Genomic DNA, 57,671 nt, shown 5'->3' on the forward strand with positions numbered 1-57,671 from the left:
CTAGCTGTGTCTTAAGTTATTAACGACTCAGTGTCCCGGGCTTGCTCCTTTACTTGAGCCAAGAGCGGTTGCACCTGAAAAGGCCATCGCGTATCCGCAGGGTTCACACCCATCGGTTCGGGATCGATACTCCAGGTCGATAAAAATTCGTCACTATCTTAGAATACGTCTCTCTACAACTTGCTGGACCCAAAAGAAATGAGTAACGATTCCTGGTTGTGCTTCGATTGTCGAGAATCCTACAGAAGGTCACGTCCCTACGATAAAGAGGTAACCTGCGCAAAGTGCAATAGGCCATGCCACAATATCGGCTATCGAATACCCGTGCCGCCAAAACGTAAGATTAAGGCTTGGATGAAACTGCGGGAAAGTGAACGGCAGCGGTTATGGCGCGGTCGAACAATGGTGGCCAAAGAGCGCGTTCGTTTGATACATGACCTCGAGCAAGGCCTTTCACGCCTTGAGATCTTATCAGCGAATAAAGGACGTGCAGCGGCTATCAAACAGATAAAAAGAGATTTAAAGAAGCGGTGTATTTCTTATAGAGACTGAGTGTAAGGGGATAAACCACGTTTTCATGCTCTTGGGCCCATTTCGGTCGGATGACCCAGATCGTCTACCGACGCCAGCCGGTGAATACTGACCACTACACTCTTGCACTACCCTGACCTCACCTTCAGGGCACTGTGCTCTGGCCAAAGTTGTAGGGAATTAGATGCGTGACATAAACTGTCCCCAGCGACAAAATGTCGTCTGTCCCGCGCTACTCATAGCGTCAAATGCACCCGCGCGCTCCCACAACTTGATTTCCATTCCCCACATTAGGGTGTTATTGGCATTGGCAACATACAACGGGCGACACAAAAAGTCATGAAACTCTCACTACAGTTCCCACAAGACTTGTTCCTTGGAAAAATCCTGCTGGCCTGGGCAGCTTTCTTCGCAGCGGCGCGCGAAATGCTGGAGCAGGCGGCGGCCCGGAGGGGCAGGTGAAACAACGGGACCTCGAAGTGCGGGCCGGGGTAATCAGCCACCCGGCGAGCGGCCGCCGATAGAGGTCTATATCCTTCCCAGTGACGAGCAGCCTGGCGGTATGGGAGAGCCGCCCGTACCCTCTGTCACACCCGCTTTCCTGAATGCCGTGGCCGGCGCCGGCGGCCCGCGCATAAGGCGACTGCCTGTCGGGGACAGGTTGACTCTGGAGACACGGATAAATTGATGGTTTCGCTCGATGAATGGAATTTTATCCGCAGCAAATCCAAAAAAAATTGAACAGAACCTGTTGAGCTTTCAATAACTCCGCTTAGTTCGTCTGACATATCGCCTGGATACGGCTGAATGGGTCTATAACCGACCCCACTTGTTCTAATGCCGAGTGATATACGCTGGACATGTCAAAACCCGATATGAAGCTCGCGTTCTCGATTGCACTGACTGCTTATACCGCAAACAAGGCAGTTAGAGCAGGCGGCACAGGCACATGCCAGGGGATTCATGAGTGGTTGAAATATCGCTATCAGGTGATTGCCGGGGAAATTGACAATACCTGTCGTACGACTACCAAATACTGCGGCCCATTAAAAATAACAGGTCGCTTGACTATAATGACTACAAAGGCAAAACCTTATAGGAGGCAATTGCTCGCGTAACCGCCGATACTTCGCAAACCACGCTGAATCCCTTAGGAGGACTATTCGGCTCCCAGAGTGTCTCGTATTCGATAAAGACACGATACAGCTCTTCTGCTGCCGAAAAGTGGCTTTCTGAATCCTTAAACTCGTAGCTCTTACGAATACTGGAAGTGGCTGTCAAAAATTTGTCCTCGCAAATACTCATAGCCTCTGATATCTGGCGCAAATAGTTGACTCCGTGCACCTGGGCAAGACCGAGTTCGGCGCCGGGATCAGCCTCCTCACCAGGCGGCTCATCACCGTCCGGCGCGATGTCGGCGGCAACCTGCCCGGTCTTGTCGCCGGCAAAAAATCCCTTGGCTATCAAGGTACCAACAATAGCCAGGTTGGATAGTAGAACTGCACCTAAAACAACGAAAAGAACTTCTTTTTTCTGCATCTCGATGTAGCTTTATAACATCTCTTTCTAACACACCCGAGCAGACTGCTTGCGCATTTTACGCACGCCGCCAACACTGCCTCAACAAGGGAGCAGGCACGGGAAAACTTGGAACAGGTCATTCCAGTGTAGCTAAAAGAAATGCAGAGGACCGGGCAATACCGGTGATTTTTACAGAAAATTTTCCGCAGCGGCGGTTACCCATCCTCCAGAGCCGCCTACAGATGTAAAGACAGCCTCAAAGACGGCCGCGAACAACCCGCCTGATCTCGTCCCGAGAAAACTCCCCCGGGCGCCTTTGAGTGCCGGCATTGGGCGCCGGCAAACGTTCCACCCTGATCAAACAGGTGAAATCAGTGTTAAGGACAACTTTGGATATCTGGTCACTGATCCCTTGTAGCACCCGTTCCGGTAAACAGATCCCGGTACTTCCGGCGCAACGGCTGCTTCTGCACCTTGCCGCTGGCGGTAAACGGCAGGCTGTCGGGAAACAGCACGCGCTTGGGCACCTCGTAACCGCCGAGATGTCGTTTACAGTGATCGATCACCTCAGCTTCAGTCAAGTTCACCCCGGGTGCGGCCTGCACCGCCGCGCAAACCGCCTCGTCCCAGTGCGGGTGCGGCACGCCGAATACTGCCGTAACCAGCACGCCCTCAATCCCCAGGATGACCTTCTCCACTTTGTTGCTGGCAATATTCTCACCACCGCTTTTGATCATGTCTTTTTTACGGTCGACAAACAGTAACTGCCCTTTATCGTCGATCAGACCGAGATCACCGCTGCGGTGCCAGCCGCCGCGGTGCACCTCGGTGGTCGCCTCGGGATTGTTCAGGTAACCGTTCATCGCCTGGGGACCGCGCCAGCAGATTTCCCCCACTTCTCCGGGCGGCAGTTCATTGCCGTGGTCGTCCAGCACCGCCTGGTCCGCCACCATGGTGGCACTGCCCCAATAGTTGCCCTCGCCGAACTGGGTTTCGGTGCCGTCGAGAAACACACAAGGCACTGGCGTGAATTCGGTCTGTCCGCTGCCGAGGTGGAACTTGCAATCGAAAGTGCTGCGCAACGCTTCGAGCGTTGCTCTCGCAATCGGCGCCATGGCGTAGATACCTGTCTCGAGCGCAGAAAAATCCCGCTGCTTGATGTCGGGTACGTTCAACAGAGCCTGCCACATCATCGGCAGCAACGCCGTGCCGGCAATTTTTTCCCGCGCCATGGTGTCGGCAAACTGCACCGGGTCGAACTGGTTCAACAGCACCACCGTGCCGCCCAACTGCAGGGTGCATAAATAGTTGACCTGGGCGGCGATATGGAACAGCGGCAACACCGACAGGTGACGGTGATACCGGGCAAAGCCCACACTCAGGGGATTGTTCAGGGTGGCGAGAAACAGCGCCAGGTGCGAACTCATGACACCTTTGGCGCGAGAGGTGGTGCCGCTGGTGTAGATAATCTGCGCCGTGTCCCGGTCTTTAATGACCGTGTCGAGAATTTCCGTCTCCGCACTCTCATCCATCAGGTCCGCCAGGCGAGCATCCGCTGCACCAGCCTCGGTGCCGATGCTGACAGTAAACCTGATATGCGCCAGGTCTTTGCCGCAATCGACGGCAATATTTTCCAACAGGGAACTATAAATCACCGCACTGACCTGCGCGTGCTCGAAGTTATAACGGATATCATCGGGATTTTGCAAAAAGTTTATCGGCACAAACACCCAACCCGCCTTGTAACAGGCAAATGCCACGGTGGCAAAGTCAATGGTATTGCCCTCCAGCAGGGCGACCTTGTCGCCCGGTTCCAATCCCCTGGCGCGCAGGCCGCGCACCAGCCGGTTGACGCGCCGGTTTAGTTCCAGGTAGGTCACGGCGCGGCGCTCGCCGTCGACAAATTCCACCAGCGCTTCGCGCGGCCCGGCATCGCGGGCGCGGCGGCGCAGGATATCGCCCATGGCAACGCGTTCGATCAGGTTTTTATTCAGCTCAGCGGACAGGTCTTTCATAACACCCCCTACTTACGGTAAAGGTTCACGTTTCAGTAACTACCGGCATCAACCAAACAACTAAATCCCCATCTGCCGCACCGCCAGATCGCGCATAATCTCCTCGGAGCCCCCACCAATGGCATTTACTCGCACTTCCCGATAAATCCGCTCAGTGCGACACTCGCGCATAAAACTGATCCCTCCCATCACCTGCATCGCCTCGCGGGCGCAGAATTCCATGGTCAGGGTGGCCTGTACCTTCATCAGCGAAATGGCGGCGGGACTGGCACAGCCCCGGGTCACCTGCCAGGCGCAGGTATCCATATAGGCCTGGGTGGCGTTGATGCGGCGCTGCATCTCGGCAAATTTGTGGCGGATCACCTGGCGTTGCGACAGGGGCCGGCCGAAAGTCTCGCGCTGGCGCGCCCAGTCGACGGCCTCCTGCAGGCACACGCGGGAGGACTCCAGGGCGATAGCCGTCATGGCCAGGCGCTCGTGGTTGAAGTTGTGGACGATGGGCAGAAAACCGCCGTTCTCTTCGCCGATCAGGTTCGCCGCCGGCACCCGCACATTGTCAAAGTACAGTGTGGCGGTGTCGGAACAGAGCCAACCCTGTTTCTTCTCCAGTTTGGTGCGGGAAAAACCTGTTGCAGTCGCCGGAATCAGTAGCAGCGACACACCTTCCATCCCCTCACCGCCGGTGCGCACCGCTGTGGTAAAGTAATCGGCGCGCATACCGCCGGTGATAAACGTCTTGGCGCCATTGACAATAAAGTCATCGCCGTCGCGGCGCGCGCTGGTTTGAATATTGGCGACATCGGAACCGCCGGAAGGCTCGGTAATGGCGAGGGAAATATGTTTCTCACCGCGCAATACCGGTGGGATCACCGCCTGTTTCATAGCCTCGGGACCATAGTTCACTATCGGCGGCAAACCGATACTGTGCACCATCAGCGACGCGCCGACACCGCCGGCGCCGCAGCGGGCCAGTTCCTCCGCCGCGACAATGTTGTGGAACACATCGATGCCCTCGGATACACCGCCATAGGCCTCCGGGTAACCCATCTGCAACAGCCCCACCTCGGCGGCCTTCTGCCACAGGGAGGCCGGCATATCGCACTGTTCTTCCCACTGGTCGACACAGGGCATAATTTCCCGCTCCACAAAGCGGCGCAACTGACTGCGCCACTGGTGATGGCTGTCGGTGTAGAAAGGGGTCGCCAGACGGGTCGTGTCGATATCGAAGCTCATAAATACCTACCTTCCCATAGCTTGGGTTTATGCGGTTAAGCCGCCGCGTCGGCGTTGACCGTCGCCAGCAACTGCCGGGCTTTGACCTGTTCGCCGGCGCGCGCCAGAATGCTGTCCACCACGCCGTCCAGATCCGCTTTCAGCGGGTGTTCCATTTTCATCGCCTCCAACACCAGCAGGGTGTCGCCGGCATTGACCCGGTCACCGGGTTTGACCAGCACATCCACCACGGCGCCGTCCATCAGGGCCGTGACCTCGCCGCTGCCGGCACCGCCGTCGGCCCGGGCCGCCATCTGGGTCAGGTCGCTAAAGCGCAGGGCACCCCCAGGCAGATTCACGCAGATATCAGTGCCGCCGGCAACCCAGCCCAGTGCGCGGCGCACACCGTCGAGGAGGTAAACACACTGCCCATCGGTCAGCGTTAACAGCGTTATCTCAAGGGTGCTGTCAGCCACGATCACGCGGTAGCGATTTTGTGAACCGGTGTCGACGGCGGTCACCTCGACGGGCGTCTCAGCGGCGCCGCAACCGAGAATATAACCGGTGGTCAGCGTCGGGCCGCTGCTCCAATCTTGGCGGCGGGAACCCCGACCAACCCGAGCAGCAGCACAGTGAAAAATCACGCCCGCCAGAGCAATCTCCCACGGCGCCGCCACCCGCGGTTGTATGCTCGGATCGTCGCTGAACTGCTCCTCCAGAAACGCGGTGGTGGCCTCACCGCGGCGAAAGTGCGGGTGGGCGATAAGCCGTTGCAAAAAATATAGATTGTTTTCCACGCCGAGCAACTGCGTCTCTTCCAGCATCCGTTGTAACCGCCGGCACGCCTGTTCACGGTCCTCTCCCCAGGCGATAATTTTTGCCAGCATGGGATCGTAGTGGGAGCTGACAGTCAAGCCGTCTTCCAGCATATGGTCGGTGCGCCGGTGCTCGCCGGCGGCGGTGCGCCAGCGCAACACCTCACCGGTCTGCGGCAGGAAATTGCGCCGCGGGTCCTCGGCGTAAAGTCGCACCTCGACGGCATGTCCACACAGCGCAATCTGTGCCTGGGTCAGCGGCAACGTCTCCCCCCGGGCTACTGCAAGTTGCCAGGCCACCAGGTCAGTGCCGGTAATCAATTCGGTGACCGGATGCTCCACCTGCAGGCGCGTATTCATCTCGAGAAAATAGAAGTTTTTATCGGCGTCGACCAAAAACTCCACCGTGCCGGCGCCGCGGTAATCGCAGGCCCGGGCCGCCTGCACCGCCGCCTCGCCCATATGCCGGCGCAAGGCCCCGTCCACAAACGGCGAGGGCGCCTCTTCGACCACTTTCTGGTGCCGGCGTTGAATCGAGCAGTCACGCTCCCCGAGGTAGACTACGTTGCCATGGGAGTCGGCAAACACCTGGATTTCTATATGGCGGGGGCGCAGCAGGGCCTTTTCCAGAATCAGCTCACCGCTGCCGAAAGCGCTGGTGGCTTCGGAGCGGGCGCTGCGCAGTTGGGCGGCGATCTCCGCCGCGCTGTGCACCAGGCGCATACCGCGCCCACCGCCGCCGGCCGAGGCCTTGATCATCAGCGGGTAACCGATGGTCTCGGCCTGCGCGACCAGGCGCTCGTCACTCTGTTCCTCACCGCTATAGCCGGGAATACAGGGTACGCCTGCCTCCAGCATCGCCAGTTTCGAGCGCCGCTTGCTGCCCATCAATTCGATAGCAGCGGCGGGCGGGCCGATAAAGACTAATTCGGCCGCTGCACAGGCGCGGGCAAACTCGGGGTTTTCCGATAAAAACCCGTAACCCGGATGCACGGCGTCGGCCCCGGTTTTAGCGGCGGCGGCGATGATATTGTCGATACTCAGGTAGGATTCACCCACCGCGGCCGGTCCGATACACACCGCCAGATCGGCAGCGCGCACATGCAGGGCATCAGCGTCGGCTTCGCTGTAGACCGCCACTGTGCGGTAGCCCTGTTGTTTTGCTGTGCGTATGATGCGTACGGCGATTTCCCCGCGGTTAGCAACCAGCAGCGTGCTAAAAGTCATAGATAAAAACCTCCGTTACCCACCCTGATGGCACTCACGTTAAGCATCCACTGTCGGCAATGGTACCTACTAGTGCTTTGACCAGAAAACGTTTTTACGTCGGTTGCACTGAGGTCTCGATCCGGGTATGGCCCTTCGGGACCTTCGCCAGCAGGGATGCTGGCGCAGAGCCTACAGGGGTGGAGCGGGAAACAGCGAAGCACTGCTTCGCCCCGCGCAACGACCGAAATCGATGATTTCGGGCCGGGCCCGCTTGCGGGTATTCACGGCGTGTCCCGAAGGGCCATACCCGGATCGAGACCGTGCCAGTTAAGAAAACCAAAATCCATTTTGGGTGAAAATTGTTATCGGTCGAAGCAAGGGGATTTGCACGGTTTACCGGCCCTTCCACTACCTAAGTCCAACTGACGTCCACTCTCTTCACTGATTCCAACTCGCCGGGCGTTTCTCTACAAACGCCCGGGTACCTTCGCCACCTTCCGGGCCGGTAACGGCGCGGGCAAATTCAGCGGCCGCATCGTCCAGCAACGCCTCCAGTTCCCGCGTCCGGGTCGCCAACAGCAGCGATTTGGTGACCCGGTTGGCCACCGGTGCGCAGCGTTTCAGTTGCGCTAAAACCTCATCAATGCCGGCGCTCAACGCCGCCGCATCGGTGACGGCCTCGTGCACAATGCCCAGTCGCGCCGCTTCATCGGCGCCGATCCGCAACCCCAGCAACGCCAGGCGCCGCGCCTGGGTCAAACCAATGCGGCTGGCGACAAAGGGCGCTATCTGCGCGGGGGGGATACCGAGACTGGTTTCCGGCAAGCCGAAGCGCGCACTCTGGTCGGCGAGCGCTACATCGGAGACACAGGCGAGGCCGAAACCACCGCCCATCACCGCACCCTGCAGTGCCGCCACCACCACCTGCGGCGCAGCGTTCACCCGCGTAATCAACTCGCCGAAACTGCGGTTGAGGCGGTAAAACGCTTCGCTGTCACCCTCAGCGGCCGCGGCGTGGGCAGTGGCCATATCCTTGATATCACCGCCGGCACAAAAGTGTCCGTCGCTGCCGCGCAGCACTAGCGCACGCACGTCCAGATCGGCTTCGACGGCGTCCAATACCGCCGTCAGTTCGCCCACCATGGCCCGATTCATGGCGTTGCGGGCCTGCGGACGGTTCAGGGTGATATAGAGCGCGTGGTCGCGCCGCTCGAGCAACAGGGTTTTACACTCCGGTAGCGCCATGGCGGGTTACCCTTTGCGTTTTTTCGGCAGAATGCCCATCAGTTTACAAATAATGCCGAGCATCACTTCGTCGGCGCCACCGCCGATGGAAGTCAGGCGCGAGTCGCGGTACATACGGTTGACAATAGTGTCCTCGATATACCCCATACCGCCCCAGTATTGCAGGCAGGCGTCGGTGACTTCGCGCCCGAGGCGGCCGCACTTCAGCTTCGCCATGGAGGCCAGCATGGTCACGTCGCCGCCGTTGATATACTCCTCGGTGGCCCGGTAGACCAGCGAGCGCAACGCTTCGACTTCGGTCTGCAGTTCCGCCATCCGAAAGTGGACCACCTGGTTGTCGAGCAGCGGCTGCCCGAAAGCCACCCGCTCGCGGGTGTAGTCGATAGTGCTGTCGATGGCGATCTCCATGCCCTTTAAACACATGGCGGCGCCAAACAGGCGCTCCTCTTGAAACTGCAGCATCTGGTAGAGAAAACCGGCGCCCTCGTCACCGATACGGAAACGCTGCGGCACCCGCACATCGTCAAAGAAGATCGGTGCGGTATCCGATGAACGCATGCCGATCTTTTTCAGTTTTTCGCCGATATTCACCCCCGGCGTTTTCGTCGGCACGATAATCAGCGATTTGTTTTCGTGGGGTTTACCCTCACCGGTATTGGCCAACACACAAAGGAAATCGGCTTGCGGCGAGTTGGTAATCCACATTTTGCTGCCGTTGATAACATAGTCGTCGCCGTCTTTTTTCGCGTGGGTTTTTATCGACGCCACATCGGAACCGGCGCCGGGCTCCGACACGGCGATACTGGTCACCATATCACCGGAGATGGCCGGGGCGAGAAATTCCCGGCACAGATCATCGCTGCCGAAACGGGCCAGGGCCGGGGTGGCCATATCCGTCTGCACGCCGATAGACATGGGAATACCGCCGCAGTTGACCGCGCCCAACTCCTCCCCGAATACCACCTCGTAACTGTAGTCCAGGCCCAGGCCGCCATAGGCTTCCGGTTTGGTAATACCGAGCAGGCCGAGATCGGCCATTTTCTTAAAAAGTTGGTGCGCCGGGAACTCACCTGCCGCCTCCCACTCGTCGACATGGGGATTGATTTCACTGTCGACGAAATTTTTTATCGTGCGCCGCAGTTGCTCGTGCTCTTCGGTAAATCGCATGGACAATCTCTCCGTATCAATCTCAATTCAAGCGACCGGGCCTGGCTGCGCACAGCTACATCCGACCCACGCCAAACGTATTGGCGCGCAACGGCCGCTGTTGCGCCTCGCGACAGACACTCAACACAAATCCCAACAAGCGGCGGGTGTCGCGGGGGTCGATCAGGCCGTCGTCCCACAGGCGCGCAGTGCAGGCGATTGCGGTATTGCCGGCGTCCATCATCGCCGCGGTGTTGTGCTCCAACTCGTCAAGGGCCTGTTCATCGACCTGTCCCGCCACCTGCATCTTGGCCTCGCTCACGATCCGCAGCACCTTGCCGGCCTGGGCACCGCCCATCACCGAAGTGCGGCTGTTGGGCCAGGCAAAGATAAAACGCGGGTCGAAGCCGCGCCCGCACATGGCGTAGTTACCGGCGCCGTAGGAGCCACCGACAATAATACTGACCTTCGGCACCTGCGCGTTGGCCACCGCCTGAATCATCTTGGAGCCGTGTTTGATAATGCCGCTGCGCTCGGCGTCGGTGCCCACCATAAAGCCGGTGGTGTTGTGCAAAAACACAAGGGCGATATTGGCCTGCTCGCACAACTGGATAAATTGTGCGGCCTTGACCGCACCCTTGGCGGTGATGGGACCGTTGTTGCCAATCACGCCGCAGGCATTGCCCTCGATGGCGATATGACCGCACACCGTCTGGCTGTCGTAGTGGGGTTTGAAGTCCAGAAACTGTGAACCGTCACCGATGCGGGCGAGAATTTCCCGCACGTCGTAAGGCCTTTTGGCATCTGCCGGCACCACGCCGATCAATTCCTCGGCGGGGTAAAGCGGCTCCTTGTACACCACCGCAGCGGCGGCGGGCAGTTGCCGGTTCCAGGGCAGGGTGGCGAGAATCTCACGGGCGATACGAATGCCGTCGGCGTCGTTCTCCGCCAGGTATTCACCGGTGCCGGCAACGCCGGTATGCAGTTCGGCACCGCCCAGCTCCGCCTCGGTGGCGATCTCGCCGGTGGCGGCCTTCAGCAGCGGCGGCCCCGCCAGGTACATGGTGGCCTGGTCGCGCACCATCACCACATAGTCGGACAAACCCGGCTGGTAGGCGCCGCCCGCGGTGGCGCTGCCGTGGACGACGGTAATCTGGGGAATGCCCGCCGCCGACATCCGCGCCTGGTTGGCAAACCCGCGCCCGCCGGGGGCAAAGGTTTCATTGGCGTAGAGCAGGTTGGCACCGCCGCTTTGCGCCAGGGTCACCACCGGCAGTTTGTTTTCCATCGCCATCTGTTGCATGCGCAGCGCTTTTTCCATACCCACCGGGGAAATGGTGCCGCCCTTGATGGCGTAGTTATCCACCCGTACCAGACAGCGCACCCCGGCCACATAGCCGATACCGGCGATACAACCGCCACCGGCTCCGGTACCGTCGCGGTCGTCGTAGAGTTTGTAGCCGGCCAGGCTCGACAGCTCCAGGAAGGGCGCGCCGGGGTCCAGCAGCCGCGCCAGGCGCTCGCGGGGCAACAGCAAACCGCGCCCGGTGTATCTGGCGCGCTTGGCCTCGGCCGCCTCCACCACCGCCTGTTCGAGACGGCGAAAACCGTCCACATGCGCCTGCATGGCCGCGGCGTTGGCGGCGAACTCGGCGGACTGGGGATCGATGGCTGAGTCTATTGCGGGCATAGCTCAATGCCCATCGTCAGCGGGCGTGCCGCGATCCGCCGTGGCGGATCGATAAACCTGCGGTCGGGTACTGCGGTGAAAGCCGTTAAAAGGCGTGTTGTTGCGCGCCGCCGGCACCTGCCAGGTGGGCGCGTTGGTTTTCAGCGAGGAGCCGCCGTCGATGCGGATAATCTGGCCGGTGATATAGCGGGCCGCATCGCTCAACAGGAAGGCCACCATGGCGCTCACCTCGGCCTCCTCACCCATGCGGTAGAGAGGCACGGCGTGCTCGAACGCCGGCAGCAGGTCTCTGAGAAAATCGGCATCGTAGGTGTCCATGCCGGAGGACAGGATATACCCCGGCGCCACGCCATTGACCCGCACACCGGACTGGGCCCACTCCACAGCGGCAGTCTGGGTAAAGTTCTCCATACCGGCACGAGCGGCGCCCGAGTGGCCCATCAGGGGCATACCGCCGGCGTTGTCAGCGGTGATGTTGACGATACTGCCGCCAGTACGCTTCATCGACTGGTTGTAACACTCCCGCGCCATCAAAAAGCCGCCCACCAGGTTGGAGCGAACCACCGCTTCAAACCCTTTCTTGTTGATCTGTTCGAGCGGGGCGGGATACTGGCCGCCGGCATTGTTGACCAACCCGTGCACCGTGCCGAGCTTGGCCACCAGCGCCGCCACCACTGCGGTTACCCGCTCCTCGTCGCGGATATCGCAACTGAAAGTGTCGGCGGTGCCGCCGTCGGCGTCGATTTCCCCGGCCACGCGGTCGAGTTTGTCCTGGCTGCGCCCGATCAAGACGACATGGGCGCCCAGGCGGCTGAGTTCGTGGGCGATACAGCGGCCGATACCGCTGCCGCCACCGGTGACCAGCATATTGCAGCCGGCAAACAAGCCGTCCCGCAAAACACTTTGATAAGGCATAAAAACGACTCCTCGAATCCCGCTCCAGGGTCAGCGGCACAGGTTCGCGCTCTGCTCTGGTTGACGCCGATTTGTGCGTTGTTGTTGAGATAGCGGCACTTTGAATACGCTAAACTATACCGTGAAAACTCAACACCAAGCAAGCGCTTGGTTTACAATTGAGTCACCCTGATGGTTCAATACCTGCGATTCGGGATCTGGAGACTTAACCTTTAGCTTGCTTTAGCTTGGAACCCGAACCCGGAACCTGACACTTAACTGCAGAAAACCAGCGACAAAATATATTAAAGAGCAAAAAACCTATGACCGTAATTACAGAGCTGGTGGCAGACGGCTCGATTACCAACCCCGAGTCCGCCAAGGGCAAACTGATCCAGTGTGCGGCGCGGCTGTTCAATACCAAGGGCTTCGATCGTACCACCGTGCGTGATATCGCCAGGGAGGTGGGCATTCTCTCAGGCAGCATCTTTCACCACTTTCCCAATAAAGAAGCCATTCTCTGCGGGGTGATGCGCGAAGCAGTGCTGATCGCCACCTCGAAAATGCGCGCCGCCCTGGCACTGGCAGACACCCCCGAGGCCCGCCTGCAGGCCCTGATTCATTGCGAGCTGGAATCCATCCACGGTCTCAACGGCGACGGCTTCGCGCTGCTGGTCAACGAGTGGCGCAGCCTCGGCCCGGACAATCAGGCCGAAGTGCTGGCGCTGCGGGACGTCTACGAGCAGCTCTGGCTCGACGTGCTCGACCAGGTGCGCGCCGCCGGCCTTATCGATATGGACACCTTTCTGGTACGCCGCTTTCTGGTGGGTGCCCTGTCGAATACCTACACCTGGTTTCACCTCGATGGCGATATGACGCTGCAACAGTTGGCCCACCAGGCCCTGAAACTGATTGTCCGCCCGGACCAGTGACAGCGTGCGCAATTTTAGGCATGCTCAACGACCGTTGTTTCGACTACAATTGCAGTTGTGCCCACAGGATTCCATTAACCGGCAACAGCCCCATCAGCAAAGCTGGATAAACAAACAGGTTTAGACGCTAAAATAACAGCTCAGCGATAATCAGCTAGCAGTACTAAAAAAGTCGTCAGTAAAGCGGCCACTACAATGACAAGGAGAACCGGCCATGCGGTTATGGAATGTTTTACTGCTTATCGCTATCGTCTGCGGGCTTTTCATCTGGCATCAATTGCCGAAACCCCTGCCTGAACTGGAACCACTGGCGGCCGATCCCGTTCCCGCCAGCGCGCGCCAACTAGCCCAGGGCAGGGTCACCGGCCTCCAACACCGCAACAATACCCACGCCTGGCTGGGCATTCCCTATGCGCAGCCGCCCACCGGCGCGCTGCGCTGGCGCGCGCCACGGCCGTTGGAGAGTCCGCCGCAACCGCTGCAGGCCACCGCCTTCGGCAATCTGTGCCCGCAACTGGGGGGCCGGGCCATCGAGATCGATCCGGACCTGCACGGCCAACCGGTGGGCGACGAGGACTGTCTTTACCTCAACGTCTGGGCGCCGCGGTTTGACCCCGGCACTACGCCCGCCGGTGCCGGTCGCCTGCCGGTGATGGTGTGGATTCACGGCGGCGGCAACAGCGTCGGCGCCAGTGACAGCTACGATTTGTCGGCCCTGGCAGGCCAACACCAGTTGATTGCAGTGTCCATCAACTACCGCCTCGGCCCCATGGGGTGGTTCAGCCACCGCGCCCTGAAAGACGCCGGTGCCTCGGCGGAGGATAATTCCGGCAATTACGGCACGCTGGATATTGTGCGCGCCCTCGAGTGGGTGCGGGACAATATCTCAGCCTTTGGTGGCGACCCCGACAACGTCACCGTCTTCGGCGAGTCGGCCGGCGGCGTCAATGTGGTCACGCTGATGGTTGCGCCCAAAGCCCGGGGCCTGTTCCACCGCGCTATAGTGCAGAGCGGCAGCACCCGTTCGGCAAGTGTTATCGAGGCGGAAAACCTCGTCGATGCCGCCTTGCCGGGCCAGCCCGGCAGCAGCGGCGAGGTGTTGCTGGCGCTGTTGATGCGCGATCACGGGCTGCCCGACCGCATCGCGGCCCGGCACCGTCTGGCGCAGATGTCCAACGCCGATATAGCCGCCTACCTGCGCGGCAAAACCGCCGCGGATATTTTGCAAACCTATCCGCTCACCAGCGTCGGTTCCATGTTACAGATACCCGCCGTAATTCGCGACGGCAGTGTGCTGCCGCAACGCCCCTTCCCCGAGGTGCTGGCCACACCCGGGGGCTACAACACCGTGCCGGTCATCACCGGTACCAATCGCGACGAAATGAAGTTGTTTATGTTCTTCGACCCCGACTATGTGGAACGACGCTTCGGCCTGTTGCTGCGCGCCAAGGATGCGCCGGCCTACCAGCGCCGCGCCAGTTACCTGAGCGACGCCTGGCGCGCCCGCAGCGTGCACGACCTGGGGGACCAACTGTACCGCTCCGGCAACCACCAGGTATTTGCCTACCGATTCGACTGGGACGAAGAGGCCAACAGCGTGTTCGCGCCCATCAATACCATGCTCGGTGCCGCCCACGGCCTGGAAATTCCGTTTGTTATGAACCGTTTCGAGGGACTGCTCAACAAACCCGGCATTTTCACCGAGGGCACGCGCGACAGCCGCGAAGCCCTGTCTCAGGCCATGATGTCCTACTGGGCGGCGTTCGCCTACGACGGCACACCGGGTACCGGTAGAAACGACGAGCTGCCAGACTGGGAACCCTGGCGGGATGACACCGACGGCGGCACCACCATTGTCTTCGATACACCCCACGACGGCGGTATTCGCATCGTCAACGACGACCTGACGCTGGCATCGATCAAGCAAAGACTGGCGCGGGACAGCAGCATTGCCAGCCGCGAGGAGCGTTGCGACTACTACGTGTTGCTTTATAAAGGCACTGCGCACTGGAACACCGAGGAGTATCTCAATCTGGGGTTGGAAGGTTGCGCAGATATCCCACCGGAACACAATACATTGTAAAGCCGCCGACGGTAGTGAGGCGTTTCGCGTTTTATTGCGAGCCCCTCAGTCAGTATCTTGCCCGGCACCCTGCGGTAGAAAAAAATGCGGGGGCCAAAGGCCCCCGCTAATACCTGACTAAGGTTCAGGCGGAGGGTTAGTCGGTTCGGGCGTTACCGGTGCGGGATCAAAAGCGTTGACAATATCGTCCCGCGCAATGCTGTTGAACAGCAGCGCCTGTTGGCGGGTGGTGCCGGCGCGAATTTTTTCGCCGGCGCGCACATAGCGGCTGCCGTCGAGTTCACTCTCTTCGAACACAAAGCGGGAGACGGCCTCCGGGTCCAGGTAAGCGGCCGCGGCGATATCCTCGGGCACGGTAAATTCGAGGATACTGATACCGCCGAGCGTACTGCTGCTCGACGCGCCGCGGCCGGCCTCCTGGTTCGTCGCACTGCCGTGAGGCTGGCGAATATACACCACTTCGAGATTGGCACCGCCGGCGGTGCCGTCGTCCGAGACAAAATAGGCCTGCAGGTCGAAGCCGCCGCCGGCATCGGCACCGCCGCCCAGCCAGATAGCGCCGGCGGGCGCGCTGGCGAGTTCGGCGGGCGTGTTGACAATGTCGTCGAGGCTGGTGGCGGGAACCGGTTCGAAGTTGCCGGAGCCGGGGCTGGCTTCAACATGCGCAACGGCGACGATATTGTCGCAGTCGAGATTGGTCTCGAACCAGTCGCCGGCGCCGTTGTTAAGACCAGGGTAGAAATCCGGGTAGAAACCATTGTCGCAACTAAAACTGTAGGCATCCTGTTGAGCGACAATCGTCGCCAGATAAAGCTGTGCACCCGATGAGAAACCGGCGCCGGCGCCGATACCTTGTTCGAACGATTCATCAAGCAATACCCGCAGCGCCACACCGTCGATAGCAAAAGCCTCCAGGTCGACATAATCGGTCTCAAAACTCGCCGCAACACCGCCGCTGGTGGGTTGCACGACGGCGACTTCGCCGGCATCGAGATAGGTGGCGATAATCAGGCGGTCGTCGGCAAAGCCGATGCCGTTGTCGTTGATATAACCCTCGGCACCGGCACCCTCGGTAGAGATATCCACCCAGGCACCGCTGTCGAAGTCCCACCCATTAATGACTTCGGGTACGCCGTCCGCCAGGGTGCCGTACTCAAATTCGAAATCGTCGCCGACACCGTCGCCGTCACTGTCGAAACTGTCGCCGTCAAACCAGGTAATACCGCCGCTGGCGGCAGTCTGTTCGTTGACGGCCGCGGGCAGGGCGGCGGCGACACTGCCACTGCCGTTACAGGCCACTACGCCGTCGGCGCTGGATTCCACCTCGGTAAACGTAAAGCTAAAGGTACGGGTGGCGCTGTTGAAGTTGCCGTCGCCGGCATTGAAATTTCTGCCATCGGTCAAGGTAAAGCCGCCGTTGGCATCCATCACACCGTAGAGAAAATCACCGGCGGACTCATCGTCGCGCTCGCGCAGAAATACCTGCGTCCCCTGCATATCGACTTGCGCCAGCAGCGTCTCGTCATTAGCCGGCACACAGTCGGTGCCCGAATCTATCAGCTGCAGGCTGCCGGCGGCGGCGGTGATATTCACCAACCAAGTGCCGCTCATATCCGGCACTGTGCCGCTGCAAGCATCGCCAAGGCCGTCGCCGTCGCTGTCGAGCTGGTCGGCGTTGGCAACGACCAGGCAGTTGTCACCGGCGTCGGCGATACCGTCACCGTCTCTATCCTCTGCGCCCACAGTGGGATCGAGCGGATCGGCATCCTCGTCGTCGGGCACGCCGTCGTTGTCGTCGTCGCTATCGGCGTTATTGCCGATGCCGTCACCGTCGCTGTCGAGCTGCTCCTCGGGGTTGGTGGGAAAGGCATCGGCATTGTCGCCGACGCCGTCGCCATCGCTGTCGAGCTGCTCCTCGGGGTTGGCCGGGAAGGCATCGGCATTATCGCCGACACCGTCGCCGTCGCTGTCGAACTGTTCGCGGGGATCGTCGGGAAAAGCGTCCTGCGCATCCGGCACACCGTCGCCGTCCGCATCGCCGCTGGCGATCACTGGCGGCGGTTCATAGTCGAAGTTATTCCTGATTTCTTCGAGTGCCGGCACATTGAAACCCGCCGCGCTAAAGCGCTGTCCGGCCCGGATCAGCTCGCCGCTGCGCAGGTAGTTGCCGCCATCGACACTGTCCGCCACCACCGCCAGAAACACCGCGCCGTCGCGCTCGCGCGAGTCGTAGTGCCGTTCAATCGGCTCGGGTAAATCGAATATCAAGACCAGATCGGTATTGTTATCCCGCGGGTCGGTGACGGTCCAGGTCGATGTCACGGGCCGGCCCTCGATGTCGTTGATAATCGACACATTGCCCTGCAGATCGTGAAAGTAGAAAGTCACATCACCGCTGCTGTCTTCGGCGCCGGTGGTGTCGCTGCCGCGGAGAAACGCGCGCACCTCGCCAAAGCCGCCGAAACTCTGTGCCACCACAACGCCCTGATAGAATGCTGTCATAACAGCATCGGCAGCGAAGATCATATCCGCCAGGGCGGTGGCCAACACCGGTGGATTCTCAGCCACCGGATCTTCCCAGCCTACCGCCAGCCAGTTGGGGCAGGCGAGACCGGTATCGGCAAAGTCATCGAGATCACAGTGGATGCTGTAAACATCGAGCTGACTTTCAGCATCCACAACCAGGGCGCCGGCAGCCGCGCCGGCAAAGCTGGCGGCCGGGTCGGTCAGCCCTGCTTCAACCCAGTCCTCTCGCACCAGATACGCCATCGGCTTGCCGGCAATCGGCAGGCGGTAGGTGCTGGCAGTCCAGCGCTCCAGCACATTGCCGGCAGTATCGCGCCTGACTACATCGGCACTATCGTCCTCAAGACCTTCCTCAATACCTCCCTCACCACCTCCTTCGCCCGCCGTCACCGACAGACCGGCGGCAGTGGCCACCCAGCCGGCGGGACCCAGTACCAGGGCACTGCCGGTCTCGGCGTCTTCCACCCAGGCGCCGCCGCCATCGCCGTCGACGCTCCAGAAGAACGCGGTGTCGGCGGCATCATTCAACACGCTGTAGTCAAAGTTGAAGACCAGTGCCTGGCGCGCCGGATCGAAAAACCCCTCGGCATCGAGGCTGACAAAGCCGCCGTCGGCACCGCCGGCGCTCAACACGTCCCCGGCGGCAACCCGGGGCATAGGCGTCATCACGAAGTCGAACTCAGCGCTGCAACTCGCCGCCACTTCACTGCCGGCGGCGGCGGACAACTGCTCCACTACCGTGCCGGCAATCACACCGGTATCCGCATCGAGGTCACCGGTCAGCAACAGGTTGATTTCCACCACAGAACCGTCGGCGGCAAAATCGGTTTCGAAAACCTCAACCAAGAGTTCACCGAGACTGTTGATCGCGCCCGCCTCGGCATCTTCTGCAGCAAATTCACCATCGGCAAATAGTAGCCGCAGGTCTGCACCCAACTGTTCGATCCGCACCACCGCCGATTCGATATCACCCTCGGCGTAACACGTTTCGTTCACCAGTTCTTGCCACGGCTCACCTGCCACCGTGTTGGTCGCCGCGGTCACCTCCAGATCGAACACGTAAAAGCCGGCGACATTCGGCGGATCGTCACACAGGTTGCCGGCGCCGTCACCGTCGCTATCGCTTTGATCCACATTGAAGACCGTCGGACAGTTATCGCGACCATCGTCGACGGTGTCGTTGTCGGTATCGCGGTCGAGCGGATCGGTGCCGAGTTCAGCCTCCGCGGCATCACTGAGATTATCGCCGTCGTCGTCGCTGTCGGCGTTGTTGCCGGTGCCGTCGCCATCGGTGTCGAGTGACTCTTCGGCATCGCGCGGGAAAGCGTCGTTCGCATCGGCGACCCCGTCGTTGTCGTCGTCGCTATCACAGACATCGCCGCGACCGTCACTGTCGGTATCGGTCTGCGGGCCGGCCACGGTGGGACAGTTGTCAAGGTTATCGCCGCGACCATCGCGATCGGTATCGGCGCTCTCTTCAGCGTTGAACGGAAAGGCATCGTCGACATCGGCTACGCCGTCGTTATCGTCGTCACTGTCGCGGTTATCGCCTACACCGTCCTGATCGGCGTCGAGGCTTTCACTGGCATCCAGCGGGAAGGCATCGCGGGAATCGTCAACGCCGTCATTGTCGTCGTCACCGTCGGGGTTGAGGCCGCCCGTATCGGCCAGTCCGTCGCCGTCGGTATCCAGGTAGTCGATTTCCGGTACGCTGTTGTCAGCGTCGTTCGTATCCTGCCCGAGCGGCCAGCCGTCACCGTCGGCATCGGTGGCAGTCGACGCGTTCGGGTCCAGCGGGAAATCGTCATCCGCATCGGAGACACCGTCGTTGTCGTCGTCGCTGTCGCAGGCATTACCGGCACCGTCCTCGTCGCTGTCGAGTTGATTGGCGTTGGCAGCGAACGGGCAGTTATCGCCGTTGTTACCGACACCATCTTTATCGGAATCCAGAAACTCCGTCGCATCGGCCGGCAGTGCGTCGGCGCCGTCTCTCACACCGTCGCCGTCGCTGTCCCTGACGGCGGGGTTGGGATCGAGGGTATCCGCCAGACCGTCGCCGTCGGCATCCGCATCGGCGTTATCGCCGATACCGTCGCCATCGAGATCGCCGCTTTCGCTGCTGTCGAACGGAAACGCATCGCCGCCGGCCAGGCGATTAGCGGGTGTATTCTGCACGGTATCACCACCGCTGTGATTGGCAACGCCGTCACCGTCGATATCGTCGTCTTTGTTGTCGCCGTGGCCGTCACCATCGCTGTCACGGGTCTCGGTGGCATCGATCGGCAGGTCATCGTCGATATCGGCCACACCGTCATTGTCGTCGTCTTCGTCGGTGGCGTTGCCGATACCGTCACCGTCGCTGTCGACAAACGGGACGCCGGGAATATCGGCATTGTTGTCATCGGTATCCTGCCCGAGCGGCCAGCCGTCACCGTCGAAATCGGTGGCATCGCTGGCGCCGGGATCGAGAGGAAAGTCATCATCGGCATCGGCGACACCGTCATCGTCGTCATCGGTGTCGGCATTGTTGCCGATGCCGTCGCCGTCGGAGTCGACCGTTTCACTGCCGTCGAGCGGAAAGGCATCGGCGGCGTCGCCGACACCGTCGCCGTCATCGTCGGGGTCGGCGTTATTGCCCACACCATCGCCGTCGCTGTCGAGGCTCTCATTGGGGTCGAGGGGAAAGGCATCCTCGGCATTGAGCACACCGTCGTCGTCAATATCGGTGTCCACCGTCGCCGGTTTGGCCTCGACGTCGATACTGCCGTCGCCGAGACTCGAGGTATCGGTGCTGGTGCCGGTCTGTGCAGCTTCCTCGTCCAGCAGTTGCTCGCTGTCCTCCACGGTCAGGTTGGTACCGGGCACCATCAGGCTGGCGGGGTCGGTCTCGACGATAATGGCGGCATCGTCGCCGTCGTAATCATCCACCGGTGTGTTTTCACTGGTGGTGCCATCGATATCGCCGTCACTGAGGTCATCGGCTAAACCTGCCAGCACGCTGTCGGCGCTGGCGCCACCCTGACTGTTGCGCTCAATTTCAAAAACGATGGCGGCCACGCCGGAAATCGCCGTGCGATAAGCTGCCACTGCCTGCAATTCCTCATCGCTGTCGGTCTGATCCGTTACCAGAGGTGGCGCGGCAAAAATATCCACCGAATCATCGAGGCCGAAACCGAGTGCCGACACCACTTCGTCCGCCGCTGTATCCAGGCCGTTGATAAACTCTTCGGCGCCGATGCTGCCGTCGTCGTCGGCCTTGGCCGCCGTCAGCGCCACTGCCATGGTGGTCAGCGGCGTGGCATAAACAGGTTCGCCCAAGCCGTCGGCCCGCAGCACTGTGCGGATTTCGGTAATGATCGGCGGGTTGCCGGTATTGAGGTCGACAGTGTCAGCGTCAGCGCTGACCACAATCAGGAAGGGTCCGGTCTCGCTGCTGTCGATCTCCAGGCCGGTAAACTGAGCCTGGGCATCAGTCTCGCCCTCATCCAGTAAGGTGCCCTGCAAGTTGGCCGCGCTGGTGTCGAGCCGATAGATACTGACCGCAGCATTGGCGACAGGACCGTCGACGGCCGCGCCGCCGATCGACACACTGGCAGACGTCGGGCCGCCGGTGCCGGTAGTGCCGCCATCGTTATCGCTATCGCTATCGCTGCCCCCACCGCAACCGGGCAGTAACGGGACAATCAAAAAGAGCAACAGGGAAAATTTTTTCAGTAGCGACTTACCGGAAACACCAACAGCATACTTCATCATATTATTTATTTACCCGAGCAGAATTTTCGTTTTCGCACTAGTGTTTTATCGATTCTTTTTGCCGACTTTCACATCAGCGGTCGGCGCGACATTTTTTGCCGCCGTGATTAAAGACACTAGTGAAGCAATCGCAATTAAGCAAAGGCGGACGGACTGCTAAAAAACCGCCGTCAAAATCTCGCCGATTGCGCTGGGCGATTAAACTTTTCTATACAAATCAAGCGCTTAAATGTGAATCGAGCGATACCACCTAAAGCCGATTTAAATCCCGCGGCTTTACTTGCGGAAAATATACGGCTTTTTTGTATTTTATTTATTTTGTGCTCTACTTAGGGATTGGAGAGAAAAACTGATATTAGTTATCGGTATAGTTTTCGCGGTTTGGATAAAAAGAAAATCTAGCGGCAAGTCGCAGCCATCTCGGCCGATCAGATATAAAAAAGGGCCGCTAATGCAGCCCTGAAGTTTGTCGACAAATAGCGTTGTTAGTTACGAGTTATTGTTCAGCGCTTCGAGATAACATCTCGCTCGATTGGTATTACTGTAGCGGGGGCGTACTGACTGACCGTTTTACTTCTGTACTGCTTCCTCTTTCATACTGCCTGTCACAGATTTCTCGATACAGGAACAGTGCGCAGGGGGTAAGGCCCGGCGGGGGTGTGCGGTCCCGATCATTCAGGGCGCGTTTAAGCTTGCCTGCCGGGCCGTGGAGTGGCATATAAAAAGTTTAGAACGCTAAATTACCCCGGTTGTATTCTCCCAGCATACAACCACCACCACAAGCAAACGCGTCAATCAACGCAATTTAACTTAAGTAATTGCCATTCCACCCCAGTCCGTACTGCAGTTGTCCGGCGTTACTGCAAACCGCCGGAACACTGCCGAGGCCGACCCTAAACCCCTTATACAATCGGGCTGAACGCTGTCCACCGATCGAGATCGGCACCGAGCGAGTGGCCCGGGAAGGTGGTTGCGAAATTGCCCTGGTCGCCGTGTAACGCCATATAATTCAGGCACACCATATCCACCAGCCCCGTCACACTGTTGGCAGCCGGGCTGCCGGCGGTATTGACGTTACCTTCGGCCGTAAAGCGCCCGATCTGCTGGTGCCTGGCGTTGTCCTCCGGCGTGCCGCCCAGTAACTGTGGTGGCCCGTCGGGGTTATAAACCATAAAGAAGGATGCGGCAGTCTGCTGGTTATCGCCGGTCCAGACGCCTTTACCGCCGCCGTCCTGGGAATCATCGACCATACCGTTGCTGAACACTGAGCCGTCACTGAAGATATAGACCATTAACGGCTTGCCCAGATTGGCAGCGTATTGCAGGCAGGCGCCGATACAGCGGCCGACGCGCAGATCACGCCGCTCCCCGGTGCTGCGATCCCCGGTATGGTAGTCGTAACCACCCATGGTGATACACCCGGCGCCGGCCTGTCCCTCGAGCACCAGGCGCGCGATGGACGCCGTTTTGGCAAACTCGCGATCTCCCATATCGTCGAGGGTGAATGGCGCGGTGGGGCCACCGACCAGCAGCGGGTCATTGGTGGGGTCGAGCGCATCCGAACTGTCGAACCTGTCGGTCAAGTATGCGCTTTCGATATAGCCGCAGCGCAATGCCCTGTCCTTGATGGCCTGGTCGCTTTCACTTTGCAGGCCGGTATTGACAGTGCCGATTCTGGAGTGAGAGATATTGGCAATGGACTCCATCACCGCCACCCGGTCGGCTTGCTGCGGAAAGAAAGTGCCCAGCTCGCCCACATCGATCAAGCCCCTGACATCGGAAATACGGTCGATCTTGGTCGGCCGCACTTCGGGGTTAATCAGTCCCGGCGGCGCCAGGGAGTTGCCGCCCGACTCACTGTTGCGCGAGCCGACCAGCGCCATAATCTGCCCGTTGGCACCGGCGCGGTTGATACCGTACATCGGATTGTGGGGGTTGTTGCCGGTGTCGTTTTCCGAACGCGCCGGAATCACAGCACCGTTGACCATGGCGCGATTGGCCGCCGAAAACCGTTCCAAAATACCCCGCAGCATGGCACTTTCGGTATGGAAGGCCAGCCCCAGTTCCTGATTGATAAAGTCGCTGGGCTCACCGGCGTTAGCCATCGCCGGCAACATATCCCCGGGTACCCCGAGCTTCCTGTAACCGGCAGTGCTGAGAAAATCCAGTTGCCCGCCGGCGCCGCCTACCAGCACATTGGAGCCGGCAATATTGGCCCCGCCTGCCAGGTCGAAGCAGATAAAGGGAATCTTGCCGGTCAGGGCACCGCCGACTTTACAATCGTTATTGTTGCCGAAGTCCAGCAACTCACTAGCGATGTCAGCCTGCGCCTGGCGCGAGCCGAACATACCGAACATGGAACTGCCGATAACGGCGCCCAGGCCGGCGCTAAAGCCCTGGGCGATAAATTCCCGCCGTGTTCTCGGGCGCCGGTGATCGGCATGCTTCAACGGTTCGTCGGGGTGAAAATTCTTGCCGCGCTTTGCCATATCCGTACCTTTTTGTTCATCTGTTTGGCATGACTGCTGCCAATAAATTAGTTGAAGTCGATAGCTGTCACTTAACCGATTATGTCTTTATTGCAGCATCACCACCGCATTACTGGCCGCCGCCGCACACGCCGCCTTGACGATGGTCTGGGTGCGGGCCGCACCGGTGCCGCAGGTGGCGCAACCCAGCAGGCGGTCAATCAGTGCGTTTACCTCATCGGTAACCACTTCGCTCATAGACGCCGGCGGCGCGCCGGCCCCGGAGCCGAGCGGCAACTCAGACGTCGGAACGTCCGGAAGATTGTTGGACAACAGCCGCTCGATCAGCGGGTCGATCACAGCACTCCTGCCTGCCCCGTTGAATGCTGCGGCAACACCGGCGTTAAAATCAAAACCCGGGAAATAATTGCCGCGCGCTGACGTATTGTCCACCAGTTCACCACAGTAGCTGGCTGCCAACTGCACGACGCCCATCTGGTGCGAAGAGCCGAACGTATTGAGGTTGGGCACTGCGGGAAGCTGTCGTTTAACATTTTCAAATGTCTGCTTCACAGCGGCATTGGCGCGGCTGACGCCGGTAAAGGCGGCGATAGTCGCGTCAATTTCTTCAAACGTCCGCAGCCCCAGGCGCGATTGGGTATCGACAATCACCGGATCGGCGATCACCACCGGGCCTTCGGCCGGGCGGTTGGACTGTCGCAGCCCCAACTGGTCAAACGTGAGGAAAAACTCGTCGGTCTGCACATCGATGCCCTTGGCGATCACCGCGCCCAGACGCGACAGCGGCTGGCGACTCAGCTCCGCATAGCTGGCATTGGTGATCCTCACATCCAGCTTGCCGAACGCCTGGCCCACTTTGGCCTCGGCGCCGTTGACACCGATACGCATGCCTCTCAGCACGATGTCATTGGGATCGACGGTGCTGTCGAGAATCTGGAAGAAAGGCTCGCTGAACAGATAGCTGCCGACATCAAACTGCTCGGCCTGGACGACGACATAGGCGTCCTCAATCTCCAGAATATGGGAGACGCTGAACATCAGCAGGAATTTCTCACCGACGCCGGCCTCAAAGTTACCGGCGATCTGCTCATCGGTCAGCACCCGGTTGAATATCGCCAGCAGGCGCACACTGCCCTGCCAGGTAGTGTCGTCACCGATCTGGGCGCCGGCCTCACTGCCCAACACGAAGGCATAGGAGTCATCCCACTCGTTGATAAGGCCCGGGCCGGACTCGTCGAGGTCCTCAGTGTACTCGCCGTTGACATAGAGCCGGCGGCCATTGATCGGATCGAAGGTCACCACGACATGCTGCAACGACGCCTGCAGGACTTCCTCATCGGGGTCGGTAGACAGTGCCGGCCCGCCGTTGGCGTCGGTCACTGTGCTGCGGTTGAAGAAGTCGTAGTTGTAGAGCGTCTGCCCCAGCATAAAATTGCGCACCTCACCGCCGCCGGAGTAGGAGACGATACGACTCTCTTCCTGGGTCACGTTGGCGGGTACCACCCAGGCCTCGATAGAGTATTCACCGGTGGAGGAGATCAGATTGTGCAGCTTGGCACTGGCACTGGTCGATGCCTGGGCCCGGCCGCCTTCAAACCGCAAGCCGAAGGTGGGCAACTTGGTAACGCCCTCATCGCTCAAGGTCAGGTCCATGGCCGGGTCCACACCGCTGGTATCAAAAGCCACGTCGGTTCTGAGCTTCTCACTAAACTCATACAGCGCAATCACGTTGCTTTCATAGCGACCACCGGTATTGGCGGCGATGCCGTCCTCGAGATTCATCGCCTTACTGACTACCAGGTTTGTGGTATCGATAACGTTGGCGGTGACGGTATCGGCAAAGGCGACAATCGCGTTTTCCATCTCGGTGGCATCGCTTCCGCAGTTGCTCCAACAGTTGTGCGACTCGTTTCTCAGGCGCACCACAAAACGGGACTTTTCCGGCGCATTGATATCGATTTTGCTTTTCGCCGCTTCGTAGGCCAAAGCCCGGTTGGCGCTGGCAAAAAACGGTTGCTGACCGCCGTTTTCTGTGTGGCAGGCCGCGCAGTAGGTAGTCAGCAGGCCGTAGATATCATCGAAGTCGTTACCCTGTTCAGTGCTCGGGATAAACTTGGCCTCACCGGGGTCGCGAATTTTCTCCGGCGGCAGCGGATCGAGGACGATCACGTTGGGATCACCACCGACGATACTGGCCCAACCCTCGATATAGTTGGTAATAATATCGGCACACACCGAAGGACTCGAGGTCCAACAGTTGTGTCCGCCGGCGACTTTGCTGACCATCTCCGAATTGCTCGGTGACCCCAGGTCCACCAGGGTGTTGGCAGCGGCGTAGGCGGTGTTGATATCGCCGCGGTGAACGAATTTGGTCGGTCCGCTGCCGCCTTCAAGGTGACAGGCACCGCAGCGGTCGTCACCGGCCAGGTTGTCCCACACGTTCAATTTGAAGCTCTGCACGTCGGCGGTCTGGGGCGGCGGTCCGCTGTAGACCAGGCCACCGCCATCGGGATTCGAGGTATTGGGATTGGTCGGGTTGTCCGAACTGCTGCCGGAGCTACAGCCGGTAAAACCGGAAGTCATGCTGACGGCAAGGGCGAGCAGCCCCGCCAGTTTGGCAGCGCGGGAAAAGCACAAACCCAGAAGTTTGTTACTGTATTTCTTATTGCATACTGGCGAATAAGTTGACATGTCCGTTACTCCCCCATGCAATAGTCAGCGGTTTCCGCAAAAACCTGTTTGAGGTTATAGCCGTTGGCTTTAAAGCCGGTGACCATGCTGTCGATCTTGTTGACGTCGGCGGTGCTGTCGGCATCGCGCAGGCACACGGTGTTAAACACCTTTTTCACCTGGCACTGGGCAAAGGCCTCGCTGTGCGCCAGCTCCATGCCCATGGAAGCCGCACCGGTGCCGCTGCCACTCAGCGCGGGGTCCCAACCCAGAGAGCGATTTTGCCCCTCGCGCCAGTAGTTGGCCCAGTTATCGTTTTCGGTGATATAACCGGGCGTGAAGTTTGCCTCGTTGATCAGATACTTCGGCTGCACCACACCGGGGGTGTATTCGAGCGAGCCGTCATCGGTATCGGGATTGCCGTCGGGATCATTGTAGTTGTAGTAGGCAAATGCCTGGGTCAGGGGGTCCATACCGTTGTGGCAGCCCACACAACCATTCAGGAAAGCGGTGCTGTCGCCGCCGGGGCTGCGGGTAACGTCCTGGCGAATACGATCGGGCACGAGGGTTATATCGTGGACCTGCTCCAGGTCGACACACAACTGGCTCATCAGCGTAAAGCGAAACATTGCCCGGTTGGTACCGAGTACAAAAAACGATTTGGCCGCACCGCGCGTGGTCATAACGCCGGCCGGGGCAGCGAGGCCGGTGACGCTGGACTGGGTGCCGCGGGCCAGTACATTGGGGTCGCTGAAGCTGAGACCGGAATTTTCGAATTGTTCGTAATGGCGGTTGTTGCTATTGGAGTAAGCCGGAATATTCGCCGCCTGCACGGCAGCATTGCCGGTATTCGCAGTGTAGATAATATCCGCATAGAGCATCTCGCGCAGATCGAGCTCGTCTCTCACCATGCCGATATAGGTGGCGGTGTAGTCGTTGAGCGGCGCAAATACGGTTTGATCGCGGTTGGTCCAGGGCGTGGCCATGTTTTTCAGAGTGACGCTGTAAAACTCATCACCGTCGCCATTGTCTATAGCCCGCAACGCGGCGGCCACACCGTGACCGGCACCGGCGCTGGCGTTTGCACCGCCGTTGCTGGCGGTGATATCCGCCACCATCGCATCGAGCAGCGCCTGCGACGGAGCCACCCCGGTCAATCGATCGTGAATTCTTTTGGCCTGCTCGCGAATATCCGCCATGGCGAGCGGGGCGGTCAGCAAAGCACAACAACTGACCGCCAGCGCCCGTCGGGCAAAATTTCTGCAGGGTGACTTAATCCGGTCGGATAACCTGGTACGCATAGTAATCACAGCCGCTCCCTTTTCTCTCGCGCCCGCCACCGACCACGCCCACTATTCAGGCGGCTCGGACCGGGCAATTGCTATCAGACTGCGCAGCTCCCCACTGTATGTCGGGCGCAGCGCCACGTTATTTACTGTTCCTTTTTTCCGTACGCGCAGGATAGGTCGTACAGTCAGAGCCCGATGAGTTTCCCGTTCTTTTTTTATTCGGACTCTCTGTCTCCGGACAGCGACACTAAAACAGGATGTGTTGCGTTACCGTTGGCGGAGAGATTCAACTAACCTCTATTAAAAATTAAACCGGCGGACTTAGACAGTTGGCGGGTGATAATCAGGTCGCAAGTTTGGCAATCAAATCATCTTTTCTAAAAAAAGTGTGACTTCTCTCACACTTTAAAAAGCAACCGTTAAGGCCTGTCATATTCTGTAAATACTAGCCCACAGTTCGCGCTCGAGAGCGCTTACTGGCCGGCACTTTTACACTACCGGTCACATCGGGCCCGCTGTCTGGCCCGGCTTGGTCACTAACCGCCGTAAAGTGTCAGAAATCCAGACTGACCGGCCTGAAGAAGTGACAAAAAGTTTAAATCTGTCGACTTTTTAACACCCTCGACTGCCGCATACGTCAGATTCATTACCGCCGAACTGTTGTTGTCTGCCGGTGAGAGACTTATTGCCGAAAGATGAGTTTACTCAATGTCAAGCGAGAGTTTGCTAAGGTATTAAAGAGTGTAAACCGTGACTGGATCGGCGGAATCAAGGGGGTTATTTCACGACAATTGGGCAGCGACAACTGTTGATCTTATAACAGGTTAAGCATCCGGTTTTCACCTAGGTTTTTACCTAGCCAGTATGACAGTCTCGGCACTCCCTCGTTGTCACGCTGCAAGGCCACCCGGTAACGCAGTGACAAAGAGTGCGCGATTAAAGGTACGGTAATATGCAAGGGCTCAAGCGAAAAAGTTACATAAAAATAACGGCGAGCGCACTGTGTGCTGCGGTACTCAGCGGCTGTGGCGGCAGCGGTGGTGGCGGCGATGAGCAGGAGCCCGACCCGGTGGTGGTGGACCTGCCGGTGGCGTTTATCCAGCGTCCGGTTCCGGTCGACGAAAACGGCGAGCGCATCGGCGATAACGCCCGCGAGCCGAGCGCCTTCAACCCGGGCGCACAACTGATCGTGTCGAGTCGCGCCTCGGCCTCGGCACCGCGCATCGTGGTCACCGAAGGCGCTTTTCCCGAAGGCGAACTCTACGATGTCAAAGACGTGGAGGCCTCCAGCGACGGCGAAAAAATTGTCTTCGCCATGCGCGCCCCGGAGATAGAGGGGCTGGACGAAGATGAGCAGCCCACCTGGAATATCTGGGAATACGACCTGACGGACAACCTCTTACGGCGCATCATCCAGACCGATATCACCGCCGAAGCCGGCCAGGACGTGGCCCCGCACTACCTGCCCGACGGCCGCATCGTATTCTCCTCCACCCGCCAGCGCCGCAGCCGTGCAATCCTGCTGGACGAAAGCAAGCCACAGTACTCAGCCCTGGACGAGGACCGCGAGACCGAAGCCTTCGTCCTGCATGTGATGGACGCCGACGGCGATAACATTCAACAGATCACCTTCAACCAGAGTCACGACCTGCAGCCGACCGTGATGTCCAACGGCAAGGTCATGTTTACCCGCTGGGACAATGTCAATAACCGCAACAGTTTCAGCCTCTATACCATCGATCCCGACGGCCACAACCTCAGCTTCTATTACGGGTTCCACAGTCAGGACACCGGTACCGACGACTCTGAAGCACGCTTTTTCCAGCCTCGCGAATTGCCCGACGGTCGCACCCTGGTATCCCTGCGCCCGGTGGAAACCGACGCCCTGGGCGGCGATATGGTCGCCATTGACGGCGCCAACTATACCGAGATCGACCAACCCATCACCGCCAATATGGGGGCCACCGGACCGGGCCAGGCGTCGCTGTCCGTCGACACGGTCACCACCGACGGCAGCATTTCACCGCACGGGCGCTTCAGCTCCGCCGACCCGCTGTTCGACGGCACCAACCGGCTGCTGGTGAGCTGGTCGCTGTGCCTGCTGACCGATCCGACCACCAATGAGGATTTTGCCTGCACTGAGCAGAACCTCGCCAACCCGGCGCTCGAGGAAGCCGCGCCCCGTTATGGTCTGTGGATTTACAACCTCGATGACGGCTCCCAGCGCCCCGTCATCAACGCCGAGGCCGGTGTGATGTACACCGAGGCGATTACGCTGGAGCCGCGCGATGCGCCGACCTTTATTCCGATCAAGCGTCCGGGCACGGACCTGGATGCCGATCTGTTTAATGACGGCGTCGGCGTAGTGCATATCCGCAGCGTCTACGACGTGGACGGCGTGGACACCTCCGTTATGGGCATCGGCGCCACTGCCGACCCGGCCCAGCCCGCCTATGCCGACCGCGCCGCCCGCTTTCTGCGCATTGTTAAAGCGGTACCCATGCCGGATGAGGATGTGCTGGATTTTGACAACAGCGCCTTCGGTGTCAGCCGGGCCCAGTTGATGCGCGAGATTATCGGCTATGTGCCGATCGAGCCGGACGGTTCGGTCAAATTCAAGGTCCCGGCCGATATACCCTTTGCCATCTCGATCCTCAACGCCGACGGCCGCCGTATCAGCCCGCGCCACCAAAACTGGATGCAGGTCGCCGCCGGTGAGGAACGCGAGTGCAGTGGCTGCCACACCGGCGACAGCGAAGTTCCCCACGGGCGTATGGATACCGGGCCGGCGTCCATCAACAACGGCGCCCCGAGCAACGGCCAGCCGTTTCCCAACACCAACCCGGCGCTGTTTGCCGATATGGGGGAAACCATGGCGGAGGTCTACGCCCGTATCAACGGCGTGCGCACCCCCTCGGTGGATGTCGCATTTACTGACGAGTGGGTAAATCCACCGGAAACAGTACCGAGTATCGACTATTCTTATACTCAAGTCGGGGTCGATGTAGGCCTGGCCACGCAGGCGCCCACCACCGAGGCCTGCCAGATCAACTGGACGCCGCTGTGCCGTATCACCGTCAATTATGAAGATCATATTCAGCCGCTGTGGGAGCGGGAGCGTCTCATCACTGATGCTGTCGGCAACGTGATCGAGGATCGCACCTGTGTTACCTGCCACAATACCGCCAACGCCAACAACCCGGATGAAACCCTGGCGGGGAACCTGGATTTGACCAGCCCCGTGATCCAGCAGAATCGAATGGAGTCCTATCAGGAGCTGCTGGCCAACGACAGCATTATCATTCTCGTGGTCGATGCCGACGGCAATCCGGTGTTTCTGACCGATGAAGACGGCAACTTCGTCGACGAGGACGGCAACCTGATTCCGGAGGGCGGCGAGCCGGTGCAGGCCACCATCGTCAGGAATCTGCCCAGGACCATGAACCCCAATGGCGCCGGCGCCAGTAACCGCTTCTTCTCGCGCTTCGCCGCCGGGGCCGTCCATGACGGTTACCTGAATCAGACGGAAATGAGACTGATCGCCGAATGGCTCGATCTCGGTGCCCAATACTTTAATAACCCGTTTGACGCGCCACTGGATTGACGCACTGTGAGCTGGAAATCACAGAATTAGGGAGAGGGTATAGCCAGGGCTGGCCGGAACAGGCAGAATAACCTCGGCACCTTTTACACCAACGTATTTTTTACGACAAGGTATTGAGGTGCCGCCGGACGAAAATCCGCGGCCAGGCACGGCCAAGATCGCAAGGGTGACCGCCTGTCGGTGACCTAAACACAAGGCAGACGCACACAAGGCAGATGCATAAGGTTTATATATCAGGGTTCACGATAAGCTTCTTTAACCAGGCAAGACCCTGATAGCAAAAAACCGACAGCCGAACTGAGCGCTGAACTAAATACAGATAGCTGACAGAAAAGCTGACATAACTTGCGAAAATAACGAATGCGCCCACGAATGACATCACTGCTATCGGTCCTGCTTGCCGGCTTGTTATGGGGCAACGCGAGCCGCGCCGACGACGCGCCGCTGCCGATGGTGACCATTATCGATCCCTATATCGAACTGCACACCGGACCGGGACGGGGTTACCCGATTGTGCATGTGTCGGAAAAGGGCGAGGTCGTGACGATTCTCAAACGCCGCACCGACTGGTTCAAAGTGCAAACCCGGCGCGGCAAACTCGGCTGGGTCAAGCGCCGCCAGATGCGCGATACCCTGGGGCCGGACGGGCAACTGGTAAACCTCGGCGACCCGACACTGGAAGACTTTCTCGGCCGGCGCTGGGAGTTCGGTTTTACCGGCGGCGACTTCGAAGGGGCCGACTCCCTCACCGCCTCGCTCGGCTACCGGTTCAACAAGAATATATCGGCGGAAATCAAAGTGGGGCAGGCCACCGGCAGCTTCTCCAACAGCAAGCTGGTGTCCCTGGCGCTGGTGCACCAGCCCTTCCCCGAGTGGCGGTTGTCGCCGTTTTTTACCCTGGGAGCGAGCCAGATACAGACCGAGCCGGACGCCACTCTGGTGGCCACCGAAGACCGCACCGACAATGCCCTGTTGGTGGGCCTTGGCGCTTACTACTATGTTTCCCGGCGCCTGATGCTGCGCCTGGAGTACAGCAACCATCTAATTCTCACCAGCCGTGAAGTGAACGAGGAAATCAACGAATGGAAAGCCGGAATCAGCGTATTTTTCTAATCGCCGCTGCGCTGGCGGCACTCTTGCCCCTCGCGCCGGCTCAGGCGCAAGAGGACGAAAACGCCGAGCGCTCCGTGCTGGACCGGATCATTACCCCGGATATGGAACGGCGCGAGATCGAAGAAGACCAGATCGATTCGGAAGACTTTGAAATCGGCGTCTACTTCGGCGTGATGAGCGTGGAGGATTTCGGCAGCAACGAGGTGACCGGCGTGCGTTTCGCCTACCACGTGACCGAGGACTTTTTTCTCGAAGCCGCCTACGGCGAAACCACCACTTCGGAAACCAGCTTCGAGACACTGACCGGTTCTGTGCAGTTGCTCACACCGGAACAGAGAGAATTTTCCTATTACAATCTGTCGGTAGGCTATAACTTTCTGCCAGGAGAGGTTTTTATCGGCGAGAACTGGGCTTTCAACAGCACTTTTTATTTGATCGCCGGGGCCGGCAACACCGATTTTGCCGGGGAGGAAAATTTTACCTATAACCTGGGTATGGGCCTGCGCTTTTTCGCCACCGACTGGCTGGCACTGCACTTCGATGTACGGGACCATATTATGGACCTGGATATTTTTGGCGAGGAGAAAACCACCAACAATATCGAGGCCACTATCGGACTGACGTTCTTTTTTTAACAACTGGTTTTAACGACCGGGCTTACTAACACCAACGAGGTCATGCACCTGAAATGACCGGAAAAGAATCTGGAGAACCCGTGTAATGAGAAAAGTATTTGTCGCCGCGCTCGGCCTGGGATTGACAATGGCATTGTCGGTGTTGCCGGTACAGGCGTCATCGGAAAAACTCACCGGCGCGGCCCCGGACTTCACGCTGAAAACCCGCGGCGGCCCCAATACGCGCCTGAAAGAGCTGCGCGGCGAAGTCGTAATGATCAACTTCTGGGCCTCCTGGTGCGGCCCCTGCCGCCAGGAGATGCCAATTCTCGACGATCTCTACAAGCGCTACAGCCGCGCCGGCTTCACGATCCTCGGCGTCAACGTAGAGGCCGATACCCGCGAAGCCGACCGCTACCTGAAAGAGGTGAACGTCAGCTTCCCGATTCTCTACGACACGCAAAGTAAAGTCAGCAAAATGTTCGATGTGGACGCCATGCCCACTACCGTCATGGTCGACCGCAACGGCAATATGCGCTATCTGCACCGCGGCTACAAACCCGGTTACGAGGTCGATTATCGCAAACAGATAAAGGAGTTGATTCGCGAATGAAACGATTGACGAAACTCGCTCTGTTATTAAGCACCGCCGCCATCTTCACCAACGGCTGCAGCTCCATCGAGCCCTGGGTCAAACCCTACGAGCGCGAGCGGCTGGCGGACCCGATCATGAGCCTGGAAAGCCACCCGGTGTCCACCCGTTATATCAACCACGTCTACGAGTCCAGGGAAGCGGCCCGGGGCGCTGAAGGTAGTGCTGGTGGCGGCTGTGGCTGCAACTAAAGTTCTAACCGGCGCTGTCAACAGACTGCAGCGGCTGATCGCCGGCGGCCTCCTGCTGTGCGCCGGGTTCGCCGCACAGGCGGCGGTACTGCCGGAGGACCGACTGGATATTCTCTACCACGCCTTTGACGGCGGCGGCGTGACTATCGACGGCCCCTCAATCCTGGTGCGCAAGGATTTTGCCAACACGGTTTCGGTCTCGGCCAACTACTATTTAGATATGGTCAGCAGCGCCTCGATCGACGTGGAGGTCTCCGGGGCCAGCCGCTACGAGGAAGAGCGCACCGAGTACAGTGTCGGTATCGATTATCTCTACGACCGCACCCTGATGAGCCTCAGTTACACCAACAGCACCGAGAACGACTACGAAGCCGATACCGTGGGCTTCGGTATCAGCCAGGAATTCTTCGGCGCCATGACCACGCTGACGATGGGTTTCAGTATCGGCGATAACACAATACGCCGGACCAACGATGATGAGTTCGAGGAAGAGGCGCAGGGCCGACGCTACAGTATCGGCCTGTCGCAGGTACTCACCAAAAACTGGATGGCGGCCATAGGTATCGAGTCGGTTGCCGACGAGGGTTACCTGCAAAACCCCTATCGCTTTGTGCGCTTTTTCAATCCCACCTCGCCCACGGAGTTCACCCTGGAAGAGGAAAACTACCCGGATACGCGCAACAGTGATGCTCTCTCGCTGCGTACCATGTACTACCTGCCCTACCGCGCATCCCTGCGCGGGGAGTATCGTCTCTACAGCGACAACTGGGGTATCGAGGCGAGCAACTACGAAGTGCGCTATATTCATCCGGTCGGGCAAAACTGGGTATTCGAGGCCAAGTTTCGCCAGTACGAGCAGACCAAAGCCGACTTTTACCAGGATATCTACGAATTCGCCGGTGAGAAGACCCTGCGCGGGCGCGACAAGGAACTGAGCACTTACACCACCACCTCCTTCGGCCTGGGCGTCAGCTACCAGGTGCGCTCGCAATATCTCTCGGTATTTGACAAGAGTACCATCAACCTGTTTTGGGACTTTATGCAGTTCAGATACGACGACTTTCGCGATGCCCGCGAGAGTCTGCGCACCGACCCCAATACAGATGTGCCGGCGGGGCAGGAATCGCTGTATGAATTCGATGCCAATGTGATTCGCCTGTTTATTTCGTTCTGGTACTGATGCGGCGATTCACCGTTAAACACGGCGCCAGTTGCCTGTTACTGCTATTGCTGGGCCTGGCCTGCACCTTCGCCGCCACCGCGGCGGATAAACTCGTGATCGCCCATCGCGGTGCATCGGGTTACCTGCCCGAACACACGCTGGCCGCCAAGGCGCTGGCCTACGGGATGGGCGCCCACTATATCGAGCAGGATATCGTGTTGACCAAAGACGATGTGCCTGTCGTCCTTCACGATATCTACCTGGATGCTGTCACCGATGTAAAAGACAGGTTTCCCGACAGGGCCCGGGGAGACGGACGTTTCTACGCGCTGGATTTCACCCTCGCGGAAATCCGCCAACTGCGGGTCAATGAGCGCATCGATCTGGAAACCGGCGCGCGAGTGTATCCGCAGCGTTTTGCCGGCGCCAAGGCGCCGTTCCGGGTGCCCACCCTGGCCGAGGAGATTGAACTGATCCTAGGCCTCAACCGGGCCGCCGGCAAAGAGGTCGGTATTTATCCGGAAATCAAAAAGCCGGCCTGGCATCGGCGCCAGGGCCGGGATATCAGTAAGGTCGTGTTGCAGGTGTTATCTCGTTACGGGTACCGGGATAAAAACAGCGCTATCTATTTACAGTGTTTCGACGCGGGCGAGCTAAAGCGTATTCGCCGGGAGTTGGGCAGTCAGTTGAGGCTGGTACAACTGTTGATCGATCCTCGCTATAAAGACCCGGACAATCAAACCGATTTTCAACATCTGCTCAGCGCTGCCGGGTTGCGTGAAGTCGCCGCCTATGCGGACGGCATAGGGCCCTGGTTGCCGCAGGTGGTCTCGGGGGTCGACGCCAGTGGCAAGCCGATCATTACTGATTTAGTGAAACGGGCCCAGGCATTGAGACTGGTCGTACACCCTTACACCTTTCGCGCAGACCAGTTGCCGCAACAGGTCGCCAGTTTCGAGCAGCTTCTGGGTATCTTCTTCGATAGCGCCGGTGTCGACGGTGTGTTTACCGATTTTCCGGATCGGGCAGTGGCGTTTCTGCAAAGATAATAGGAATTTAGGGTCAGAGTAGAATGGCACTCACTTAAGCATATCTGCATCAGTTTATCGATCGCCATCCCAGTCGCATGGACCTTGGTTAAGCACACTGAAGGCTTCAGCCAGAGCCAGGCCGGTCGACTAGCACATATTCGCTTAAGTAAGTGCCATTATGAACTGTCCCCGGAATTCGCGAGATGAAATGCCAGCGCCTGATAACTCAATTGACGATACTGTTTCAACAAGGCACAGCGCAGTACACTTTCAGCCGACATGCCGCTGCGTCCGGTATCTTTCGTGCCCTCCTCGAACAGGTCACTCGCGACCAACTGAATCAATTCCGGCAGCTGATTCCGCATAACTCATCCTCAAAGCTAAATAACATGTGTCATATAGCCTCTTCTTTAAAATGTATGAAAAAAAGCCTCGCTTAATAATGACTACATTTTGCTGTCGGCGTTTTAACGAGGCTTCTCTACCCTAAAATGCTTATGGGAAGGAAAGTACTGTAGAGACAGGGGTTCCATCATTCACTACTGTTAAGGTATAGCTACCTACCGCTTCCGGTGTGTTGCTGGAAACACCAATCAAATAATTGATATCAGCTTCAGGAAGGAAAGTGATATTGGTTCCCCCAAAATAAATATAGCCGCTACCTCCTTCCAATTCTCGCGTATCGCGATCATAAACATTGATCGATATACCTGGGAGGCTTTCTGATGCGACACGAATAGACACTATTTTGCCTCCACTCAAATGCTCAATATTATAGTAATCGATATAGTGGCGTGATGGAGCAGTGTCAGGGTTTGTTGCGTCATCTGTGCTGAGTATGCCTTGTATCGATTTTTCTGGTGGAGTGCCAATAGTAACTCTGGGAAAGCGGCGAGTATAACTCGCATTTTCATCACTAGCCGTCATTGAAGGTTGATAAATGCCATCCTCCGAATAAAGCGGAACAATGGCTGAGTTGGCGCCTGCTAAACATTCGAGTTCAGTACTTGGCAGCTCGCCTTCACCATCAAGATCAATAGCACAATCAAACTCACGCGAATACGGAGCCTCATCGATAATTCGCCAATCGAATAAATAGCCATCTTGCTGTTCAGTCATGGCGGTATTCACCAATTGCCAGCGAGGTTCAATCTCTTGACGTGTTTGGTAAGTCGTTTTTCGGTTACCAAAATTCGCTCTCACTACTTTAAATGGAGCTAATGAAAGCTCATAGTGACGAGAGGGTGAGACAGCGGTGCCTTTCACCCATTCAGATAGGGCCGATACTCGTGCTGCAACGCCAGGTACGCCGGGAGCTGCGCACGCACCCGTTCCATAGCTTGTAATGCCTGCTAATCGCCATTTTGCAGAGTCAATATCTCGCACAAGCACCGGGCTGCCGCTATCGCCAGTACATGACGCAATACCCCCCTCTAAAGCGCCACCAAGACATAGCTGTGTATCGAAATTTATTGCGTTGGGAACCAACGCTTGGCATTCTGCGGTATCGAAGACTGGAAGGTGAACATCCTTTAATAAGCGGCTACGGATAAAGCTCACACCCCATCCTAAAGCGGTAGATAACTGACCATCGGCGGCTAATGCTTGATCCTCCTCAGTAAGCATCGTGATAGACTGGAGCCCATTCTCTTTTAACGCTACTGGTTCAGACAGTTTTAATAGTGCAATATCATAGCCAGACCAAACACTTGGGTAAGACGGGTCTGGATTAAAGTCATAACCAGGATGCATAATCACATCCTCCACGTCCAATATATAACCGCTTCCGTCAGTGATATCATTAGTACCGGCAAGAACTTTTATACTATCGATCGAATAATATGAAATACAATGCGATGCGGTGACTATCCAGCGGTCGGTGATAAATGCCCCGCCGCAAAAATGAAAAAAGTAATCGCCGAATGTGCGCCCTAGCGCTACCGTGAAAGGATATTGTTCGATGCTGACCTCTTTACCACCGATAATTTTTGGTGTAATCCTATATTCACTATCTTTCGTTACGGGAACGGTATCTTCACCTTCTCCTCCTTCTGTATTTCTCCAGCCGAAGGGTACTTCTTGGCGAACAATGTGGTCTCCTTTAGCGATTTTTAAAAAATAGCGTCCAGCGATATTTGTTTTTGTTGCTATTTCATTCGTATCTCGAACGCCATTATTATTTTCATCTACATAAACAACAATGTCCCTTAAGCCTTTTTCAAAAAGATCTTTGCGGTTGTTGCCGTTTCTATCCGTGTAGATGGTGCCATAAATAAGAGCTTTATTAAAAAAATTACCAAAGGGCCACTTTGTGTTGGTGTTGTCGAACGTGTTGGCTGTCGTGGCTGTGGCGAATAATATACCCATGCTCAGTATTACAGGTCTGATGGTATTTAACGCTAAATAATGCATAAGCTCACTCCTAAAACGAAATAGTTATGTGCAGGGGGGGGTCAAATCTTGACTAATAGTTAGTACTTGAATCTAAATCAAGTAACTCCTCGCTAGTCAACAAATTAAAGAAACTGTAGGAGCTTCTATTTTGAGCATATTTCTGTAATTGCTGTTGTTTTAATCGATTATACCTGTTACTAATCATGATGAGATCTGGCTTGTTGGTTATTGAAATTGTTTGGTCGCAATTTCAGTTTACCAACGGGCCAGCTTTCTTCAATATTATTAGTAACTTACGCTTAAGTAAGTGCCATTAGGGTCAGAGTAGAATGATAAATGCTCCCGCCAAAAGCAGTGGGCTGAAGCGAATGTCATTCTGGCCCGTCCTCTATAAATTATCCTCCGCAAACTCCGCCAGGCGGCTGCGCTCGATGCCATTGACATGCATGATGCTGGCATAATCGAAGCCTTTCACTTTCTCCACCAGATAGGTCAAGCCGGAGGTCAGCGGGGTAATATACTTGTTATCGATCTGCGCCAGGTTGCCGAGCACCACGATCTTGGAGTTCTGGCCCACCCGGGTGATGATGGATTTCAGTTGGAACTGGGTCAGGCCCTGGCTTTCGTCAATGATGATATAGGCGTTGTTGAACGAGCGACCGCGCATAAAATTCAACGACTTAAACTGGATATTGGCCCGCTCCTTGACGTAATCGATACTGCTGAAGCTGTGCTCATCGGTGCCGTGCAGCACCTCCAGGTTGTCTTCGAAGGCCGCCAGCCAGGGCGCCATCTTCTCTTCCTCGGTGCCGGGTAAAAAACCGATGTCCTCGGCGATCGGCGGTGTGGAGCGGGCGACTATCAACTTGTTATAGCGCTTTTCCTCCATGATCACATGCAGCCCGTAGGCCAGCGCCAACAGCGTCTTGCCGGAACCGGCCGGGCCGGTCATCACTGTCATATCCGAGTCCTGGTACTGCAGCACGAAAAACGCCATCGCCTGCTCCAGGTTGCGCGGGCGGATGCCCCAAAATTCCTGGTGCATCAGGCTGGCGCGATTCATATCCTGCAAGTGAACAAAGTCTTCATCGACCTCGGTGACAAAACCGATAAAATCCGTATCGTCCACCACAAACATTTGCGGGTAGGCATTGGGCAGCGTCTCGCGGGCGAGGGTGTGGACTGTGGTGCGCCCGTGGGTTTCGGTCTTTACCTTCTCCACCCGCTCCCAGAAAGCGCCCGGCGTGTATTCGTAGCCTTTGGCCAACAGGTCCAGATCATCCAGCACCCGGTCGTTGCGATAGTCCTCCACATGCTCAAGCCCGGACCCCTTGGCCTTGAGGCGCATATTGATGTCTTTTGTGACCAGGCACACAAAATCGTCCGGATGGGCCGCCTGTAGCTTCAGGGCCACGTTGATAATGCGGTTGTCGTTGGCCTGCTGCGGCGTGCCGTTGAGATAGGGGATATTGTCGTCGTCGCTGATGCGCTGGTCCTGGTATATGGCGAGGGTGCCGGTCTCTTCGTGCAGCGCCGTGGCGGGCATTCTCACCCCTTCCTGAATCTCCCAGGGTTTGGCATCACTTAAGATATTGTCGATCGACTGGATGGCAATACGCGCCTCGCGGCTGACATCCTTCTCGCGCCGGTCTTTGATGACATCGAGTTCCTCCAGCACCGTCATGGGCAGTACCACCCGGTGCTCGGCGAAGGACTTTATGGCCAGCGGGTCATGTAGCAAGACGTTGGTGTCAAGCACATAGATTTTTTCCATACAACGGTACTCCCGGGTAGCGTAGATATAAATCCCTAAGACAGGCGCAGGCGACATACCTGTCGGGAAAAAAGCAAGCAAATGGGCGCTTAAGATACAAAATCAAATGAGAGAAAAAGAGAGGGGGAAATAATCGACGTATATTCAAGCTCACTCACCAAGCTGCTGAAACTTACTGAGTCCGCTGGTAGGACAACCGCGTCGTATAACCCAAGCGCACTCGATTCGGCTTTCGCTGAAGCTGTTAACCAGGCTTTCGCAAGAGCTGTTAATCCAGTTTTTGCAGAAGTTATTAGTCAAGCTTCCACAAAAGTTACCGCGCAGGGGTCCGGCGGCGGCGCCTTTCGCAAGGTTTTGCCGTTGGCCCAAAAACCAATTCCTGAATGCCGATTGCTTTCCTGATTATCTAGACATTGGCGGCGAAGTCAATGGCAAATTACCAATTTGTAAACTATTTTCAGTATCAGGGCTGTCTCCGGCGCCGGCGGGTTACTGCGTCTGGCTGACAACCGGTTTGTGACAGACGTCGCGGCGGCGGTCGCGAAAAAGAAGTAACGCGCCAGGGTTCCTTGCTTGTAACCCTACTTTCTTGCTTAAAACGATAACGCCTTATTACCGGCATGGTGTTACAAGCTAGGGTGCTTTGCTAAATATCGAGTTGTCTTGTTAAATAAGGAGATTTTGTTAAAAAAATGCAACAAAACTGTGCTTATAACAGGATCAAAACTGTTAGCCAGTACAAATCTTTTCCCCGCGATTTCACTATACTGTGCCGGCAATCGACGCCATCCCCAGCCGATTATTGCCGCCCTCGCACCTGGCGGCCAGCAGTTCCGAAACGAGGAGTCCGGAAAAGTGATAGCGTATTTAGAGCGTATCAAACAACCCCTGCGACGTTTAAAAGCCATAGGCCCGAGCGCGCCCAGGGGCGAGACCCATGATCGGGTATCGCAACGGCACGACTACCCCGGCAGCCAAAGCCGGCACTACAGCGTTTATGTACCGCCCGGCTACCGTCGCGACAAGCCGCTGCCGTTGGTGATGGTGCTGCACGGTTGCCGGCAGGATCATCGGGATATTCAGTTGGTCAGCGACTTTGACTGTGTGGCGGACCGCTATAATTTTATCGTGGTCTATCCTTTTGTGACCCGCTACACCGATTTGCGCGCGCGCAACTGCTGGGGCTGGTGGCGCCCCGAGCAGATCAAGCCCGGCGCCGGTGAAGTGGAAGACCTGTGGCGAATCGTGGGGGAGGTGGCCGGCGAGTTCGCCATCGATCAACGGCGGGTTCATATCGCCGGCTTGTCCTCGGGCGGCGCCATGGCCGTGGCCGCGCTGACCGTGCACGCCGGTCGTTTTGCCTCGGGGGCTGCCGTGGCGGGCGTCCCCTATGGGGAAAGTGCCAGCGCCGTAGCACTGCCTTATACCCTAATGCGACGTTACCGGCCCCTGGACACCACGGTGGCGCTGATGGAGAAGGCGCGCGACAGTGACCGCACGCCGGCGCCTATCTGTATTGTTCATTCCCACAACGACGATACCGTGCATATTCAGGCTGGCAAAAATCTGCGCGACTCCTGGATCGAGTATTTTGGTCCGCAGAAAAAGCTCTCCAAGCGCAAGAGAAAAAAGTCCACCCACGGGGTGCCCTGGTCACACACCCGCTACGGGAAACGGTTCGGGAAAAGTGTGGTGGAGACTATCTTTCTGGCCGGGCCCGACCACGGCTGGTACGGCGGATCGCCCGGCAGGTTTAGCTATCCGGCCGGGCCCGATGTATCGAAATTGTTGTGGAAGTTTTTCAGGAAACATCGACTGATGTCAGACGGCACCACTTCCGGCGTCGCTATGCGGGGGCGTCAGTCAGACCACGCAGGCTTTGGCAGATAAAATTGACTCTGATCAGTCCTTCAATACAACGCCACGGAACGGTGTTTTACCCGCCAGGCTGTTGACTGGCAGCTCACAATCGATAGTGTAACCTTACTCGCACTGGCGCGAAATCCTAACAATGTCAAGTGCTATTAAGTTAGAGAGCTTCACCACATTGGAAGTGTGAAACGCGACCGGACTTTTCACCACCCACCTGTAAATATTATCCCGAATAAAGACCGGCGCTTTATCAGCCTCACCTAACTGCGATCCGGCAATCCCAAACCAGTATAACCATAAATTATGCCATCTGTAAGATGTACTGATTTTTTTCATTCAGTGAGGCAAGCATCGCAGGAGACGCAGGAACATGGTGAATAGACGAAAGTTTCTGGCAGCCTGGCCGGCTCTGGGCCTGACTGCTCTGTCAAAAAAGAGTTTCTCTCAATCCGCAGACAAACAGTCTTTTTATTCGCGCCGAAAAACCTACGTACTCGTGCATGGTTCCTGGCATGGCGGCTGGTGTTGGCGCTATGTTCGAAAGGCACTGCAGTTCGCCGGGCAGCGCGTTTACACTCCGACGTTGACCGGGCTCGGAGACCGATCGCATCTATTAAATCGCGATATTGATCTCACCGCCCATACGAAAGATATCGTAAACCTGATCGAAACTGAAGAACTTCAAGACATTGTTCTGGTTGGTCATTCTTACGCCGGGTATGTGATTACCTTGGTGGCAGATCTGTTAAAGGATCGAATAAAACGTCTTATATATTTGGACGCATTTATCCCCACCGAAGGCGAACCCTTTATTCCGGTGGAACAGCATGCGCAGCTTCTGGAACTCTATGGGGACGATTTTGTTTATCCTGTTCCCGATTTGGATTTTCTGGGAATTCCTGAAAACCATCGTCATGCAGCCTGGGTAAAACGGCGGCTTGTCGACGATCCCTTGGGGACGGTTTTGCAACCCGTATATTATCAAAACAATGGCGCGGAAGATTTACAGAAAGTTTTTATTCGCTGCACGCAGAATCCTATTTATAAAGCTGGCGATCCGATTAAAGACCGTATCGAACAGGACCCGCAGTGGCGTTACCTGTTGCTGGACTCTGGCCATGATGCCATGATCACTGCAGCTCGTGCACTGGCTTGGATACTGTTGCGATACGGTTAGTTGGATGTCGATTTTGTGGTTAGCACAAGTTGTCAATCACTATTTATCCGCAATCTGATTTGTGCGTTCACTATTTGTTATACCCCGCATATGCGGGGAAAATACTCTACTACTTTTATGCTGTAGTAACACCCCGCGTTCGCGGGGAACGCCCTTATAGGACGGATGTACCTCATCACCGACCGGTTTATCCCCACATCTGTAGGGAACACATGTACCACATTTTGCGGTTCCGGCCCACCTCCGGTTTATCCCCACGCCAGTGGGGAACACGCTTGCCGTAAATATGCCCCGGCCACCAGTTGGCGGTTTATCCCCACGCCCGTGGGGAACACTTATTCTAATCGCCCTATGGGCGTCTCATAGCCGGTTTATCCCCACGCCCGTGGGGAACACAAGACGTTTACCGAGCACGGTGTTTTGATCGGCGGTTTATCCCCACGCCCGCGGGGAACACACAGGCGCTGCGGGGGCGGCAGGAACGGCTCCCGGTTTATCCCCACGCCCGTGGGGAACACTCTATCGGTGGGCTGCAACGGCAGTTGACCAACGGTTTATCCCCACGCCCGTGGGGAACACCTAACCGTCCGATCTGTTTTAAAGCCTAAACTCGGTTTATCCCCACGCCCGTGGGGAACACCTACGGTATCGCAGAAGACGCGCATACATTAACGGTTTATCCCCACGCCCGTGGGGAACACAGGTGTTTGCGGTGCGGCGCTATTCATCCAAACGGTTTATCCCCACGCCCGTGGGGAACACACTGTATTCTATGTACAGCGGTACTTGGCGGCCGGTTTATCCCCACGCCCGTGGGGAACACAAAGCGAAAAAGGAATCACGGTAACAGGCGTTCGGTTTATCCCCACGCCCGTGGGGAACACGGCCGGGCTTAAAGTGGATTTTGGGGGTTTAAACGGTTTATCCCCACGCCCGTGGGGAACACCTCTAAATACTCCGATCATGTTGGTGTGAGGACGGTTTATCCCCACGCCCGTGGGGAACACGGTCGGCTCGGCGGGTTGACTCCAGTAAACGCCGGTTTATCCCCACGCCCGTGGGGAACACGCGATATATTTCGTAACCTGGGGGCGCTCAATCGGTTTATCCCCACGCCCGTGGGGAACACCTAGACCGGCGGCACATATGTGAGTTAGTGCACGGTTTATCCCCACGCCCGTGGGGAACACGCTTTCTCCTTAATATCTAGATGTTATAAGCGCGGTTTATCCCCACGCCCGTGGGGAACACCAGTTCCACGCCGAATGCGTATAGCCAAGTGGCGGTTTATCCCCACGCCCGTGGGGAACACGGCAGTACGGTAGTTGTTGCTTTCCTGATGGCCGGTTTATCCCCACGCCCGTGGGGAACACGCGATGTTAACCAGGAGGAGGCGCTGGCCGGCCGGTTTATCCCCACGCCCGTGGGGAACACTGATTGGGTGCGATTAAACTTCCCGCAAATTCCGGTTTATCCCCACGCCCGTGGGGAACACTTCAAAGACATTGTTATACCAATCCAACGTCACGGTTTATCCCCACACCCGTGGGGAACACATCGGATGCAAAATGACATGACAAAGCATAACCGGTTTATCCCCACGCCCGTGGGGAACACCGATTGAAACTTATGAGCATCAGGAAATGTTGCGGTTTATCCCCACGCCCGTGGGGAACACACTCAAGCCCGTTACCGCGTGGTGAAAACTGGCGGTTTATCCCCACGCCCGTGGGGAACACTCGTTATCCAACACAACAACAGATGACAACGGCGGTTTATCCCCACGCCCGTGGGGAACACTGTATCCAGGGCGTTCTGAACGTCGGCAATCGCGGTTTATCCCCACGCCCGTGGGGAACACGGCGGTTATCACTGACGAACTAGCCGCAACACCGGTTTATCCCCACGCCCGTGGGGAACACTCGTGCTGCTTTTATTTGTGCTTTGTTGCGTGCGGTTTATCCCCACGCCCGTGGGGAACACTCCGGAAAAACTTCGGAGAACATAAAAAAAACCGGTTTATCCCCACGCCCGTGGGGAACACCCTTGAATACCATGTTGATTAACCTTTTTGTACGGTTTATCCCCACGCCCGTGGGGAACACGGATCACGATACACAGAAATACTGAAAGCACACGGTTTATCCCCACGCCCGTGGGGAACACCAATGGAAATAACGTATTTTTTTATCATACTTCGGTTTATCCCCACGCCCGTGGGGAACACGACTATGCCAAAACCCGCCACAGCGGTCATAGCGGTTTATCCCCACGCCCGTGGGGAACACTTCCAGCGCTTCGATTTCCTGATCCCTACTATCGGTTTATCCCCACGCCCGTGGGGAACACTTGGCTGCAGAGGGGCAACTCCGCGGCGAAAGCGGTTTATCCCCACGCCCGTGGGGAACACGGGAATTCTCGCGGATTCGGGATCGCTTGAGACGGTTTATCCCCACGCCCGTGGGGAACACTTCAAGCGCCGGTTCAGCCCCGATGATCCTCGCGGTTTATCCCCACGCCCGTGGGGAACACAAAATCAAAATCCGAAGAAGATAACCCCCATCCGGTTTATCCCCACGCCCGTGGGGAACACTCAACTAACGCGGACCCAGCGCCGGCGCCTCGCGGTTTATCCCCACGCCCGTGGGGAACACGCCAGCCTGACCGGTTTCTGCTCGGTAAATCTGCGGTTTATCCCCACGCCCGTGGGGAACACGTCATCACCCTCAAAAAGAGAGTTGGCCACAGCGGTTTATCCCCACGCCCGTGGGGAACACACCTACCCTGTCAGATACACCAAAATGAAATGCGGTTTATCCCCACGCCCGTGGGGAACACCTAAACTTCCTAGTCAGAATCTCAACAACACCCGGTTTATCCCCACGCCCGTGGGGAACACAATGACATATGACCAGCCAATGAATTGCATGGCGGTTTATCCCCACGCCCGTGGGGAACACTGGTGACTCAGGGGCCGCGCTTACAACTCTTCTGGTTTATCCCCACGCCCGTGGGGAACACGCATAACCGATTCCCCCTGGTTCCGATTTTTGCGGTTTATCCCCACGCCCGTGGGGAACACTGCCGGGTCGTTGTGATATGCCTGCAACATTACGGTTTATCCCCACGCCCGTGGGGAACACCAAGAGAGAGGTCGTAACCGTGCTGAGGATGCCGGTTTATCCCCACGCCCGTGGGGAACACCGTTTTGGAAGCGCGAGCGGTTTCCTCAAATCCGGTTTATCCCCACGCCCGTGGGGAACACTGGACATGCAGGTGATACGGTGGATCAGGTCTCGGTTTATCCCCACGCCCGTGGGGAACACTGATTTAAAGCCTAAAGCGCGAGGCAGTGAGGCGGTTTATCCCCACGCCCGTGGGGAACACCCGCTCTGCACTACTGTAAACTCTGCATACCACGGTTTATCCCCACGCCCGTGGGGAACACAGCACCAGGTCGCCGCGTAGGTCTAGTATCTGCGGTTTATCCCCACGCCCGTGGGGAACACGCGACTACCCGGGCCTACCGGATGGCCGAACGCGGTTTATCCCCACGCCCGTGGGGAACACGGCGTCGGTGGTTTGCGGCTCGAAACAGTCGCCGGTTTATCCCCACGCCCGTGGGGAACACGCACCTATGGAAATGCGCGGTAACGGGGGTACCGGTTTATCCCCACGCCCGTGGGGAACACCGCCCTGGGCAGTGCTTACAGTGGCTACCGGTCGGTTTATCCCCACGCCCGTGGGGAACACAGGAGACGGGAAAAGGACCGTACTACAAATGTCGGTTTATCCCCACGCCCGTGGGGAACACTAGTAGAGAAAGTTATAAGCGTATTCGAATGGCGGTTTATCCCCACGCCCGTGGGGAACACAATTCCTGGCCGAAAATCTCGAAACTATAGTCCGGTTTATCCCCACGCCCGTGGGGAACACGCTATTCAACACGTTAAGCGCGCGTTGTAGAAAGGTTTATCCCCACGCCCGTGGGGAACACAGTAATTTATCCAGCATTTACGACCCCTTTTTCGGTTTATCCCCACGCCCGTGGGGAACACTGCCCTTGCGTGGTCTCTAAGTACGTTTAGCACGGTTTATCCCCACGCCCGTGGGGAACACACTAACTCTATCCACTTGTTTTTAAAGAACAATTATCCGAGAGGAAATTCTACCAACAATCGCGGCCAGATACACACCAGTGCCTATTCCAGCACCGGCATAAATTTAACCAGCCTCAAACCATCGAGATCGACAGGTTCACGCCGGTTTTGACCGTAGGTGGTAAATTCAAAACCCGACTCCGTATTGGTGGACCAGGCCATGACTACATTGCCATCTTCAGCCAGTGTATCCACCTGCTGCCATAGCATTTCCCGTATCCTTCGAGAAACATTGCCCACATAAACGCCTGCACGTACCTCCAGCAACCAGACCGCCAACCGGCCCCGGAGCCTGGGCGGCACAGCCTCGGTCACCACAACCACCATACTCATCGCTACCCGCTCCTGTGCCCGTGGTCACCAATAGACTGCGGCTCCGGGATTGCCGGCGGTTGGGCATCCGGCGGCGGTTTGGGGGGCTCTATTTCACCCGCGGCCAAAACCGACTCAATCAGCGGAATCAGCCGCTTGAGCAATTTACTGCTGCGAAAGGTGTCCCGGCAGGCGATACGGACTTCGCGGTCCGATGCCCCCCTGTTCATGGCGGCAATCCTGAATGCAATCGGTACTACAGTTTCAAACTTGACGATATCGGCAATATCGTAAACAAAAGACAGCGGCTTGCCGGAGTGAATAAACCCGATCGCCGGCGCATACCCGGCCGCCAGCACAGCCGCCTCTGTCACACCATAAAGACAAGCCGTGGCCGCACTCAGACAACGATTGACAGTGTCGCCCGCCTCCCAGTCCTTGGGATCATAACTGCGCCCGTGCCAATTGACACCATGTTGCCGGGCCAGCACCTGGTACGTTTTGCGGACCCTCGCGCCCTCGATACCCCGCAGTTGATCAATACTGCGCTTTTCAGGCGCAGGCTCACCAAAACGCAGCTCAAACATCTTGCGAACCACTTTCAACCGCAAGCCTTCATCCAGAGCCAGTTTTGCCTGGTACAACAATCTGTCGGACCTCGCCCCGCCCGGCTGTCCCGCGGCATACAGACGTACACCGGCCTCGCCGACCCAAATCAGCAAGGTGCCCACCTGGGCGGCGAGCTTTACCGCCGCGTGACTGACACGGGTGCCCGGCTCCAACATCAGGCAGGCGACAGAGCCCACCGGAATCAACAGGCGCTCGCCGTTAACTTCATCAACCACGGCAAATGCGCCATCCTTTACATCGATGCGCCCCATGGCCACAAAAACCATGGAAGTGCGGTCTTTGACGGGGATGGGCTTGAGGGGCAGAAAAGTATTTGACATTCCCTTACCTCCGCAGCTTAAAAGAAAAATTACAACCAAAGAAAGCCGCCGGCAAATTACAACGACTTTTAAGAAAGGAAACCGGCACACAAATTTCGGCACTGCGCTTTTGTTATCTTTAGCGACGCACCGCCTACCTCGGTAAGTCGTCGGTGTTCAAGCGCGCCGAATAAGCATCAGTCCACAGCCGAAAGCCTTGGCAGAACCAAAACCCTTGCCCAGTTCAGCAACAAACAGTTCCGGGTCGGTTACCGCCAGCAGCCCCTGGTAATCGACGGAACTGAACGTAATGGGTTTTGGTGCCCCCTTTTTCGGCAACAGATGCTGCTGGTATTGTTGGACTGCAAGGCTGTTAAGGTCAGGCGCAAAGCCTTTTTTCTCACCTTGCGCCACCAACCAGGACTTGGCCGATGCTTCCATCGCCGGCCAGGCCGGCTCTGAGCCGGACACCTGCCGCTTGGCATCCATTAGCACATCGCACTTTTGCGAGTGTTTATAACCGTCACGTTTCTTACGCACTACAGGGTTGGCCCTGAGATGAAAGAAGAGCCTCCGGCCTTTGGACAGGCTCGGTGAAAAAGACTTTGTCTTTACAGTCACATATTTTAAGTGCGCCTGCGGCGCGACAGTAGACAACACATAGAACGACGGCAAATTCGAGCGTTGATAGACACCCGGGCTGGTCTGCTGCGCCCCGGTCTTCTCACGATAGAGAAACTTGCGCTCTGTCTCCGATTGAAACAAATGCCACAACCACTGGTGCTGTTTGTACTGCTTGCCGTCCATCATGGACAGCACGAAGTGCGGGCTGTCCATATCCAGGCCGGTAACACTCACTTCGGATAAATACATGGGCGCTGTCATAGGCTTTCTCCCACTTTAAGTTTTTCAAACCGCTCGCGAAACTGCCAGCGCAACCGATCGCCTGGATGATCAAATCGATGCAGTGTCTGGTCCGGCGTCAGCTCGGCGTCATCGTGCTCCCAGTAATACTGGCACGGGTAATCTCTGGTCAATAGTTTGTACAGATGCTTCTCCCGCTCCATGCGTTGCCGCTGATATTGATCAAATGCCGATTTGACGCCGCGGGCTTTGACAATGACAGGCATTAAAGGCAGTGCTAAAGGGCAGGACTTTCGACCCAGGTAGAGATGAAAAACCGGGCAGATCAGCGCCTGCTGCAATGCCTCCAGGCCCGGACCAACGTCTTTTTCCCTGGCGTGAACGGCGGCCAGCCACAGGGCATCACAGCGGTACTCCCGGCGCGACAACTGAGTCTTTAGTTGATGGGCCGGCTGCCTGGTCAACTCGCTTTTGCGAGTCAGGTGTACGACCTTGCGCACTTCACCGGCTACTTCAGCGGTGTGGTAGTCTTCAAGAAAAAACCCCGGCGCCAGCACTTTGCTGGAGACCCAGAAGTTTTCATACAGGTTATTCAACTCGGTTTGCCGATCGCGACGCAAACCCAAACCCGCCGCCAGCAGGCCCATAACGGCTGATTTGCTCGGGCGCATGGCGCTGTGGCGGATTTCACCGACGGCAATCTCTCCCCAGGATGCCAGGGGACCATAGAGCTGGAATACTAAATAGGCACCATCCATTACGCTGGCCTCGCTATCAGTCGGTTACATATTGAATAACGTCCTCGAAACTGCCTTCTCCGGTAAAGGCATTCAATTCACAGTGCTGCTCGGCGCAGGCGCCGTAGACACTGTCAAAACTACGCCTCTGCTCCTGCAACCGTTGCACAGCCACAGTGCCGTAGTCCTGTTCGACAATCGGTTTCAGGTAGGCCACGGACAATGAACGCGGCTGTTGTGATCCTTTTTCGGCCAATACATAGGACGCGTAGGCGCGCGATGCAAAGCTGTTTTGCTTGCCGGTCGGGCTCACTTTCAAGATAGCTTCGGTGAGCGCTTTGAGTGCTTTGGCGGCCAGTTCGTGATCCTGCTCGAGATTGTCAAGCAACAAGTCCTTGTTGATACACACATAGGTATAGAAAAGTCCGGCGGCAAAAGCGGCATCACCAATATGACCGGCGCCAGAGTCTTCCACATTGGTATTGAGATCGTCGACAGCGGAGAAAAAGTCATCTTCAATAGCGACGGCATGCACACTGATCGCATGGGAAACCTGCGCCGCAGCCTCCATATTGAAATCCGGTTTTGACGCCATCATACGACCGAATAGCGCGATATCCACAGCTTTGTGGTTTTTCTTTAACAGCTCCAGCTCCTGTGCATCCGGTGCCCGCTTCTCATCGGCCAGAACTGCCGTTAGCTGCCGTATCGCCGCCAGTTCGACGGGACTGATATGTGCCAATTGCTCCAACTCACCTGTTGCGGAGTCCTTTTTTACCTTGCCAAAAACACCCGCTATCTGCGCGGTCCAGTCTTTTGCCTTGCCCTCGGCAACACCGGCGTCCAGCAGGGATTGCTTGACTTCCTGCCCCAGTCGCCTGGTGCGAATGCCTTTGTGATCGCCCAGGCCGGCTTCAAAGATTTCCGAGGTTCTCCAGGCGCGCTTTAACGCCTGGGAGGATATGCGCAGGCGATCGAAACCGCCCATTTTGGCCGACTTTGGCCTGCCCAGATCATCTCGATTCAGGTTAGACGGCGGATAGCTGGTCAATATATGTAATTGAATAAATTGAGTCATCACTTTTCTCCCTGGAATTTCCGTTTATTGGCTTAAGCTTTTGAAGCGGCGTTGTAATAGTCGGTTGCCCAGCGTACATGCAGGCGATTGTTGGGCTCCTGGGCTAATTCTCTCTGCTCCAATGGCCAGCAAAAAATATCGTCGGCTAAAGAGAGCAGGTTTACTTTTCTCTCCAACAAGCGCACGGCACGCAATAGTCTTATATACAGTTCGTCCCAGTCCCGGCATTTCTGTAACTGCTGGAACCGCAGTTCAGACATGGTCGGCTTGCCGCCCTTGCCTAAACCTAGCTGATAGGAAAACGAATACGCCTGGACAATCTGGTCGATATGGGCGGACACGCCGGCCAGAGTGGCGGCGGCATTCTGCCATTGATATTGCCGGCGCAACCAGGGTATGGCATCGTCTTTTGTCTGGTCGGCCAGCGGCACCACATCCAATTTCTGCACCAATTGATAAAAACCGGATTTCAGCATGACTTCTTCAGGAGAATTACAACGCCTGAGATGCGCGCGCGTACCGCGATTGTGCTCAAGTGATTTGTGCCAGGTGCGATAACGCTGCCACAAGGTTTCGCTTTCAGTTAGCTGGATTGATTTAAACACCCTTGGGTATATCTTGGCCATCCCGGTCTCCTTTTATAGTTTTGAGGTTCTTATCGCTGTTCAGGGTTTTGATCAATTTGTTTTTGGCCCCTACGATACGCTTCATGTCCTTGTCTTGGGCGGGGCCGTCTAACGCCCACTGATCAAACTGCTTCAGGCAATGGTGTTGCAGCAACTTCCACCACGCGACGTTTAACGATTGAGCCGCACCATCGCGGCTTATCTGTTCGGCAAGTTCCGCAACCTTGGCAAAAAAAGCGGTGTCAGTCTGCTGCCAGAAGTGGGCACTTACCTGGCTCAGCGTACCTTTGACGCTTTTTGCATAACGAAACCAGGCCTCTTTGACATAGGTGCGCAGCGCGTTCTGCGCCGAGAAGGCAGCTCGTAACCAGGTTTCGACAACACTGTGAAAATCGTCGAGTTGTACCTCGTCAAGATGGATCAGCGGAAAGCGCTGGCAGTAAAAACTCCTGGCTTTCATATTGTCCATATCAAAACCGAAGCACCAGAGGCTCGCTTTAAAGGCCGCCTGCTGGAAATAGTCGTCGGCCTTTGTGGCATAGTCCCGCACCACCAGGGCCGGAGATACGCCCTCGGCTTCAGGCGTCTGGTTTTGCATACTGATGCCCAACCAGTCCTGGTAGGTCAAGCCGCCTTCTTTTCCTTTTATCGCATAGCGCAGACCTTTTTTATCAGTGCGGTAAGGAGATAAAGGGTGTAGACAACTGTCATCGTAATTATTGCCGTAGTTCTTGGTTTTATACTGTGTAATCAGTTGCTCGCTATGGCAGCCACATGACTGGCACTCGCCGGCCTTTAGTGTCTCTGCATCCAACCGGATTCGCCTCGGCATCGCCCACAGCAAGTGCAAGGCATGGATATCGGCCGGGTACCACTCGGAGCCTTTGCGCTCGCTGGTCCGGGTCGGCTGCAACCAGGGCAGTATCCGGGTCCAGTCGCCGGGCTCGGTGCCGGCATACTCCCGCCCGTAGGCATCTTGCAGGGATGACTGTGGCAAAACGTTTATCCAAAGCTTCTGCCAGTCTGTGGCGCCCACCTCCGGCGGCTCGACCAGGGTTGTCAGGGGACCGCCACCTCGCAACCCGGTCCGGTGCCCCACACCGCCCGACGGCGCGTAGGACTGCAAGGCGTACAACATAATCATGCAGCATCGATGGCAGACGGCACTGTAACCTCCGCGCTTCACGAAGTGGTCGAGATTGTCTTTGAGGGTTTTGCCGCCGGGAGTATCGATAAGCAGGGAGGCTATAGGCTTTGGCTCGCCGCCTTCCAAGGTTAAATCCTGCATAAAGGCCGGGCCCTCGGGGTCGAGCAGCGCGAAATACTTATTTACAGGTGCGAGGCGCTTCTCTATTTCGGCTTTGTCCGGCGGTTCGCGGTAAAGGCGATACCAGTCTTTATGGTCGGTCGGCGCCAAAAACGTCTGCAGTATCGCCACCGCCAGCTCTTGGCGGGCACACTGCAAATCGGGCCGGCCGAGGTCGTTTTGATCGAAGGTAATATCTGCGATATTCACCGTTAACTCCTTTATTTTTAGAGGTTTCCTGATTTTTATCTCTGCCTAACCATGTATATCACCACTGCTACCGAAACTATGATTATGATCACCAATGAGGCGACGACCACGAATTTAGCGAATGGGCCAATGAAATCCAGCCCGTGCAGAATACGCTCTAGATCTCTTAACCAACCGTCGTACACGATCAGACCTCCCCCTAGCAGTGCAGAGACAAGTCTATAACCATCACGCAAAACAATCAATAAGTCTGTTAATTCAACTCTGTAAGTCTGTTAATTCAATTGCCAAGCATTTAGAATTCCTAGTTGGAGTGACGCCCCTTATGCCGGGGATAAACCGTCTGTAAACTCCATTCATGTGTATGTCGTTCCCCACATTCGCGGGGTTGTAGAGAGGCCAAGTTTAACTTGGCCTGATCTCAAGCCCTTTAACTTGAGAGTAAGTGCACACTTTCTCCTTCATATTAATATCGACAATAGTTCCCTCATAAACACCATCCCCTGTCTTTACAACTGGCACCACTAAATCATCACTACGCTGCCTCTTGTAGCGAACCTTAAGCGCAGTAATTTGTGACAACCAGCGATTTTCAACCCCCGGTGGCAAAGTATTGAGGTCGGACGAGCGAACCGTCAGCGAAGACATCTCCCAGGCATGCGTCATATCGCCGTGCAGCAAATACAAACGCTCATCCCGAATTTCCGCCAATACCACGGTCGTGGTCTCCTCTGTCAAGCGCGTTGGGGTTTCGTTCAGCCAGTTGCCGTTGCCCCCCTGCCGGTAGCCATCTTCAAACACTATCCGGTTACTTCTGGCAAGCGCCAAACCTTTTAGCCGATCCGCTCGCTGCCGATCGCTTATAACCAAGAGTTCCGCCGGCGGGGTCAGTGACGGCTTATCGTAGACAGCATCCATATACCAGCGACTGTCCTCCGGCGTCTTGATTCTGCCCCGCTCCAGCAACGCCTGTCGGGTCAGCCAGAGGTTAGACCAATCGCCGTAAACTGCCCCTGTGCCCTGTAGATCGGGCGCCAACCAGTTCTTATCGCAGACTTTTTGCAGATCGGGCATCAGGACAAAGAGTGTCGGAGACTCTCGGCAATCGTCTGCCAATTCGGGCACACAGACACCGTGCTTGTCGCGCTTATGGCGCTGCAACCTGCCGGCGCGCTGAATAATCAGGTCTATCGGCGCTATATCGGAAATAAGCACATCAAAATCCAAGTCCAGACTTTGCTCGATAACCTGGGTGGCAATCACCACCTGCGCCCGGCGCTGCGCGCCTGTGGACTTTTTACCAAATCGCCGCAAAACCCCCGCTTGAATCCTGGCCCGATCGCCCATGGCATAGCGGCTGTGAAACAAGTGAATCTGATTGTCGGCCAAGCCGAGTTTGTTTTTGAGCTCTTCACGGCTGGCGATCGCCTCTTTGACGGTATTGCGTATCCAGGCAACGCAACAACCTTTGGCAATCGCCTCACCAATCACTTCGATAAGCTCGGGCACGGAATATACAGGCTCTACCGCCACCGTCCGGCGAGAGCTGCCTCGCGGCTCTACAGCTATTTCATGAAACGACTGCGGCCCATGCCCGGCGCAGGTAACCCAGGGGTAGCCGGCGTGCGGTGAAATTTTTGGCGCTGCCTGCCCCTGCGCCGTGTAGAAAGCATCCAGCAGTTGCTGCCGTACTTTTTCTGACAGGGTCGCCGACAGAATGATAGTGGAGCCGCCCAGGCGGGTATGCACCTGGACCAGTTCGGATATAAGTGTCGCAGTATAACCTTCGTAACTGTGTACTTCGTCGAGAACCAGCACTTTGCCGAGCAGCCCGAACAGGCGCAGCGATTGATGGCGAGTCTGCAAAATGGCCAGCAGGGCCTGGTCGACAGTACCGACGCCCACATTCGCCAACAAGGCCTTCTTCTTATTGTCGGCATAAAAGGCATTGCACCAGCTCGTGGCGCTATGGACGGCCGGCTCGCCTTGATCTTCCGGGCCAAGCGGCAAACCTATCGATTCTGTAAAAGCGCCTGAAAGATTGGTTGCTCCGTGAGCCAACACCAGTGACGGCTTAGGTTCGGGCTCGTACAGCGCCTCATATTGCTGCTGCAAACGTTCGTAGAGGCTATCAGACGTGGCCATGGTGGGCAAACCAAAATAGAACCCATCGGCATAATCGTTTGCCAGCATTCTGGTCACCAAAACTAAAACCGCCTCGGTTTTTCCCGCACCGGTGATATCTTCCAGAATAAAGAACAGCGGCCTTTCCTCCAGGGTCACCCGCTCACAAAGCGCCTGTAACGGTGTCAGAGCGGGGAACGCCAATAACTGGGCCGCAGAACTGAATTTTTTGGGGATGGGCGAGCGGCTTAAACCCAAGTTATCTATTTGTTGCGCCGCCCGGCGTTCTGCGCGCTGGTAGTATTCCCGCAAATCCTGATCGGCATCATCACAATAGTTGTGCACATCGGCATCGGAGCCTATCCAGTCGGCCAGTATCATCATGGCCGATTGCACCCATGACATGGCACGCCAGCAGTCTATGGATATATCGGTTTTGGCCAACGCTTCGATACAGTCGTCCATCTGCCAAAAGTCCCAGGCCCAGGCCAAAAAGCTGTCCGCCGCGGTACAGCCCTCATCGGTAAAGGCCATATGGGGTTTAAAGCGGCTGCCTACCGGAGGAATGCCGTGATGGCCTGTAGCAATACCCCCAAGCAGCTCCAACACTTCCGTCACACCGGGTTTTTCAGGTAAGTCCCGCCGGTTTCTTAGCCAGCGCCGCAAGTACAAGTACCCAATTTGATCATGCCGGCCCTGCATACCCTGACGTTCGGGACTCGCAGCCAGCGGAGCACCCTCAATAGCCTGAAGCCGCTGAAATACAAAAGAGAATTTGCCGATATCGTGTATGGTTGCAAAGAAACCTAACAGATTCGACAACAGCGTTGGCGGCAGCCCCAGGTATTGCGCCATGCCGGCCAAAAGGCCGTGACGGACCGCCCACAGCCGCTGGTGGCACGCCGCCACATCCAGGCAGTGGTAGGGCAACAAATGGTATCGGGTATCGACCCCTGACTGCGGGCGCGCTTTCCCCCAATACCTGTAATAGGGCTTGCTGGACATATTCCTGTTCTCAATTTGTATCAACATGTGGCAGCTAGGCCACTGATTCTCCAACACTCGGTTATATCGAAGCACACCAACCTGCTAATACGTCCGCAAAGTGTAATACCTCACCCCTGTCAAAACTTGAACTGGTGGAATACACAGTGGGTTTTATGCCGGCTCGCGCCGGCTAAGGCATAGGGCCAATGCCTCCTGTAGCTTGTCTTGTACTTTCTGTCGCAGTTTAGCGGGGGCCTCAATATAGACATTCGGGCTGTGGCGAAGTATGTCCTGAACCAGCTCTTTGTCGCTGGAATAGGGAATGCTGAGCAGGTAGTCCTCACCATCCCATTGACCGATCTGGTGGGGGTGCCATTGCTGCAAGGCTATTTCACGCGCTATCTCGGGAAAGAAGCGCAGCCTGGCAGTGTCCGTTGCCGTGCCCGCAAATATGCCGTAGCTGCCGGCAAAGTAGGCCTCGAGCTGCTGTTTAGGAATTTGCCTGGTCGCTGTGGGCAGCGTTTCCGCTCGCAGGATGCGGGCAATGGAGAAAGTGCGCAGCCCCCCGCGCAGATGGCACCAGGCATCCAGGTACCAGTTTTCGCGGTAGTACACCAGGGTTTGCGGGCTGATATCACGCCGAGTGGTCTGGTGTTTAAAGCTTTTGTAGTGAATGTTGATCCGGCGCCTGTTGAGCAAGGACTCCCCAACAGTTTGGAATGTGTTTCCCGGCA

Annotated in this window: 35 protein-coding genes, 1 pseudogene and 1 CRISPR repeat array (1 of these 37 only partly in view); of the genes and pseudogenes, 12 read left to right on the forward strand and 24 right to left on the reverse strand. The window is 57.1% G+C overall.

Annotated features, from left to right (window positions below; genetic code table 11):
* The first annotated feature begins 870 nt into the window (after positions 1-870).
* A complete protein-coding gene (locus tag FKG94_RS29345; protein WP_281284220.1) occupies positions 871-993 on the forward strand; it encodes a hypothetical protein in 123 nt (40 codons plus the stop codon).
* 615 nt (positions 994-1,608) lie between these two features.
* Here the strand turns inward: FKG94_RS29345 and FKG94_RS06735 are convergent.
* From FKG94_RS06735 to FKG94_RS06770, 8 genes are all read right to left on the reverse strand, one after another.
* A complete protein-coding gene (locus FKG94_RS06735) occupies positions 1,609-2,070 on the reverse strand; it encodes a hypothetical protein (protein WP_142903451.1) in 462 nt (153 codons plus the stop codon).
* A 383-nt stretch (positions 2,071-2,453) separates the two neighbouring features.
* A complete protein-coding gene (locus FKG94_RS06740; RefSeq protein WP_142903452.1) occupies positions 2,454-4,067 on the reverse strand; it encodes a class I adenylate-forming enzyme family protein in 1,614 nt (537 codons plus the stop codon).
* Between the two features lie 60 nt (positions 4,068-4,127).
* The gene (locus tag FKG94_RS06745; protein WP_142903453.1) at positions 4,128-5,300 is read right to left on the reverse strand and encodes an acyl-CoA dehydrogenase family protein; all 1,173 of its coding nucleotides are present in this window, start codon (positions 5,298-5,300) and stop codon (positions 4,128-4,130) included.
* Between the two features lie 35 nt (positions 5,301-5,335).
* Complete coding sequence (locus FKG94_RS06750) at positions 5,336-7,321, reverse strand: acetyl/propionyl/methylcrotonyl-CoA carboxylase subunit alpha (RefSeq protein ID WP_142903454.1); 1,986 nt, start codon at positions 7,319-7,321, stop codon at positions 5,336-5,338.
* Between the two features lie 420 nt (positions 7,322-7,741).
* Positions 7,742-8,548 carry an enoyl-CoA hydratase/isomerase family protein gene (locus FKG94_RS06755; RefSeq protein WP_142903455.1) on the reverse strand — a complete coding sequence of 269 codons (807 nt, stop codon included), beginning with the start codon at positions 8,546-8,548 and terminating at the stop codon, positions 7,742-7,744.
* Positions 8,549-8,554: 6 nt separating this feature from the next.
* The gene (locus FKG94_RS06760; RefSeq protein WP_142903456.1) at positions 8,555-9,715 is read right to left on the reverse strand and encodes an acyl-CoA dehydrogenase family protein; all 1,161 of its coding nucleotides are present in this window, start codon (positions 9,713-9,715) and stop codon (positions 8,555-8,557) included.
* A gap of 55 nt (positions 9,716-9,770) precedes the next feature.
* A complete protein-coding gene (locus FKG94_RS06765) occupies positions 9,771-11,384 on the reverse strand; it encodes an acyl-CoA carboxylase subunit beta (RefSeq protein WP_142903457.1) in 1,614 nt (537 codons plus the stop codon).
* A 3-nt stretch (positions 11,385-11,387) separates the two neighbouring features.
* Positions 11,388-12,299 carry an SDR family oxidoreductase gene (locus tag FKG94_RS06770; protein WP_142903458.1) on the reverse strand — a complete coding sequence of 304 codons (912 nt, stop codon included), beginning with the start codon at positions 12,297-12,299 and terminating at the stop codon, positions 11,388-11,390.
* Positions 12,300-12,601: 302 nt separating this feature from the next.
* On the opposite strand from FKG94_RS06770, the gene FKG94_RS06775 reads away from it, so the two are divergent.
* Positions 12,602-13,210: a TetR/AcrR family transcriptional regulator gene (locus FKG94_RS06775; protein WP_142903459.1), complete on the forward strand. Its 609-nt coding sequence runs from the start codon at positions 12,602-12,604 to the stop codon at positions 13,208-13,210.
* Positions 13,211-13,424: 214 nt separating this feature from the next.
* A complete protein-coding gene (locus tag FKG94_RS06780; RefSeq protein ID WP_142903460.1) occupies positions 13,425-15,293 on the forward strand; it encodes a carboxylesterase/lipase family protein in 1,869 nt (622 codons plus the stop codon).
* A 117-nt stretch (positions 15,294-15,410) separates the two neighbouring features.
* Here the strand turns inward: FKG94_RS06780 and FKG94_RS29175 are convergent, their stop codons facing one another.
* From FKG94_RS29175 to FKG94_RS06805, 4 genes are all read right to left on the reverse strand, one after another.
* The gene (locus FKG94_RS29175; protein ID WP_246124988.1) at positions 15,411-21,572 is read right to left on the reverse strand and encodes a thrombospondin type 3 repeat-containing protein; all 6,162 of its coding nucleotides are present in this window, start codon (positions 21,570-21,572) and stop codon (positions 15,411-15,413) included.
* A gap of 902 nt (positions 21,573-22,474) precedes the next feature.
* Complete coding sequence (locus tag FKG94_RS06795; RefSeq protein WP_142903461.1) at positions 22,475-24,061, reverse strand: general secretion pathway protein GspF; 1,587 nt, start codon at positions 24,059-24,061, stop codon at positions 22,475-22,477.
* 87 nt (positions 24,062-24,148) lie between these two features.
* Positions 24,149-26,752 carry a LamG domain-containing protein gene (locus tag FKG94_RS06800; RefSeq protein WP_218943461.1) on the reverse strand — a complete coding sequence of 868 codons (2,604 nt, stop codon included), beginning with the start codon at positions 26,750-26,752 and terminating at the stop codon, positions 24,149-24,151.
* Positions 26,753-26,757: 5 nt separating this feature from the next.
* On the reverse strand, positions 26,758-28,032 hold the full coding sequence (locus tag FKG94_RS06805) for a hypothetical protein (protein WP_425460034.1): 1,275 nt from the start codon (positions 28,030-28,032) through the stop codon (positions 26,758-26,760).
* Positions 28,033-28,972: 940 nt separating this feature from the next.
* Here FKG94_RS06805 and FKG94_RS06810 point away from each other — a divergent pair.
* From FKG94_RS06810 to glpQ, 7 genes are all read left to right on the forward strand, one after another.
* A complete protein-coding gene (locus tag FKG94_RS06810; protein WP_142903462.1) occupies positions 28,973-31,624 on the forward strand; it encodes an HzsA-related protein in 2,652 nt (883 codons plus the stop codon).
* Between the two features lie 372 nt (positions 31,625-31,996).
* Positions 31,997-32,737: an SH3 domain-containing protein gene (locus FKG94_RS06815; RefSeq protein ID WP_179957519.1), complete on the forward strand. Its 741-nt coding sequence runs from the start codon at positions 31,997-31,999 to the stop codon at positions 32,735-32,737.
* Entirely contained in the window at positions 32,707-33,372 is a 666-nt protein-coding gene (locus FKG94_RS06820) for an outer membrane beta-barrel domain-containing protein (protein ID WP_142903464.1), read from the forward strand. Before FKG94_RS06815 ends, FKG94_RS06820 begins: the two co-directional genes overlap by 31 nt.
* An 85-nt stretch (positions 33,373-33,457) precedes the next feature.
* Positions 33,458-33,964 (forward strand): TlpA family protein disulfide reductase, encoded by a 507-nt coding sequence (locus FKG94_RS06825; protein WP_142903465.1) that lies wholly within the window; start codon positions 33,458-33,460, stop codon positions 33,962-33,964.
* Positions 33,961-34,194 carry a DUF4266 domain-containing protein gene (locus FKG94_RS06830; protein ID WP_142903466.1) on the forward strand — a complete coding sequence of 78 codons (234 nt, stop codon included), beginning with the start codon at positions 33,961-33,963 and terminating at the stop codon, positions 34,192-34,194. The genes FKG94_RS06825 and FKG94_RS06830 overlap by 4 nt, the downstream gene beginning before the upstream one ends.
* Positions 34,181-35,374, forward strand: a complete 1,194-nt coding sequence (locus FKG94_RS06835; protein ID WP_246124989.1) for a DUF3570 domain-containing protein — start codon at positions 34,181-34,183, stop codon at positions 35,372-35,374. Before FKG94_RS06830 ends, FKG94_RS06835 begins: the two co-directional genes overlap by 14 nt.
* Positions 35,374-36,405, forward strand: a complete 1,032-nt coding sequence (glpQ, locus tag FKG94_RS06840) for a glycerophosphodiester phosphodiesterase (protein ID WP_142903467.1) — start codon at positions 35,374-35,376, stop codon at positions 36,403-36,405. Before FKG94_RS06835 ends, glpQ begins: the two co-directional genes overlap by 1 nt.
* A 173-nt stretch (positions 36,406-36,578) precedes the next feature.
* On the opposite strand, the pseudogene FKG94_RS06845 reads toward glpQ, so the two are convergent.
* The 3 genes and pseudogenes from FKG94_RS06845 to FKG94_RS06855 form a co-directional block, all read right to left on the reverse strand.
* Positions 36,579-36,734, reverse strand: a pseudogene (locus FKG94_RS06845) (ISNCY family transposase); the annotation flags it as partial.
* 148 nt (positions 36,735-36,882) lie between these two features.
* A complete protein-coding gene (locus FKG94_RS06850) occupies positions 36,883-38,799 on the reverse strand; it encodes a S1 family peptidase (RefSeq protein WP_142903469.1) in 1,917 nt (638 codons plus the stop codon).
* A 370-nt stretch (positions 38,800-39,169) separates the two neighbouring features.
* Complete coding sequence (locus tag FKG94_RS06855; RefSeq protein ID WP_142903470.1) at positions 39,170-40,555, reverse strand: PhoH family protein; 1,386 nt, start codon at positions 40,553-40,555, stop codon at positions 39,170-39,172.
* Positions 40,556-41,410: 855 nt separating this feature from the next.
* Here FKG94_RS06855 and FKG94_RS06860 point away from each other — a divergent pair.
* Both FKG94_RS06860 and FKG94_RS06865 read left to right on the forward strand, forming a co-directional pair.
* A complete protein-coding gene (locus tag FKG94_RS06860; protein WP_179957520.1) occupies positions 41,411-42,445 on the forward strand; it encodes an extracellular catalytic domain type 1 short-chain-length polyhydroxyalkanoate depolymerase in 1,035 nt (344 codons plus the stop codon).
* 352 nt (positions 42,446-42,797) lie between these two features.
* On the forward strand, positions 42,798-43,604 hold the full coding sequence (locus FKG94_RS06865; RefSeq protein WP_142903472.1) for an alpha/beta fold hydrolase: 807 nt from the start codon (positions 42,798-42,800) through the stop codon (positions 43,602-43,604).
* A gap of 183 nt (positions 43,605-43,787) precedes the next feature.
* A CRISPR array of direct repeats spans positions 43,788-47,723; the repeat unit is 29 nt; unit sequence CGGTTTATCCCCACGCCCGTGGGGAACAC.
* 83 nt (positions 47,724-47,806) lie between these two features.
* Here the strand turns inward: FKG94_RS06865 and cas2e are convergent.
* The 9 genes from cas2e to FKG94_RS06910 form a co-directional block, all read right to left on the reverse strand.
* The gene (gene cas2e / locus FKG94_RS06870) at positions 47,807-48,097 is read right to left on the reverse strand and encodes a type I-E CRISPR-associated endoribonuclease Cas2e (protein WP_142903473.1); all 291 of its coding nucleotides are present in this window, start codon (positions 48,095-48,097) and stop codon (positions 47,807-47,809) included.
* Positions 48,098-48,099: 2 nt separating this feature from the next.
* Positions 48,100-49,026 carry a type I-E CRISPR-associated endonuclease Cas1e gene (gene cas1e / locus FKG94_RS06875; RefSeq protein WP_142903474.1) on the reverse strand — a complete coding sequence of 309 codons (927 nt, stop codon included), beginning with the start codon at positions 49,024-49,026 and terminating at the stop codon, positions 48,100-48,102.
* Between the two features lie 156 nt (positions 49,027-49,182).
* On the reverse strand, positions 49,183-49,890 hold the full coding sequence (cas6e, locus tag FKG94_RS06880) for a type I-E CRISPR-associated protein Cas6/Cse3/CasE (RefSeq protein WP_142903475.1): 708 nt from the start codon (positions 49,888-49,890) through the stop codon (positions 49,183-49,185).
* Entirely contained in the window at positions 49,887-50,627 is a 741-nt protein-coding gene (gene cas5e / locus FKG94_RS06885) for a type I-E CRISPR-associated protein Cas5/CasD (protein WP_142903476.1), read from the reverse strand. The genes cas6e and cas5e overlap by 4 nt, the downstream gene beginning before the upstream one ends.
* A gap of 16 nt (positions 50,628-50,643) precedes the next feature.
* Complete coding sequence (cas7e, locus tag FKG94_RS06890) at positions 50,644-51,684, reverse strand: type I-E CRISPR-associated protein Cas7/Cse4/CasC (RefSeq protein ID WP_142903477.1); 1,041 nt, start codon at positions 51,682-51,684, stop codon at positions 50,644-50,646.
* A gap of 32 nt (positions 51,685-51,716) precedes the next feature.
* Positions 51,717-52,310, reverse strand: coding sequence for a type I-E CRISPR-associated protein Cse2/CasB (gene casB, locus FKG94_RS06895; RefSeq protein WP_142903478.1), 594 nt, complete (start codon positions 52,308-52,310; stop codon positions 51,717-51,719).
* Positions 52,282-53,826 (reverse strand): type I-E CRISPR-associated protein Cse1/CasA, encoded by a 1,545-nt coding sequence (casA, locus tag FKG94_RS06900; RefSeq protein ID WP_179957521.1) that lies wholly within the window; start codon positions 53,824-53,826, stop codon positions 52,282-52,284. Before casA ends, casB begins: the two co-directional genes overlap by 29 nt.
* A gap of 405 nt (positions 53,827-54,231) precedes the next feature.
* Positions 54,232-56,955 (reverse strand): CRISPR-associated helicase Cas3', encoded by a 2,724-nt coding sequence (cas3, locus tag FKG94_RS06905; protein ID WP_179957522.1) that lies wholly within the window; start codon positions 56,953-56,955, stop codon positions 54,232-54,234.
* Positions 56,956-57,108: 153 nt separating this feature from the next.
* Positions 57,109-57,671, reverse strand: the 3' portion of a protein-coding gene (locus tag FKG94_RS06910; RefSeq protein ID WP_142903481.1) for a helix-turn-helix transcriptional regulator. The gene runs 418 nt beyond the window's last position; only the last 563 of its 981 coding nucleotides appear in the window; its start codon lies off the right edge, out of view; the stop codon is at positions 57,109-57,111.

This window comes from Exilibacterium tricleocarpae (assembly GCF_007004655.1).
Taxonomy (GTDB): domain Bacteria; phylum Pseudomonadota; class Gammaproteobacteria; order Pseudomonadales; family Cellvibrionaceae; genus Exilibacterium; species Exilibacterium tricleocarpae.

Excerpts from the sequence above, each read along its gene's own strand:
- FKG94_RS29345 (WP_281284220.1), top strand. The coding sequence starts at position 871 with ATGAAACTCTCACTACAGTTCCCACAAGACTTGTTCCTTGGAAAAATC.
- FKG94_RS06735 (WP_142903451.1), bottom strand. The coding sequence starts at position 2,070 with ATGCAGAAAAAAGAAGTTCTTTTCGTTGTTTTAGGTGCAGTTCTACTA.
- FKG94_RS06740 (WP_142903452.1), bottom strand. The coding sequence starts at position 4,067 with ATGAAAGACCTGTCCGCTGAGCTGAATAAAAACCTGATCGAACGCGTT.
- FKG94_RS06745 (WP_142903453.1), bottom strand. The coding sequence starts at position 5,300 with ATGAGCTTCGATATCGACACGACCCGTCTGGCGACCCCTTTCTACACC.
- FKG94_RS06750 (WP_142903454.1), bottom strand. The coding sequence starts at position 7,321 with ATGACTTTTAGCACGCTGCTGGTTGCTAACCGCGGGGAAATCGCCGTA.
- FKG94_RS06755 (WP_142903455.1), bottom strand. The coding sequence starts at position 8,548 with ATGGCGCTACCGGAGTGTAAAACCCTGTTGCTCGAGCGGCGCGACCAC.
- FKG94_RS06760 (WP_142903456.1), bottom strand. The coding sequence starts at position 9,715 with ATGCGATTTACCGAAGAGCACGAGCAACTGCGGCGCACGATAAAAAAT.
- FKG94_RS06765 (WP_142903457.1), bottom strand. The coding sequence starts at position 11,384 with ATGCCCGCAATAGACTCAGCCATCGATCCCCAGTCCGCCGAGTTCGCC.
- FKG94_RS06770 (WP_142903458.1), bottom strand. The coding sequence starts at position 12,299 with ATGCCTTATCAAAGTGTTTTGCGGGACGGCTTGTTTGCCGGCTGCAAT.
- FKG94_RS06775 (WP_142903459.1), top strand. The coding sequence starts at position 12,602 with ATGACCGTAATTACAGAGCTGGTGGCAGACGGCTCGATTACCAACCCC.
- FKG94_RS06780 (WP_142903460.1), top strand. The coding sequence starts at position 13,425 with ATGCGGTTATGGAATGTTTTACTGCTTATCGCTATCGTCTGCGGGCTT.
- FKG94_RS29175 (WP_246124988.1), bottom strand. The coding sequence starts at position 21,572 with ATGATGAAGTATGCTGTTGGTGTTTCCGGTAAGTCGCTACTGAAAAAA.
- FKG94_RS06795 (WP_142903461.1), bottom strand. The coding sequence starts at position 24,061 with ATGGCAAAGCGCGGCAAGAATTTTCACCCCGACGAACCGTTGAAGCAT.
- FKG94_RS06800 (WP_218943461.1), bottom strand. The coding sequence starts at position 26,752 with ATGTCAACTTATTCGCCAGTATGCAATAAGAAATACAGTAACAAACTT.
- FKG94_RS06805 (WP_425460034.1), bottom strand. The coding sequence starts at position 28,032 with ATGCGTACCAGGTTATCCGACCGGATTAAGTCACCCTGCAGAAATTTT.
- FKG94_RS06810 (WP_142903462.1), top strand. The coding sequence starts at position 28,973 with ATGCAAGGGCTCAAGCGAAAAAGTTACATAAAAATAACGGCGAGCGCA.
- FKG94_RS06815 (WP_179957519.1), top strand. The coding sequence starts at position 31,997 with ATGACATCACTGCTATCGGTCCTGCTTGCCGGCTTGTTATGGGGCAAC.
- FKG94_RS06820 (WP_142903464.1), top strand. The coding sequence starts at position 32,707 with ATGGAAAGCCGGAATCAGCGTATTTTTCTAATCGCCGCTGCGCTGGCG.
- FKG94_RS06825 (WP_142903465.1), top strand. The coding sequence starts at position 33,458 with ATGAGAAAAGTATTTGTCGCCGCGCTCGGCCTGGGATTGACAATGGCA.
- FKG94_RS06830 (WP_142903466.1), top strand. The coding sequence starts at position 33,961 with ATGAAACGATTGACGAAACTCGCTCTGTTATTAAGCACCGCCGCCATC.
- glpQ (WP_142903467.1), top strand. The coding sequence starts at position 35,374 with ATGCGGCGATTCACCGTTAAACACGGCGCCAGTTGCCTGTTACTGCTA.
- FKG94_RS06850 (WP_142903469.1), bottom strand. The coding sequence starts at position 38,799 with ATGCATTATTTAGCGTTAAATACCATCAGACCTGTAATACTGAGCATG.
- FKG94_RS06855 (WP_142903470.1), bottom strand. The coding sequence starts at position 40,555 with ATGGAAAAAATCTATGTGCTTGACACCAACGTCTTGCTACATGACCCG.
- FKG94_RS06865 (WP_142903472.1), top strand. The coding sequence starts at position 42,798 with ATGGTGAATAGACGAAAGTTTCTGGCAGCCTGGCCGGCTCTGGGCCTG.
- cas2e (WP_142903473.1), bottom strand. The coding sequence starts at position 48,097 with ATGAGTATGGTGGTTGTGGTGACCGAGGCTGTGCCGCCCAGGCTCCGG.
- cas1e (WP_142903474.1), bottom strand. The coding sequence starts at position 49,026 with ATGTCAAATACTTTTCTGCCCCTCAAGCCCATCCCCGTCAAAGACCGC.
- cas6e (WP_142903475.1), bottom strand. The coding sequence starts at position 49,890 with ATGACAGCGCCCATGTATTTATCCGAAGTGAGTGTTACCGGCCTGGAT.
- cas5e (WP_142903476.1), bottom strand. The coding sequence starts at position 50,627 with ATGGATGGTGCCTATTTAGTATTCCAGCTCTATGGTCCCCTGGCATCC.
- cas7e (WP_142903477.1), bottom strand. The coding sequence starts at position 51,684 with ATGACTCAATTTATTCAATTACATATATTGACCAGCTATCCGCCGTCT.
- casB (WP_142903478.1), bottom strand. The coding sequence starts at position 52,310 with ATGGCCAAGATATACCCAAGGGTGTTTAAATCAATCCAGCTAACTGAA.
- cas3 (WP_179957522.1), bottom strand. The coding sequence starts at position 56,955 with ATGTCCAGCAAGCCCTATTACAGGTATTGGGGGAAAGCGCGCCCGCAG.